The organism is Flintibacter porci (assembly GCF_041925195.1).
Taxonomy (GTDB): Bacteria; Bacillota; Clostridia; order Oscillospirales; family Oscillospiraceae; genus Lawsonibacter; species Lawsonibacter porci.
The window spans coordinates 110,522-167,480 of record NZ_JBHEVB010000003.1 but is presented as its reverse complement, the minus strand read 5'-3'; the positions used below and the strand labels follow the sequence as shown (position 1 = coordinate 167,480).

Here is a 56,959-nt window from a genome sequence, read left to right as displayed (position 1 = left end):
GCAAAGCAGAAAGAAGAAAAGACCAACGTCATGCGCATTTTGGAGCAGAAGGGTATCCCCTTCACACCCCACACCTATCCCCACGAGGAGGGGGTGGCGGTGGACGGGGCAAGTGTAGCCCGTTCCCTGGGCCAGGACCCGGAGTGCGTGTTCAAGACTCTGGTGGCCCGGGGTGCCTCCAAGGCTATCTATGTGTTTGACATCCCCGTGGAGGATACTTTGGACCTGAAAAAGGCGGCTAAGGCGGTGGGAGAGAAGTCCATTGCCATGCTCCACCAGAAGGAACTGCTGCCCCTTACCGGTTACGTCCACGGAGGCTGCTCCCCGGTGGGGATGAAGAAGCAGTACCCCACCGTGTTCCACGAGACGGCGGAGATCATCGACACCATCATGGTGTCCGCCGGGAAGATCGGCTACCAGGTGCAGCTCAACCCCGCGGACCTCATCGCCCTGGTGGGGGGCACCACCGCCGATGTAACGGTGGAATAATTCTGCTTTGTGGAGGGAAGCTGGATGAAGGAGACACAGCAGCGGGGCGGTGCCGGTCTGGTATTGGCCGGAGCCAGCCTGTGGGGGCTTATTGGTCTCTTCAACCGGGCCCTTCTGGGAGCTGGGTTAGGGCCGGAGAGCATCGTGCTGGTGCGCAACCTGGGCGGCCTTGTGGTGCTGGCCCTGGTGCTGGCAGTGTGGAAGCGGGAGGCCTTCCGGGTGCAGGGGAAGCACCTGGGGTGGTTTTTCGGCACCGGAGTGGTGAGTGTGGTGTTCTTCACTTGGTGCTATTTCAGCTGTCAGGAGCAGTGCTCCCTGGCGGTGGCCGCCATTTTGCTCTATACCTCCCCCGCCTTTGTGGTGCTGCTGTCCGCCCTGCTGTGGCGGGACAAGATCACAAAGCGCAAGCTTCTCGCCCTGGGGCTCACCTTCTTTGGCTGTGCCTGTGTGGCGGGCATCTGGAGCGGCGAGGCCAGCCTGACGGGGCAGGGCCTGCTGCTGGGGCTGGGAGCCGGATTTTTCTACGCTCTGTACTCCATCTTCGGCCGTTTTGCCCTGCGCCACTACGGTCCCTATACAGTCACCCTGTACACCTTCGTCTTTGCCGGTTTGGCCGCCCTGGTGTTCCTGCGCCCGGGAGAGCTGGCCGTGCTTACCACCCAGCCCAAGCTGTTGGGAGCCGCCGCCGCTCTGGTGGTGGTGTCCACTGTACTGCCCTACCTGCTGTATACCGCGGGGCTGGCCCGGATCGACAGCGGTAAGGCCGCCATCCTGGCCTCCGTGGAGCCGGTGGTGGCCGCCTTGGTGGGGGTGCTGGTGTTTCATGAGGCCATGGACATTTCCACCGCCCTGGGTGTGGTGAGCATCCTGGCGGCAGTGGTGCTGCTGCGAGAGTAACTAACTTCCCCCGCCTGGGGAGAGATCAAGATAGAGGAACGACACTATGCAGAATTTTATTGAGATCAAAGGGGCCCGGGAGAATAACCTGAAAAATATCGATCTGACCATCCCACGGGACAAGCTGGTGGTGCTCACCGGCCTGTCCGGCTCGGGCAAGTCGTCTCTGGCCTTTGACACGATTTACGCGGAGGGACAGCGCCGGTATGTGGAGTCCCTGAGCTCCTATGCACGGATGTTCCTAGGCCAGATGGAGAAGCCCGACGTGGACTACATCGACGGCCTCAGCCCTGCCATCTCCATCGACCAGAAGACCACATCCAAAAACCCCCGCTCCACCGTGGGTACCGTGACCGAGATCTACGACTACCTGCGTCTGCTGTGGGCTCGGGTGGGCACGCCCCACTGTCCCATCTGCGGCAAGGAGATCAAGCAGCAGACCATCGACCAGATCATTGACCAGGTCCTGGCGCTGCCTGAGGCCACCCGTATCCAGGTGATGGCTCCGGTGATCCGGGGCAAAAAGGGCGAGCACGCCAAGATCTTCGAGGATGCCCGCCGCTCCGGCTATGTGCGCTGCCGGGTGGACGGCATTGCCTACGATCTCAGCGAGGAGATCAAACTGGAGAAGAACAAAAAGCACAACATTGAGATCGTGGTGGACCGTCTGGTTATCCGGGAGGACATTGCCCGCCGCCTTACTGACAGCGTGGAGGTGGCCTCCAACCTGGCGGGAGGCTTGGTAGTCATCAACGTGGTGGGGGAGGACCGGGATATCCTCTTCTCCCAGAACTACGCCTGTGAGGACTGCGGCGTGTCCATTGAGGAGCTTACCCCCCGGATGTTCTCCTTCAACAACCCCTTCGGCGCCTGCCCCACCTGTACCGGCCTGGGCAGCCAGTTGAAGGTGGACCCCGATCTGGTGATTCCCAACAAGAACCTGTCCATTCTGGAGGGGGCCATCACCGCCTCCGGATGGAATAACATCAAGTCCGACGGCATCTCCCGCATGTACTTTGACGCTCTGGCCAAGAAGTACCGCTTCAAGCTGGACACCCCGGTGAAGGACCTGCCCAAAGAGGTGCTGGATGTGATTCTCTACGGCACCAAGGGGGAGGAACTCACCCTCCACTACGACCAGCCCCGGGGCAAGGGCACCCTCCACCAGGCCTTTGAGGGCATCTGCAACAACCTGGAGCGGCGGTACAAGGAGACCCAGTCCGACGCGGTGCGCAAGGAGCTGGAGGACTGCATGAGCCAGAGCCCCTGCCCCACCTGTCATGGCCGCCGTCTGCGTCGGGAGTCTCTGGCGGTGACGGTAGGCGGCATCGACATTGACACCTTCTGTCACAAATCGGTCACCGAGGCCCTGGACTTCATGGAGCATCTGGAGCTCACCGAGACCCAGCAGATGATCGCCGCTCAAATTTTGAAGGAGATCAAAAACCGCTTGGGCTTTTTGCGCTCCGTGGGCCTTCAGTATCTCACCCTGTCTCGCTCTGCAGCCTCCCTGTCCGGCGGCGAGAGCCAGCGCATCCGCTTGGCCACCCAGATCGGCTCCTCCCTCATGGGAGTTCTCTATATCCTGGACGAGCCTTCCATCGGCCTTCATCAGCGGGACAACGACAAGCTGCTGAAAACCCTCCAGGACCTGCGGGATCTGGGCAACACCCTGCTGGTGGTGGAGCACGACGAGGACACCATGCGCGCCGCCGACTACATTGTAGATGTAGGTCCCGGCGCGGGGGTCCACGGCGGCGAGATCGTGGCGGCGGGTACCCCGGAGGAGGTCATGAACACCCCCGGCTCCATCACCGGAGACTACCTGTCCGGCCGCCGGAAGATCCCTGTTCCTGAGCACCGCCGGGAGGGCAATGGAAAGCATCTGAAAATCTTCGGTGCCCGGGAAAATAACCTGCGTGGCGTGGACGTGGACATCCCCCTGGGTACTTTCACCTGTGTTACCGGCGTGTCGGGCAGCGGTAAGTCCTCCCTGGTCAACGAGATCCTATACAAAAAGCTGGGGGCCGATCTCAACCGGGTGAAGGTGCGCCCGGGCAAGCACGACCGCATCGAGGGGGAGGAGTATCTGGACAAGGTCATCGACATTGACCAGTCCCCCATCGGCCGCACGCCCCGCAGTAACCCCGCCACCTACACGGGACTCTTCAACGATATCCGGGAGCTGTTTGCCTCCACCCAGGACGCCAAAACCCGAGGCTACGGCCCGGGGCGGTTCTCCTTCAACACCCGAGGCGGCCGGTGTGAGGCCTGCCAGGGCGACGGCCTGCTGAAAATCGAGATGCACTTCCTCCCTGATATCTACGTGCCCTGCGAGGTGTGTAAGGGGCGGCGGTACAACCGGGAGACCCTGGAGGTGCGCTACAAGGGCAAGAACATCTACGAAGTGCTGGAGATGACGGTGGACGAGGCCCTGCCCTTCTTTGAGAATCTGCCGAAGATCTATAACCGCCTGAAAACCCTGGAGGAGGTGGGCCTGGGTTATGTGAAGCTGGGCCAGGCCTCCACCACCCTGTCCGGCGGCGAGGCCCAGCGGGTGAAGCTGGCTACCGAACTGAGTAAGCGCTCCACCGGCAAGACCATCTATATTCTGGACGAGCCCACCACCGGCCTGCACAGCTACGATGTGCAGCGTCTCATCGACGTGCTGCAAAAGCTGGTGGACGCGGGGAACACCATCGTGGTAATCGAGCACAACCTGGACGTCATCAAGACTGCCGACCATATCATTGACCTGGGTCCCGAAGGAGGCGACGGCGGCGGAACCATTGTGTGTACCGGCACGCCGGAAGAGGTTGCCGCCTGTCCCGGGAGCTACACCGGTCAGTATTTGGCGCGGATGCTGAAACCACAGGATTAACTTTATAGTTTCTTAATTCCAGCGCCATTGACGCGGGGAACGAAAATGTGTAGGATAGAAAGGAAACGCTGGAAAAAGGAGTTAGGGGCATGACCAGATATCACTTGACCCATCCCGAGGACGGGCGCTTTGCGCCTGCCTTTTCCCTGTATGAACAGAGCTTTCCCATCCATGAGCGGCGCACAAAGCAGGCTCAGCAGGCCCGTTTGGGCTGCCCTGGGTACCACTTTGACCTGCTGATGGAGGGGGAGGAGTTTCAGGGCATCCTTCTGTGGTGGGAAGCCGGCCCCTTTTGCTATGTGGAGCACTTTGCCATCGCGCCCCAGCTGCGGGGAACAGGGATTGGGACCCGTGCCCTGGAGCAGCTCAGAGAGGAGGGGCGCCGGGTCCTTTTGGAGATCGACCCTCCGGTGGATGAGGTCTCCCGCCGCCGTCAGCGTTTTTACGAGAAGGCGGGCTTCTGCGCCAATCCCTACCACCACATCCACCCCCCTTATCGCGCGGGTTTTTCCGGCCATGCGCTGGTGGTGATGACCAATCCCGGACCGGCTGCGCTCGGGGAGTACCAGGACTTTGCCCGGTATCTGGATCAGGTGGTCATGTCGGATTGTAAGCCTCCTCTGGAAGAAAACAGATAAAAGGAGTTTCGTTCCCCCATGGATATCATGCACTTTTTAACGGAGACCGACTTTGGACGGTGTGTGTTCACCACGTTGGTTTCCATGATCCCCATCATTGAATTGCGGGGCGGCATCCCCTTCGGCGTGGCCCTGGGCCTGCCCTATCAGGAGGCCTTTGTCTCTGCCGTCATCGGCAATATTATTCCTGCCCCCTTCATCATCGTCTATATCCGTAAGATTTTTATGATGATGCGCCGGTATATGCCCCGGCTCAACGGCGTGGTAGATAAGATGGAGAAAAAGGCCCACCTGAAGGGACAGAAGGTGAGCAAATACAAGTATATCGGCCTGTGGCTGTTTGTGGCCATCCCCCTGCCCGGCACCGGAGCCTGGACTGGCTCCCTGGCTGCTGCCTTCCTGGACATGCGCCTGCGCAAGGCCTTCCCGGCGGTGCTGCTGGGTGTGCTGACCGCCGGCTGTATCATGACCGCCCTGACCCATGTGGGGGTCAACCTGTTTTCCTGACACCATAGACCACCTCTGGGCATAGGATGGCCCGGAGGTGGTTTCCTTGACACAGTTGGGAGAACTGGCAGCGGCGGTGCTGTTTGTGATTTGGGCGGCAGTCCTGCTGTGGCATTTGTTTGGGCGGCTGCTGCGCCCCATGCGGGGAGAACGCATTTGGATGCTCTTGCCTGGAGAGGGAGACGGCGAGGGGCTGGAGGCCACCCTGCGCTGGCTGGCCTGGTGCCGGGAGGGCGGCGTATTTCGCGGCTGGGCGGTAATTCTTGACCGCAGCCTCACCCCACAGGGCCGGGAGCTGGCCCTGAACCTGGCCCGGCGCTGGAGCTGGGTAAGCTGCTGCCCACAGGGAAGTCTGGAGGAGTGGCTGAGCCAGGACGAGGAACCATAACACGAGAGAGGAGGAGACTGTATGGACCAAGAGCGCGGAGAGAAGCCGGTGCTGGAGGGAACGGTCTCCTCCATTATTTTTCAAAACGAGGAAAACGGCTATACCATCCTCCGCCTGGACGCAGGGGAGGAGGAAATGACGGTGGTAGGCTCTATGCCCGGGGTGTCCCCGGGGGAGTACCTGACCGTCCGGGGCGAGTGGGTGCGCCACGCCACCTACGGCACCCAGTTCCGGGCCGATGTGGTGGAGCGCCGCCTGCCCCAGGGGCTGAAAGAGGTCTACCATTACCTGGCCTCCGGAGCGGTCAAGGGGGTGGGCAAAGCCACTGCCCGACTGCTGGTGGAGGAATTTGGGGAGGAGGCTCTCAATGTCATTGAGGAGGAGCCGGACAAGCTCACCAGAATCCGGGGTATCTCTCCCAAGCGTGCCCGCACCATCAGCAACGCCTTCCGCCATCAGATGGGCATGCGCCGCATGATGGAGTTTTTAAACCAGCATCAGCTGCCCCTGGAGCTGGCTATGCCTCTGTACCGCACCTATGGGGATGTGGCCCTGGAGGCGGTGCGCTCCAACCCCTACCTGCTGTCCGGGTGGGAGTTTGGGGTGGACTTCTCCCAGGCTGACGCCCTGGCTCTGGAGCTGGGCGTGGAGGGGGAGGCACCTCTCCGTCGGGAGGCCGGCCTGCTCTTTGAGCTGGATCACAACCTGAATAATGGTCACAGCTTCCTCCCGGCGGGCAAGCTGGTAGCGGCCACCGGACAGCTGTTGTCGGTGCCGGAGGAGCGGCTGGAGGAGTCGCTGGACACTCTGGAGCGCCGGGGAGAGATCGTCCGGGAGGAGATCGCCGGAGAACAGGCGGTTTACCTGCCTCAGATCTACGAGGCGGAGGTGTACATCGCCCAGCGCATCGGGGAGATGAGCCGGGCCGAGCTGCTGCCTCCCGATAACCTGGACAAGCTGCTCAAAAAGATCCAGCACCGCCAGGGCATCACCTACGCCCAGCAGCAGCGGCAGGCGGTGGAGCAGGCCGCCGGACGGCAGGTGATGCTTCTCACCGGCGGACCGGGTACCGGCAAGACCACCTGTCTCCGGGGCGTGCTGGCCCTCTTTGAGGCCATGGGGCTGGAGACGGCTCTGGCCGCGCCCACCGGACGGGCGGCCAAGCGCCTGGGAGAGCTGTGTTCCACCGAGGCCTCTACCATCCACCGCCTGCTGGAGACCGGCTTTGACCCCCACACCGGCCAGCTGGTCTTTACCCGCAACGAGTACGATCCCCTGGAGGTGGATGCCGTCATTGTGGACGAGGTGTCCATGGTGGATGTGCCCCTTATGGCGGCGCTTTTGTCTGCATTAAGAGACGACTGCCGCCTGGTGCTGGTGGGCGACCCGGATCAGCTGCCCTCCGTGGGGCCGGGCAACCTGTTTTCCGACCTCATCCGAAGCCAGGTGGTGCCCACCGTGCGGCTCACCGAGATTTTCCGCCAGGCCGCCCAGAGCGCCATTGTCCGCAACGCCCACCAGGTAAACCAGGGGGTACTCCCCGACCTGCGGGAGAACCGGGGGGACTTCTTCTTCCTGCGCCGCCGGGATGCCCAGAGCGCGGCGGAGACCATCGTGGACCTGTGCCGCCGCAGGCTGCCCGAGAATATGGGCATCCCCGCAGACCAAATTCAGGTCCTCTCTCCCACCCGCCGCCGGGGTACCGGCACGGGTGTGCTCAACCAGGCTCTCCAGGCTGCCCTGAACCCGCCGGATGAGAACAAGGGGGAGCGCCGTTTCGGAGATTGGATTTTCCGGGCGGGGGACCGGGTCATGCAGGTGAAGAACAACTACGATATCCTCTGGCGGGAGGACGGGGGCACCGACTCCGGCATGGGCATGTTCAATGGCGATATTGGGGTCATCCGGGAGGTGGACCGGGAGTGCATCACCGTGGACTTTGACGGCAAGGTGGTGGAGTACTCACCCGACATGCTGGGGGAGTTGGAGCCCGCCTTTGCGGTGACCGTACATAAGGCCCAGGGCAGCGAGTACCGTGCGGTGATTTTGGCCGCTCTGGACGGTGCGCCCATGCTGATGACCCGGGGCGTGCTCTATACCGCCATCACACGGGCGAAGGAACTGTTTATTATTGTGGGAGACGACCAGGCAGTGGAGCGCATGGTGGCCAACAACCGCCAGACCCGCCGTTATTCGGGGTTACGAGCGCGGTTGCTTTCCTTGTAAGAAAAGCCGCTTTCTTGAAAGAAAGCTTGGCAAAGAACTTGGCGCAAAACTTCGTTTTGCTTCCGGGCAAAAGCAGGAGTCTGCACCATCAAACGAAAACAAAAATAGGGATGGCATTGCCATCCCTATTTTTTTCAAGAAACCTGTAACTTAGAAGAAAAAGCGGCGTTTAACAAGTGGAACCAACAAACAGGGGACCGGGAGGGGGTGGAGTATGAGCCAGGATTTTGCAGCGGCCTGCCAGGTCTACTATGACCGGGTATACCGCTTTCTTCTGGCCCTCTCCGGCGATTCCAACCAGGCGGAGGACCTGACTCAGGAGGTCTTTTACCGGGCGCTGCTCCATATCGGCAGCTACCGGGAGCAGGGGCAGATGCTCACCTGGCTGTGCGCCATCGGGAAAAACCTCTGGCTCAGCCAGTGCCGCAAGGAGCGCCGCAGAACTGCCACCCTCGCCGACACGCCTCAGCCAGGACCGGAGGAGGCACTCTCCGCTCAGGAGGTCCAAAATACCCTGCGCCGGGCGGTGGCCGCCCTGCCGGAGGACTACCGGGATGTAGTCATCCTTCACATCTACGGTGAGATTTCCCTCAAGGAGATTTCAGCCATGAAGGGCAAGTCGGAAAGCTGGGGCAAGGTTACCTACTACCGGGCCAAACAGATGTTAAAACAGAAATTGGAGGGACTGCGATGAAAAACAAGTGCGACATTGTTCAGGACCTGCTTCCCCTCTATGTGGACGGCTGCTGCACCCAGAGCAGCCGGGAACTGGTGGAGGAGCACCTGCAGGAGTGTGCCGCCTGCAAACAGGTATTTGGGGAGATGACGGGGGATATCCCCGCTCCGGAGGAGCCCCAGCCTGAGGCGGAGCCTGTCCCGGCAGAACCCGTTCCGGAGGAACCGGAGAAAAAGCAGGAAAAGACCTTCCGCAAGGGGATGAAGAAGATCCGCCGCCGGTGGATTGCCTCCCTGATCGTGGTAATCATTCTGGTGCCCTTCGTGCTCCTGGGGATCGCCCAGGTCACTGGAGATGGCCTGTGCTATACCAACCTTCACGAGTTTTACCTGGCCCACGCCTTCCTGGGAAAGATGAAGGCCGGGGACTATGAGGGAGCGGCCAAGTATGTGGACCGGGAGCTCAGACGGGGAGAGTTTCAGGAGCGGTTTACCGAAGAGGAGCTGGCAAACTATGAGCAGGATGCCATCGATACCTTTGTAGCTGCCGCCCAGGGCTACACCGAGATGGGAGGACTCTCCGGCTACCGCTTCCACTGGGGTGGATATGCCTCTGCCGTGGTAGGCGGCGAATCGTTCGATGGGGATACTTTCTACCGCTTTGACTTTACCATCACCGTGGGCGGAAAAGATTACCTGGCATCCCTGGAGGTAACGGATAACGGGGTGACGAACTGCTCGGTCTATGACAACCCCATGGGCGGCCCACAGCAGCTCAACGCCATCAGCGTTTGGGAGTACACCCTGTGGGATGAGTATGAGGCCCGTTATGATAACCCGGAGCGCGAGGCTGCGTATACCGCGTTTGTGGAACAGCGGGCATACGAGAGCGGCCTCCAGGTAGCTCCCAAGTAAAAGAGAAAGAACAGCGGGTAGCTGTCCATAAAACAGGTTTCACGAAACAAATAATATGGCAGTTGCCGGACAAGGGTTGCTGACAAAAAGGGGTATGTGCCGTTCAGACACATGCCCCTTTGCTTTTTTGCTGTTTTAAAGGTTGATTATGGCTGATTTTTTGCCGTCACGCGTCTTTCCGGAGGGCGCTTGATGGGATTTGCCGCCCTACTTGAAAAGCGGGCTGAAACAGTCGCTTTGCCAAAGGAAAGTGAGAGCTATATATTATCCAGAGGATACTGCAAGGAAGATTAGTTCTGATTCATTCCGAATGGTTCATAGGTCAGCAGCTTTTTCTTCCAAAGGGCCTCTGCATCAATGATTTGATTGTCTGGAAGTGCCTTGGACAAAACCTGCAACACTGAAAACTGCAAATCGTGGCAACTATGATTTACAGACTTCAAGTGGCTGATCATTCCCTTGTTGTTTCCGTGACCGCCCGTAGCGACGTAGACAGACCAACGCCCCAGTAGGCCGTCATAGCCATAGGTCGAGCCGACATATCTGTCTCCCGCCTTGGTGTCCACAATCAGATAGACCGCATTGACCGCAGCCATGGCCGCCTGCCACAGCTCATAGTCCGTATCGTTTTCGACAACTTCTTTTAGTTCATCGAAGGATAGAATAAGATTTTCAAATCCCACAAAAGGCTTCTGGTTCTTTGACTCAATTGCCACGATGGGCTTTTCAGTGGTAGCTTTTTGATGCCACATCCGAGCTGACCCGCCCCAGTCAATCACCAGCTTTCCCTCGTACTCTTTCAGCAAATCCACATATTGCAAATCAAAAAACGCCATTTCGCCACGGTATTCCATGGCTTCACAGTCAGGTAATCCGGCAGGGCATACATCCGGTGTATCAGGCACAGAACCATTGACACGATAACAAGAGTGCAGTCTCGCGTATGTACCGCCATCGCTGATGAATGTGATCCAGTAGGAATATCCTTTGCTGAACCCGTCTTTTTGGTGCTGTGTATATTCATGCGCCATACCGGCTTTATAACATTCTCTGAAACGCTCGTCAGATAATGCATGACGGATCAGCTTGACATCTTTCGGGTCAAGCCCCACATTTTTAAGCACATCGGAAAAGTTCAAAATTGCCATGGAAGCCCCTCCTTATTTTGTTCTCCATTTCAAATTCTACCACAGATTTTTTCGTTGTAAAGCGCGCTTTCCCACCGGCGCAAAATCGCCGCCAGCTCCGGCGTCAGACGTTTGCGGCACTCATGCCGCAGTTCCTCCGGCACGCCGTAGAACGCCTCAGCGATGCTGCCAGTAATGGCGGCGAGGGTGTCGCTGTCGCCGCCGAGGGACACCGCCGTGCGCAGGACGTCTTCAAAATCTGTGCTTTCCAGAAATGCAATAATAGCCTGCGGCACGGTTTCCTGGCAGCTCTCTACATGATGGTAGGTGGGACGAATTTCGTCGCAGGTTCGGCTGAGGTCGTAGCCGAATTCGCGCTCCACATACGCCTTGATTTCCGCTTTGTCGTGACCCGTGCGGGCGAGAAAGATGGCCGCGGCGGTGGCCTGTGCGCCCTTGATGCCCTCCGGGTGGTCGTGGGTCACCTGAGCGGTGAGCCGCGCCAAATGCAGCGATTCTGCCATGTCCTTCGCCAGCCATGCGGCAGGAGAAACTCGCATAGCGCTTCCATTGCCATAGCTGTGGTAGGGCTGTGGAGCATCCGCATACAACCAACGGCTAAACCGCGCACCGTAACCCCTGTCGGGATAGATGCGGCCCAGTCGCTGCATCTCTCGCACCAGCGCCGCTTTGATGGCGGTATCGTCTTGCCCACGGCTGCTGAGCAGCGCCTTCGCCACCGCCAGCGTCATCACCGTGTCGTCGGTGAAGTCGGAACGGCGGCTGAACAGGGGGAAATCCTTCGCCTTATAGTTGTTGCAGTCGAACTCGTAGGGGCTGCCCACGATGTCGCCCAGAATCGCTCCGTACATACGCTTACCTCCCTCTTTTCTGCACGTCCTCGTCGATGCGGCGCTTCCAGTCGGCGCTGAGCGGCCGGGCGGCGCGGACGCTGCACACGGCCTCGCTGATGACCTCGTAATTGAGCGCTGTGCCCGCCTCGTCGCACTTGTAGTTCACCGAGCGATCCGCACCGATGCCGAAACGTGCCGCCTCCTTGGCCGCGTCAATGTTTGCGCCGAGGAACAAAAACTCCCAGCCGTACTTCTCCTTCTGCCGTTCAATCATGCGGCGCACACGCTCGTAATCGTATCGGTGGCTGGCGTTTTCGTAGCCGTCGGTGGTGATGATGAACATCGTCTTCTCCGGCACATCCTCCAGGCGGGCGTACTTGTGAATGTTGCCGATGTGGTGGATGGCACCGCCCACGGCGTCCAAAAGCGCCGTGCAGCCGCAGGTGAAATACTCCTTTTCCGTCAGAGGCGGCACTTCGCCCAGCGGCAGACGGTCATGGATGACCGTGCTGTCGTTGGCGAAAAGCACCGTGGAGACCACCGCCTCGCCCGCCTCCTTCTTCTGCTGTGCGATCATGGAGTTGAAGCCACCGATGGTGTCCGTCTCCAGCCCCGACATAGAGCCGCTGCGATCCAAAATAAAAACCAATTCCGTCATAAAAAAGCCCTCCTTCGTTTGATTACGCTCACATTGTAGCGCATTCGAAGGAGGGTTTGGTCGCCTGTGGGGCGACATTTATGTTACATTTTTGCAGCTTTACAGTTTCCCCAGCCGCTCCAACCGGGACTCGATCGCGCCGGAGGTACGACCAAAGTGCGTACAGAGGTCTTTCTTTTTCATACCGCCGTCGAACAGGCGACATAGCTCATCGTCCAGTTCCTCCGTCCAAGGTTTTCCATTGTTTTCGGGCAGCGGTTTTTTCCGTCTGCGGGATAGTTCCTCCACGGCGCAGTGCAGCGCCCGCACGATCTCTCCTTTGTTGCACACGTGGTCATCCGGCAGCACCTCCCCCGTCAAGGGGTCAACACCGTCCGCCAAAACCGTCAGCAGTTCTTTTGCCCGTTGCACATCCATGATGTTTCACCTCTTCTTTATTTTTTTAGACGGCTCTCCCACTCGGCTTCTTTGAAGCCGACCAGCACGAAGTCATTGCCCACCAGCAGCGGGCGCTTGACCAGCATCCCGTCTGCCGCAAGGAGCTTCAGCATCTCGTCCTCGCTCATTTGGGGCAACTTGTCCTTTAGCCCCATAGATTTGTATAGCAGGCCGCTGGTGTTAAAAAACCTTTTCAGCGGCAGACCGCTACACTCATGCCATGCGGTCAGCTCGTTGTAAGTAGGATTTTCCATTTTGATGTCTCGGAATGTATAGGAAATGCCGTTCTCGTCCAGCCACTTCTGCGCCTTCTGGCAGGTGGTGCATTTGGGGTAGCAGATAAAAGTCATGGTTCACGCTCCTGTTCTATTCAATAATTTCATCACTTTGAGGATTCACCGGCTCATGCTCAAAATATTCCAACCAATCTTCGTAGCTGAGGCCCTCAATGCTGCAAATTACAACACAGCTCCAGCGGTCCTTAAGACTTTTCCCGTCAAATATTGGTGCATTGACCATCTCCTCCGCAGTTTTAAAATCGCACCCACCCACAATACCACAATAACCTACCCAGTACGGCTTGTCGTACTGTGGTAAGTAGCCGAGATAATGTTCTTCCTCATTGGGGTCATCACTGAAATAAAAGCAGGTTTCATCTATGTTCATGCCGGCAGTCAACTGCCGAAAGAAGAAATCCCAATCCATTTGATTATTCATTATTTTCACGCTCCCAACAAACTCTGGTCGAACGCGAACAACGCCTCGTTGATCTTGAAAATATCGTAGTCCCGCTGCATGATGAAATACTCGATGATGACGTCAAACTTGCTGCTGGCGCTGAGAGCGTAGCCCGCGCGTGCGATGAGGTCGCGGGTCTCCGGCAGGCTCAGCTCCAGCGCGATGGCGAAGGCCACCGCCGTGGGCTTGGAAGGCTTGTAGTCCGGGTTGTTGCGGATTTTCGAGAACAGCTTGCGGTCTACGTTGGCCTTTTTGTAGACCTCGGCGTCCTTTTTTCCGCTGCGGTCGATGAGCTTTAGTAACGTCTCCGAAAATCCGGCATCCAGATGCGCAAGCGCCTCGTCCAGCCCGGAGGCCGCCATGGGCGCGTCCTCGTAGGCGGTCAGCATCCGGCTTTCGACGACGCCCATCCGGCGCATCCTCTCCCGGCGGGAGTCGGTGTGGGCCTCCACATAGTGGTCGTCGATGTAGGCGGCGATATCCGCGAACAGCTTGTTGCCGATCTGGTACGCCGCGCGGCTGAAAATGACGAGATACACCGTCATGTCGTTTTCAGTCAAAAACTCGCTGATGGTGTCCACCGCCACGCGGAGCGACTGATCCTTGGGATAGCCAAAAACGCCGGAGGAGATCAGCGGGAAGGCAACCGTCTCGCAGCCATGTTTCTTCGCCAGCGCAAGGCTTGAGCGATAGCAGGAGGCGAGTTGCTCCCGCTCGCCGTACTTACCGCCGTTCCACACGGGGCCGACTGTGTGGATCACATATTTGCACGGCAGACGGTACGCGCCGGTGAGCTTGGCCTCGCCGGTCCGGCAGCCGCCCAGCGTCCGGCACTCTTGGAGCAGCTCCGGTCCCGCCGCGCGGTGGATGCAGCCATCCACGCCGCCTCCGCCCAGCAGGGATTCCTTCGCCGCGTTGACGATGGCGTCCACGCTCATTTTCGTGATGTCATTGCGAACAATGATAAGGGGCATGATACTCACCTCTGCGCAATCATTATTTAAATTCATTGTAGCAAAACAAAACCGGTTTCACAATGGGTAAATCATTTCAAGTGCTCTTCTCTAAGGGCTTGGGACTATCCCAAAAATGAAAACAGGGCGTTTCAGCGGTCAGCCGGAACGCCCTGTTTTTTCGGTGTGGGTACTCACCGGATTTGCTTGCTGTACTGCAAGAAAATCCCGGTCAACCCACGCCGTTTTTCGCAAGTGTAGCTACACTTGCTGTGCTTGCTCTTCCTCTCATAATCGCATTGACTCGAACGTTTGTTCTTGTTATAATTAGGCCAAGAGATTAAAAAAGTCTTGGAGCGCAGCTGATTTTCATTGGCAAATGGCGGCATCGCCGCCTTGATTACCGGCTTGCACAGGCGAACGAGCCTGCCAAGGACGCGCAGCGAGGCAAAGCCGATTTCTTGACAGGCACGGACGGCTGTGCGACCCGGCGAACTGCCTGTAATTCTCCTGTGAATCCCGGTACATTGCCCAATGGAATCCCGGAAATTGTCGTGATATACTGAATAACAATAGGTCATATCACGCACTTTGCTCCGGGAGATTCATGCGGCGCTGCTCGGAAATCTGAATGAAAAGGAAGGTGCAAATGGATAACAAGAAACGTAACGTCCAAGTGGAATCGGACGGCAGCCGCAGTGCCCCCGTTCCTCTCTGGCAGGAGTTACCGCAGATCACGGTGCGCCTGAAAGAAGGAAACACCATCTACCGCTTTACTGCCAGTTTTGACGGAACGCACACCCTTCCCGAAAAGGCGGTGAAGCTGATCGACTCCGAAGGGAGCGTGTGATCGTGACCAACAGCAACCTTGTCTTGGCAGACTGTCCTCAGATGATGGAGGAATCTACTATGAAGCAGTCTGACAAAATTACCGCGCTGTATTGCCGCCTTTCCCGTGACGATGAATCACAGGGCGACAGTAACAGCATTGTGAATAAAAAAGCCTATCTCAGCCGATATGCAAAGGAACACAGCTTCCGCAATACGGAGTTCTTTGTGGATGACGGTTACACGGGTGCGAACTTTCAAAGACCGGATTGGCAGCGCATGATGGCGCTGGTGGAAGACGGAAAGATCGGTACGATCATCACGAAGGACATGAGCCGCATCGGTCGAAATTATTTGGAAGTTGGGATGTATACCGAGATCACATTCCCACAGAATAACGTGCGGTTCATTGCCATCAATAGTGGTGTGGACAGTGCCAACCAGCAAGACAATGAGTTCGTTCCGTTCGTCAATATTATCAACGAATACTACGTTCGGGACGGCAGCAAGAAAGTGCGTACCTCACTCCGGCTCAAGGGAGAATCCGGCGAACACCTGACGACAATTCCGCCGTATGGCTATGTCAAAGACCCGGATAATTCAGAGCATTGGCTCGTCGATCCGGAAGCGGCACAGGTGGTCAAGCGCATCTTTTCCCTCTGCATGGACGGGAACGGTCCGACGCAGATTGCCCGGATGCTGAAAGAGGATCATGTGTTGACGCCTACCGTTTATCAGGACAGGCAAAAACGAAAAGTCCGCTGCACTTTGCCGGAGAATCCATACAACTGGAACGGCAGTACCGTTGCTGCAATTCTGGAACGGATGGAGTATTGCGGGCATACCGTGAACTTCAAAACGCACCGGCAGTCCTACAAAATCAAGAAGACCATCGAGAATCCACCGGAGCAATGGAAGATATTCCGCAACACCCACGAAGCCATTGTGGATGAGGACACCTTTCAGCGGGTACAGGAGCTGCGCCGCAACAAACGCAGACCGGCAAGAACGGGCAAGAGCAACCTCTTTTCCGGCGTTGCCTACTGTGCCGATTGCGGAGAAAAAATGTACTACTGCACCTCGCGGAACTTTGAAGAACGACAGGATCATTTCGTCTGCTCTACCTCTCGCAAGAAGGGAAAAGACGTGTGCGGAACGCACTTCATCCGTGCGGTTGTTCTGGAAAAGGGCGTGCTGAAATTTCTGCAAATCCTGCTTTGGTATATCTCCGATTGCGAGGATCTGTTCCGGGATAAGTTGGGTGCAAAGCGCAAGGAGGACTTCAAGAAAGAACTCGCCGCAAAGCGCAGACAGCTTACGCAGGCACAGCGCAGGATGGAAGAGCTTGACCGTCTGTTCAAACGGCTCTATGAGGACAATATCTCCGGCAAAATCAATGATAGCCGATTTGAAAAGCTGTCCGCCGACTATGAAAATGAGCAAACAGAGCTGACGGAGAAAATGCAGCTTTTGGAGCAGGCGATTACCCAGCAGGAGAAAGAAGCCGACAGCATTGAACAGTTCATCCTACGGGCGAAAAAATATCCCAACTTGCAGGAACTGACGCCCGCTGTGCTGCATGATCTTGTGAACAGGGTCTATGTTTCCGCGCCGGATAAGAGCAGCGGGCAGCGAGTGCAGGATGTGCATATCAGCCTTGCCTGCATTGGTTTCCTGCCAGAGAGCATCATTGCCGAAATGCTCACTCACGCATCAAAAAGCAGAACAGCGTGACTTCCGCCACGCTGTTCTCTCTAAACCTTATAAACCTGTCTTATGCGCTGCTACCCGCCCGGCGCACGTTTTAACGTGCGCCGGGCTGTTTTTCGTCATATGCTTACTTTTTGAAGCCGTCCTTCAGGCTGACGGCGCGGTTGAACACCAGAGCGCCGGGCTTGGAGTCCTTGCTGTCGGCACAGAAGTAGCCAAGACGCAGGAACTGGAAGCGGTCGCTGGGCTGGGCGTTGGCCAGGCTGGCCTCCAGCTTGCAGCCCTCCAGTACCTCCAGAGAGCCGGGATTCAGGCAGTCCAGGAAGTCCTTGTCGCCGCCGTCGGGGTTCTCGTCGGCAAACAGATTGTCGTACAGGCGCACCTGGGCGTCCACGGCGGTCTCAGCGTCCACCCAGTGGATGGTAGCGCCCTTCACCTTCCGGCCGTCGGCGGGGTTGCCGCCCTTGGAGTCGGGATCATAGGTGGCCAGGATCTCCACCACATTACCCTGCTCGTCCTTCACACAGCCGGTGCACTTGATGAGGTAGGCGCCCTTCAGGCGGCACTCGGGGCCGTCGGGGTAGAGACGCTTATACTTGGGAATGGGAGTCTCCAGGAAGTCGTCGGACTCCACATAGAGGTTGCGGGAGAAGGTGACCGGACGGGTGGCCTCGGGATCGTTGGGGTTGTTCTCCACCTCGAAGGTCTCGCTCTGGCCCTCGGGATAGTTGGTGATGGTCAGCTTGATGGGGCGCAGTACCGCCATGGCACGCTGGGCGTGCTCATTGAGATCCTCACGCAGGCAGTGCTCCAGGAAGCCGTACTCCACGGTGGAGGTGTTCTTGGCCACGCCGATGCGGTCGCAGAAGTTGCGGATGGAGGCGGGGGTGTAGCCGCGGCGGCGCAGGCCGCACAGGGTGGGCATACGGGGATCGTCCCAGCCGGAGACGTACTTCTCCTCCACCAGCTTACGCAGCTTCCGCTTGCTCATGACGGTGTAGTTGATACCCAGGCGGGCAAACTCGATCTGACGGGGCTTGCTGGGCACATCGGTGTTGTTGATTACCCAGTCGTACAGGGGACGGTGGTCCTCATACTCCAGGGAGCACAGAGAGTGGGTGATACCCTCCAGAGCGTCCTGGATGGGGTGGGCGAAGTCGTACATGGGGAAGATGCACCACTTGGTGCCCTGGCGGTGATGCTCAATATAGCGGATACGGTAGAGCACCGGGTCACGCATGTTGAAGTTGCCGCTCTCCAGGTCGATCTTGGCCCGGAGGGTGTACTTGCCCTCGGGGAACTCGCCGTTCTTCATCCGCTCGAACAGGTCCAAGCTCTCCTCGATGGGGCGGTCACGCCAGGGGGAGCGGGCGGGGGTGTTGGTGTCGCCGCGGTACTCCTTGAACTGCTCGGGGGTCAGCTCGCACACATAGGCCAGGCCCTTCTTGATGAGGCCCACGGCCAGCTCGTAGGTCTTTTCGAAGTAATCGCTGCCGTAGAAGAAGCGGTCACCCCAGTCAAAGCCCAGCCAGTGGATGTCCTCCTGGATGGCATCTACGAACTCGGTGTCCTCCTTGGCGGGGTTGGTGTCGTCCATGCGCAGGTTGCAGATGCCGCCGAACTTCTCAGCAGAGCCGAAGTCGATGATCAGCGCCTTGCAGTGGCCGATGTGGAGATAGCCGTTGGGCTCGGGCGGAAAACGGGTGTGGACTTGCATCCCGGCAAAACGTCCGCCGGGAGCGATGTCCTCCGCGATAAATTCATGAATAAAGTTCTGGCTGGGGGCGGGACCCTCGGTGGCGGGGGCGCCGGTCTTGATGTCGTCAGCCATGGTTGACCCTCCTGTCTCTTTCATGGACAAACAGCCGGTCCATGTGGGAATCTTAACTTCACTATTCTACACCAGGGGCGGTTGTCTTGCAAGTTTTTTTCCATTTTTGCTCTCACCTTGCAGGAGTTGGGGCGGTGTGCTATACTCAGGTATCCAAAGATCATGCGCCAAAGGCACAGAGAGGAGACATCATATGCGTCCCATGCGTCGATTTCGTCAGGAGCTGACGGCGGAGGAGTGTGTTCAGGTGCTGGAACGGGGCACCCACGGAGTATTGGCCGTGCTGGGGGACGAGGGCTATCCCTATGCAGTTCCCCTAAGCTATGTGCACGGAGAGGGGAAGATCTGGTTCCACTGCGCCAAGGCTGGGCATAAACTGGATGCCATCCGGAATTATAATAAGGTATCCTTCTGTGTGGTGGACCAGGACCGGATCGTGCCGGAGGAGTACACCACTTACTTCCGCAGCGTCATCGCCTTCGGCACCGCCCGGGTGTTGGAGGACCCCTGGGAGAAGCGCCAGGCCCTGGCAGCTCTGGCCGCCAAGTATTCCCCGGACCAGGAGGAGGGGCGCAACGAGGAGATCCGCTCTCAGTTTGCCAATGTGACCATGGTGGAGCTCACCGTGGAGCACATGACGGGCAAAGAGGCCATCGAACTGGTGCGGGAGAAAAATTCTTCCTCTTTGTGACCCAGTCACAGTATACCCCCGAAAAATGGGGTATGATACCACCAGAACCAGAAAGAACCGCCAAAGGAGGCTGGAAGTGTGAAGTATGATATCATTGTGCTGGGCAGCGGCCCGGCGGGCCTCTCGGCGGCGGTGACCGCCCGGGGCCGGAATAAGAGCGTTCTGGTCATCGGCAACCGCTGGCAGGACAGTCCCCTGGCCCGGGCCGAGCGGGTAGACAACTACCTGGGGATGCCCGGGATGACCGGAATGGAGATGCTGGAGGCCTTCCAGCGCCACGCCCAGGAGATGGGGGTGGAGATGGTCACCGGAAAGGTGCTCTCCATTATGGAGTGGGAGGGCTTCCACCTCACCGTAGGCAGCCAGCTCTACCAGGGCTCCGCCCTGATTTTGGCCCCCGGCGTAGTGCGCCAGGCCAAGTTCCCCGGAGAGGAGACCTACCTGGGCCGGGGCGTGAGCTACTGCGCCACCTGCGACGGGATGCTCTACCGCAACAAGCCGGTGGCGGTGGTGGGCCGCAGCAAGGATGCCCCCCACGAGGCAGCTTACCTCAAGAGCATTGGCTGCCAGGTAGTCTATGTGGCTCCCAAGCGGCCGGACCAGCTGGAGGAGGACATCCCCTTTATCCAAGCGGCCAAGCTGGCCGTCAAAGGCGAGCAGACCGTCACCGCCCTGGAGGCGGACGGAGCCGACATCCCGGTCAATGGCGTGTTTATCCTCCGGGAGGCGGTGGCCCCCGGCGACCTGATCCCCGGCCTGATTCTGGAGAAGGGAGCCATCCAGGTGGACCGATCTATGGCCACCAGCGTACCTGGTGTCTTTGCCGCCGGAGATGCCACGGGAGCACCCCTGCAAGTATCCAAGGCGGTGGGGGAGGGCCTGATCGCTGCCCTGTCTGCCTGTGAATATCTGGACCGCAATGGGTCAAAGTAAGAACATAAAAAATATTTAGAAAGAAGGATTTGAATATGGCACTGCAGCATTACAACAAGGAGAGTTTTGACAAGAGCCTGAACGAGGGCAAGCTGATGATGGTAGACTTCTGGGCCAACTGGTGCGGCCCCTGCCGCATGCTGGGTCCTGTGATCGAGCAGCTGGCCGGCCAGTACGAGGGCAAGGCCGAGATAGGCAAGGTGGACGTGGATGAGCAGGGCGAGCTGGCCATGCGCTACGGCGTGATGTCCATCCCCACCGTGATCTTCTTCAAGAACGGCAAGGAGATCGACCGCAAGGTGGGCGTGATGCCCGCCGGCGCCTTCACCCAGGTGCTGGATCAGAACCTGTAAGAGACAAAAATCCCGCTGTTTTATAACAGCGGGATTTTTTATGCCTGTTTTAAGAACAACCGGAGCACCCGGAGCAGTCCCCGCCGCCGGGACAGCCGGAACAGGGGGAGGCAGGAGGCGGAGCCAACTTTTTGCGGCGGCGCTGGGCCAGCAGATCGGCGGCGATGAGCACCACGCACCAGAACACCAGCAGCGTCAAAATCAAAATGGCGCAGTTGCGGAAGAAGTCCTCGGGCAGCAGCAGGATGATGGGGTCGGTGCGCCAGTCAAAGAGCCAGTTAGTCTTACCTGGGAAAAAGATAGAGTGGAACACCACAAAGGCCCGCTCAAAATTGGTGGCGGCCAGACCGCCCACAATGAGAAACAGGCCGCCCAGCCCGATGGCCGCCCAGAAGCCCGGCCCGTGGCCCAGCAGAGGGGCGGGAGTGAGCTTACGTTTCCGGCTGAGAACAAACAAAATCACAAGCGCAGCCAGGGAAATCACAGCTATCCACAGATCCAGCAGAAACAGCACCCGCACATCGGCAAAGTGGGAGGCGCCGGACGAGGAGAAGGGCAGCACGCCCGCGGCAAAATCGGGCCGCAGGCCCAGACAGTAGTCCATCACCTGGTCGAAAGCCTCTTTGATCTGCTCCACACTCAAGCCGGTATAGCCGTCCAGGTTCAGGGCCTTAATGTGGGCGTAATAGAAGGGGCGGCACAGCAGAGGCACCGCGATGGAGGCGGAAAGTACCAGCAGGGCGGTAAACACTCCGGTAAAAAGAGAGAGCAGTTTACTTGGTTTCATGGGAAAAACCTCCGGAAGAAGGATTTGCCCCCGACAGGGCAATGAGAACTTGGGCGGGAAGATAAAACAGCCACATCCCCACCGACACAAAGGCGCTCACCGCCGGGGGAACCAGCTGTGGATTCTGGAACAGGCCCACACACGCATCACAGCAGAGAAAAAGCCAAAGCCCCACAGAAAACAGGCGCATGGACTGCCCGAGACAGCTCAGACTGGACAGCGCGTTGCAGAAAAAGTTGGTGAAGTAAAACAGGGCCAGAATATTCAGGGGGATGAGCAGGTCCAGCGCGTTTAGTACGACCAGAGCGAGAACAAACAGGGCTGCCCTCAGCCCCCACAGGCTGCGGCCTCCATTGCTGCGGTAGATGCGGACAAAGTATAACCCCTGCACCAGGCAAAACAGCACAATACCCAGGGCATAGTGTGCGTCCAGCAGCAGGAGAAATACATCGGCCAAAACGGTGAGGGTCAGAGCGGCGGACACCAGACGGCTGCCGCCCTGGTGACTCAGGTACAGAGAGTAGATCAGACACAGCAGGATGCCGGCAAACTTAATGGGGTTGGAGCCGCGGCCTCCGATCGTCACATCCCAGATCAGAAAGGCGGCGTAGAGGATGGCCTCCAGAGTGAGAAACAGGGGCAGTACCCGATGAGATAGGCGCAAAAGACCGCCTCCTTTCTGACTGCAGGTTCTATCATACCACAAAGGGGCAGAGAGAACAAGAAAGAGGGCCCGGCGTTTGCCGGACCCTCTTGTCTGGATGGAAAAATGGAATTACTTCTGAGCGGGCTTCTTGCTGCCGAAGATGGTCATGCAGCCCTCCACAGCCAGCACGATGGCCAGCACGAAGAGCAGAGTGCCCAGAATGGCCTGAGCATAGGGGCCCCAGTCGCTGGCAGCGCCGGCGGCAATGACGGACACCTTGCTGGTCACAGTCTGGAACAGAGAGACCAGAGTGACTACCAGCATGAAGGCCATGGGGAAGTAGAACATCTTGTTGTTGCGGCCGATGTTGCCCAGCCAGGCACACACGGTCAGCAGAGCCAGAGCGGCCAGCAGCTGGTTGGCAGCGCCGAACAGAGGCCAAATCTTGGAGTAGCCGGTCATGCCCAGGCCAACGCCCAGCACCACGGTGATGGCGGTAGCCACCACGGGGTTACAGAGGACGGCCTTAATGCCGGTAGCATCCTTATAGGTCTCACCGGGCTTGAGCCAGAACTCCTGGAACATGTACCGGGCCAGACGGGTGGCGGTATCCAGAGAGGTCAGGCAGAACACGGAAACGGTCAGAACCAGCAGGGAGGCGATGGTGCCCTGAGCGCCGGCCAGGCCGGGGATAGAGGCCACCATGCGGGAGATACCGGTAGCAAAGACCTGGGTGGGGGTGACGATCTCGCCGGAGGCATACTCAGTCCAGATGAAGGACACAGCAGCCAGAGAGATCAGAGCCAGAGCACACTCGATGAGCATGCCGCCGTAAGCGATGGGCTTAGCGTCGCGCTCGTGGTCCAGCTGCTTGGCAGTGGTGCCGGAGCCCACCAGAGAGTGGAAGCCGGAGATAGCGCCGCAGGCGATGGTCACAAACAGGGCGGGGAACACATAGCCCAGAGAGTTGCCGGTGGGAGCCAGGTTATCATACCAGCCGGTGAAGGCAGGCATATCCATGTGAGCAGCGTCCGCACCGGTGAGACCGGCACCGATGACGCCCACAGCGGCGATAACCATCATGGCGTACAGCAGGAAGGAGCTGAGGTAGTCACGGGGCTGTAGCAGGATCCACACGGGAGCCACGGAGGCAACCAGGATGTAAGCGCCGATGATCCACATCCAGGTGGAGCTGGTCAGGTAGATGGGGTGCCAGTTCAGACCGATAAACAGGCAGACCACGATGCCGATCACGCCGGCGATAGTGGCGATGGTCAGGGAAGCGCCCTTGCGATACACAAAGAAGCCGAACAGGATAGCCATCACGATGAACAGCAGGGAGATCATGGCCACAGAGGCGTTGGTCTCATTCAGGGAGCCGTCCGCGTTGAAGCCCACGAAGGTGCTGGCCACGATGGAGGCGAAAGCGGCCACCACCAGCACCAGGGTCAGGTAAGAGAAGATCAGGAACAGCTTCTTGGCACGATCGCCGATGTTCAGGGCGACCACCTCGCCCAGGGACTGACCCTTGTGGCGGATGGAGGCGAACAGAGCGCCGTAGTCATGAACCGCGCCGAAGAAGATACCGCCGATCAGGACCCACAGAACAACGGGGACCCAGCCGAACACGGCAGCCTGAATGGGGCCGTTAATGGGGCCGGCGCCGGCGATGGAAGAAAAGTGGTGACCCATCAGAACAGGAGCCTTGGCGGGGACGTAGTCCATGCCGTCCTCCAGCTCATGGGCGGGGGTGACTTTGGAGTCGTCAACGCCCCACTGCTTGGCAAGCCATCCGCCGTAGAAAATGTAACCTACGATCAGAATGATAATGCCAACGATGACAACAAGCATTGCATTCATTGAGTTTTCTCCTCTCCTTTATAGTTTGCAATGACACGTTCCACCATCCGCTTCAGGTCCTTGCCAAAGGCTTTTCCCGCGCGGTTGGTGGTAATTTCGCCGGTGGACAGGTCCACGGCGGCTATACGAAACTCCATCCATCCATGGAGCGATAGCTTAAATTCTCTGCGGTGCTTTTTCTTGATCAAAGCGCCCAGAGCCTGCTTGTCGGCCTGATCACACAGAACCAAAGCAGTGAGATACGTATACATATGCTGAGCATGGGGCTTGACCAGGGGAGTGCCCAGTTCCAGGGTCTGTCGGCACACGTCCTCCAGAGCGGTCTCGTTCAGCTCAGACAAGGAGTAGAGGTAGAGGTACTCGTGGTGCTCCGCCGCCCAGAGCTCCGCCTTTTTGCTCAGTACATACTGGGAGTCCCGGGAGTGAAAGGCACAGCAGGCCTTCAGAGCAGAATCGTCGCTGCCGCGCTCGATGTCGTAGTGGGTGGAAAAGATCGTCAGCAGACGCTCCTCCAGGGTCTGGCGCAGAGAAGTCACGTAAAACCATCCTTTCCCCCGCCCAGCGCGGGGTGACAAAGTTGAAAGCAGCCGGAAAAGGCTGCTTTTCTCAAAAAGTTGCCGGAAAAAATTTAGGAAAAACTTAAGAAATGAAAATGGAAAAATTGTGAATAAATTATTAAGGATAATATAGCAGATTTCCATGCTCAATGCAACCCTAAACTATCTGCAAAAGAAAAAATTCTATGCCTTTTTGGTTGGAACGGCAAAAGGAAGCGGTTAAGAATGGGAGAAAGCGTCAGAATGCAGGAAGGAAGAAAATTAGAGAGTGGGTTGAACCTTAAATTTAAAGGTGAGAGCTGGAAAAAAAGAAAAAGGAACCGGCCTGGGGCGGTTTGTTGACAGGTTAGGCCCAATCGGGTAAAATGAGCCTGCATTTATAAGGTATGGTATATTGGAAAGGACCCGTGCTGCGGGCGGAAAGGAGCTGCGGGATGGAGTTGGCGGATCAGAAGAAAAAAAGAAGGCTTCTCCACCTGTCCAAGACAGGCAGGCGGCGGCTTCTTGTGCCCACGGCCTTTTTCCTGGCCGTTATTTATTATGAAGAGCTGTTTATGAAGCTCTTCTGCTTTCATAGCCTGTCCCCGGCCGGGGCATTTTTTACCCTGCTGTTCTCCATTCCGGTGGCGGTGCTGCTGGGACTGCTGTGCGGCGGCGTGCAGGAGCGGCGGGGACGGTGGCTGGTAGTGATATGTACCGCCCTGCTCTCCCTGTGGATGGGCTCTCAGATCGTCTACTACCATCTGTTCAAAACCTTTTTGACTATCTTTTCCATCACCAAAATGGCCATGGTGGCCGGAGCCTTCGGCGATATGGCGGTGGGCCAGATCCTGATGAACTGGTTTCCCATTTTGATGATGGTGGTGCCTGTGGTGCTGTCCCTGGTGTTCCGGGACCGGATCGTGAGCGGTGAGCCTCTGGCCCGGGGCGACCGGCTGCGCTGGTTTGGGGTGGGTGCGCTGGTACAGGTGGCGGGGATCCTCTTGGTGCTGCTGTGCGGCGGGGGGAACCTGTCGCTGCGGTATATCTACTTCCAGGCGGCCGCGCCGGAGCTGGAGGTACAGAACTTCGGTATGATCACCCAGACCCAACTGGAGATCCGGCGGGTACTCTTCGGCATCGATCCGGATGACCAGATCCTGCCCAAGCTGGCGGTGCGCACCTCCGCACCCTACCAGCTGGAGGAGAAAAAGGAGCCCGGACTGCATGTGATGGAGATCGACTTTGACGCTCTGCTGGAGCGGGACCAGGACGATCCGGTGCTTACCGACATGCACCAGTACTTCTCCAAAGTGGAACCCACGGCGGAAAATGAATGGACGGGCCGCTTTGCAGGGAAAAATCTGGTCTGGGTGGTGGCAGAGGGATTTTCCACCCTGGCTATGGATCCCCAGCGTACTCCCACCTTGTGGAAGCTATCCCACGAGGGAATTATCTGCGACCACTTCTATACGCCCTTGTGGGGTGTGTCCACCTCGGACGGGGAGTATGTGACCACCACGGGTCTCATCCCCAAGTCGGGGGTGTGGAGTTACTCGGAGTCGTCGGACAACTACATGCCCTTCGGCTTTGGTACCCTGTTCAAAAATCTGGGGTACCGCACCCTGGCCTACCACGACTATCTCTACGATTACTACGACCGCAACCTCTCTCATCCCAATATGGGCTACGAATATTACGGCATCGGAAACGGACTGGATATGGAGATCGACGAGGAGAATTTCCCGCCCTCTGACCAGGAGATGATGGAAAAGATCGTGCCCCAATTTGTGAATGAGGATCAGTTCATGGTCTACTGCCTGACGGTGAGCGGCCATTTGAAGTACAACTATGAGAGCAACTCCATGGCCCGCCGCCACTGGAGCCAGGTGTCGGATCTAGGCTACTCCGAGGCGGTGACCGCCTATCTGGCCTGCCAGATGGAGCTGGAGCTGGCCATGGAGAGCCTGGTCAATCAGCTGGAGGAGGCAGGCAAGCTGGATGACACCGTCATTGTCCTCTCCGCCGACCACTACCCCTATGGTCTCACCGATGAGGAGTACAGCGAGCTGCTGGGCCACGAGGTGGACCCGGTCTTTGAAATCTACAAAAACACCTTGATTTTGTGGAGTGCAGATATCAAAGAGCCTGTCCATGTGGATAAGTTCTGTTCCAGCCTGGATGTGATGCCCACCCTGGCCAATCTCTTTGGCCTGGAATACGACTCCCGGCTCATTATGGGCCGAGACATTCTCTCGGACGAGCCCGGGCTGGTCATTTTCTCCAATTACAGCTTTATCACCGACAAGGGACGCTATGACTCCACCACCGACACTTTCCAAATGTGGGACGGCAGCGAGCCTGACCCGGAGTATGTGGCGGAGCGCCTCTCCGAGGTGCAAAACCGGGTGGCCTACTCGGCGTCTATTTTGGATAACGACTATTACCGGGTGGTATTTGGAGCTTCCTGAGCATGAAAAAAGGCTGACATCGTTGGATGTCAGCCTTTTCCTTTTATCTTTTAAAGCTCCAGGCGGATACTGTCCTTGGAGGACAGGCCGTCTTTGGAGAGCATCCGCTCCAGTACCTCCACGTCGGAGGTGATGTCCAGGGCGTCTCCCTGGAACAGCTGGTCCAGCTGTTTTTCAAAGCCCTCCACGACCTTATCCATCATGCCTTCAATGCGTTCCATAGCGGCGGTGATGTTTTCACCTGCCACCTCCTGGTCCTCCAACTGGGCATAGGCCCGGAGGATCTTCAGCGTGGTGGGGAGATAGTAGCTCAAAAAGCTGTGCAGCTGGGGAGATTTCTCCGGGTGCTGTCGCTGGTAGTCCAGAATTTTGGCGGTGATGACGCCGATGCGGTCGATCTGCTGGCTGAGCCGGGGGTTATCGATGGCGTCGTTGACAGCGCGGATCTCATCCAGTACCGCGTCCTGGGGACGCTCCTCTTTGGGCTGTTCCGGCTGCTTAGGCTCCTCCTTGGGAGGATCGGACAGGCCGTCGCCCGAGATCACCAGCATGCCGCTGCCCAGATCCAGGTAGCCGTTGGGGAACAGGTTCTCCTCCAACATGTCCTCCAGGTCATCCTTCACTTTGGCGGGGGAGGTGCCGGTGGCGGAGGCCAGGGAGGCCAGGGAGATGCTGGTGCGCCGGCCGATCATGGCCAGATACTGGCGGAAGCGGCGTACCTTCTTCTGCCGGCGAAGCCCCACAAACAGGCATCCGGCGCCGCCGCCCAGGAAGCAGAAGATGGGCAGCAGGTTCATCATGTCTTCCAAAAACCATACGACATCTCCGTGAAGCAGCCAATAAAAGGCGTTGCTGACACTGGAGAGGGAGAGAAAGAGGAAAACCGCGGTAAGTACGGCGCCCACAATGGTCATGGTGCGGCCCTTGCGCTCCAGCGCGGCCAGCTGGGCGTTACGGCCTTCGGCGGTGAGCTCAGCAGCGGGCTGGGGAGAGGTGGTTCTGGCTCCTACCGGCGCGGCATCGGGACGGCGGGCATAGGTGGTGGCGCTGCGTCCGGTGCGCTTTTTTCCGCCCAGCAGTTTCAGAACGATCATAAAAAAGCCGATGGGCGGCATACAGACCAGAAATACCACGGCGAGGATCCAATAGGTCAGATCGCCGTTGTTTCGGTTTCCCCTCTGATATTGATAGTTTGACATAATGGCTTTTCCCTCCGATAGCAGGCCGCAGGGCGGCCGACTTAACAAGGATATTGTAGCAGAGATGTGTCAAAAACGAATTGAGATTTTCTTAAAATTGATTAAAGGCGCATACAATGGATGCAGATCCTGAAAACAGACAGGAGGACCTGGGTAAAAAACATGATACCCCAAGGGCGCAAAAAAGTAAAGGGCGGTCCAAATATTTTGCTCCAAAGGGGAAATTTGGGAAAGACAGTTGTAACTGTTCTGTAATTGTAAGGGGAAAACAGGGGTGCTATAATGGGTCATGATCTCCAGAAACACGCAGGATCAGGGAGAAATATCCATAAAATTCTGAATCTGTGTGGAGAAATAAACAGAAAAACGTATCGGCTGCGGGCCGATGCGCGGAGGTAACGTCATATGGAAGGTAGTCGGGTCCAAAACAATGGGGCCAAGGGCCCTATGAACCCAAAGAAAAAGAAATTGCTCATCGGAATCGGAGCGGCAGCGGTTGTGGTGGTCGGCGCCTATGTGGGCCTGTGTGCCTGGGTGGGCGGCTCCCAGACTATCATGAAGGGCGTCCATGTGGGCGGCGTGTCCGTGGGCGGAATGACCCAGGAGCAGGCAAAGTCCACCCTGGAGCAGAGCATGACCCAGGCCAAGAGCGTCACCCTGCCGGTGGAGTACGGCACCTGGAGCGGCAGCATCAGCGGCAGTGCCCTCAGCCTGGAGGCAGATGACTGCGTCCGGCAGGCGTGGGAAGCCGGCCGGAGTAACTTCCTGCTTCAGGGCGGCGCCTATCTGGGCAGCCTGATGGGAATGAAGCAGGACGTGGATCTGGTGCTGGACTGGAGCGAGAGCGGAAAAGAAGAGCTGAATGCGCTGCTGGACGAGGCCGATCAGCTGGCCGGCGGCGGCATCACCGAGGCCGCCTATGTGGTGGAGGGCGATGCCCTGAAGATCACCAAGGGCGTTACCGGTGTGGCCATTGACCGGGAGCAGTCGGAGCAGCAGGTCAAACAGGCTCTGACCGATGAGATCAGCCAGCAGCTGCGGGGCGAAGCGGTACAGGCGGAGACGGTGACCCTCACCGCCCACGAAGAGAGCCCCCGGGAGCCTGATTTTGAGGCCATGTATGAAGAACTGCACACCGAGCCTGTGGATGCCACCGTGGACCCCGAGACCTATCAGGCCACGGACCATGTGGTAGGCGTAGACTTTGACGTGGAACAGGCCAAGGCGGCCTATCAGTCTGCGGCCGAGGGCGAGACCGTCTCCATCCCTCTCACCCTGACCCAGCCCAATGAGACCAAGGAGAGCCTGCAGGCCAAGCTGTTCCGGGATCTGCTGGGCAGCGGTACCACCAACGTCAGCGGCTCTTCCAACCGCAAGCACAACGTAAAGCTCTCCGCCCAGGCCTGCAACGGCGTGGTCCTTATGCCCGGAGAGATCTTCTCCTACAACAACACCACCGGCAGCCGCACTGCCTCCAAGGGCTATCTGTCCGCGCCGGTGTACTCCGGCGGCGCCTCGGTGGACGAGGTAGGCGGCGGCATCTGCCAGACCTCCTCTACCATCTACTACGCCGTCCTGCACACCACCCTGGAGGTGGTGGAGCGCAAGGCCCACATGTATAACACCGGTTATGTGGATGAGGGCATGGACGCCACGGTATACTATGGTCTGACGGATTTCCGCTTTAAAAACAACACCAACTATCCCGTGAAGATCGTTACCCGCAGCTACGACCAGGGCGGCAAGCGCAAGCTCACCGTAGAGATCTACGGCACCAACGAGACCGGTTATTACGCCGTGCCCAAGAGCACTACTTATGACTGGGTCTCTCCCACTACCCAGTATAAAGCAGATGAGTCTATCCCCCGCGGAACCACCAAGGTGGACAGCAAGCAGAACCCCTATACCGGCGTGAGTGCCAGTACCTACCGCTATATCTACGACAAAAACGGCAATCTGGTGGAGAAGCAGCAGATGACCTCCAGCACCTACAAGATGCGTCCCAAGACCATTTTGTATAACCCCGCCGACGGCGATCCCTCCACCTGGGTCAACGGCGTGCCGCCGCAGCCCCAGCCCGAACCTCAGCCTGAACCGGAACAGCCCATCGATTCCGGCAGCCAGGGCACGGATTCCGGGGCCTCCTCGTCCAGCAGTACGCCGGATCAGTCGGCAGGAGGGGCCAGCAGTCAGGCATCCTGAAGGAGCACAACATGTTTCAAGGTTTTTCACAGCAAGCAGTGGATTTCCTGTGGGGGATCCGCTTCCATAACGAACGCAGCTGGTTTTTGGAGCACAAGCAGGAGTATCTGACCTACGTGGCTGAGCCCCTGCGCCAACTGGGGGAGGAGGTCCAGCAGGTCATGGAGGAGAAATCCCCGGAACTGGGACTCAACCTCCATGTCTCCCGGATATACCGGGATGCCCGGCGGCTCCACGGCCGGGGACCTTATAAGGATCACCTGTGGTTTACCCTGCGCCGTCCCAAGGAGCGGTGGGCCAGTCTGCCGGCGTTCTATTTTGAGATCGCCCCGGAGTATTACAGCTTCGGCATGGGCTGCTACGACCCCACCCCTGTTACCATGGCCAAGCTCCGTGCCCGCATCGACCGGGACCCCAAGCCCCTGGAGAAGCTGGCCCGGAAGCTGGAGGGCTCCGGCTTTGCGCTGGAAGGGGAGCAGTACAAGCGGCCCAAGGGGGACCCGGGACCTCTGCTGTACCCCTGGTACAACCGCAAGAGTATCTCCCTGACCCGGGATGAAAATTGTGAGGGCCTGCTGTTCCAGCCTGAGCTGGTCCAGCAGGTGGCACAGGGCTTCTGTTTCCTGAAACCGTACTACGAATATCTGATGGATTTGGCGGGCGATGCGCCGCCGGAACGGATTTAAAAAAGGGCGTGCCCAGCGGCACGCCCTTTTTGCAAGTAATTTTCAAAAACTTGTAAAATGAATTGTAATTTCCTCCAAAAACCGTTGACAAATTATAGGGCGGGTGCTATATTATAACCAGAAAGGGTGATACCAATGTGGTAGCAAACCTAGATACCAGATACACCTGATCCGACAGCAGAAAGTTGAGATATATCAAATCCCTGGTAAATCAAAAACATAAGCTGTCAAACCTGTATCGGAATACAGATCGACCCGAAGGAAAACAAAGGCACCTTAAAGATCTAAGGCAAGTTTATATCTTAAGAATTCCAGATTGGCAAGTAAAATTCGGTAAACCTTGTCAGTACCCGGCGGACCAGGAAAAACTCATGAGAGTTTGGTAAGCTGAAGAGAAATCAAGATCCCGAACGCAGAGAAGAATTCAATGGGTAGCAAAAATGCCAGGGAAATCGAACAGGACCTGCGTAAACCAATGGTAAGCTCTGAACCCCGTACAAGATCAGCTGGTAGGATACAGTGTATATCTGGTCACGCAAATGCCACAGGATGTTGCAGGAAGCATGAGATCGCACAACAGCACAGAACCTCATAAGCGAGGATGCACGGCGAAGTGAACGCGCGGCAACAAAAGTTGAATGGCAGAAATCGATATCCTGTAAACGGAACGTGTGGTAGATGCGAATCAATAGAAAGTGAGGTAACCATATGATGTTAGATAACAAGAACCACCAGAAATGACCCTTGACTGCATTGGATTACGAAACAAGCAGTCAAGGGTCATTTCTTTTTTATCATCGTATGGAAGCGGGCGAAGGCCCGTTTTTTTCTTTTTTCAGCTCTGTTACAAAAGCAGAGAGATCAGCGGGATAGAAATAAGACACAGCAGGCTGGAGAGAAATACCGACCGGGAGGCGAACTCCTTGTCCGAGTGATAGCTCTCCGCCAGAATGGCGCTAATGGCCGGGGAAGGCATGGCCATAATGATCAGAGTCACCCCCACCACCAGAGGATTGGAGATGGGCAGCAGCCGCAAAATGGCCCAGGTAAGGACCGGGAAGAAGACGAGGCGCAGAAAGGAGACGGAAAAGACGTCCCGATCCCGCAGCAGATCGCCCACCCGTCCCTCGGTCAGATTCATACCGATAACCAGCATGGACAGGGGAGTGGTAATATTGGAGAGATGGGTGAGGGGAGTGGACAGCACGTCGGGAATGGGAATTTGCGCCACGTACATTACCAGCCCCAGCAGAATGGCGCCGTTGACGCTGGTCAGCAGGATGGAGCGCCAGGAGGGCGGTGGGCTGGAGTCCTCTGACTCGTGGTCCATGCACATGAGCTTGGCGCCCAGTGTGTAGGCCAGCAGATTAAAGGGAATACCCAGAAATACCGCCAGAGCCAACCCTTCTTCCTGAAAGAGAGCAAGGGCTACGGGAAAGCCCATAAAGCCATTGTTGCTGAACATAGCGGAGAAGATCCATGCGCCTCTGCGTCCCTCACCGACATGGAAAAGGCGGCAGGCTGGCAGGGACAGCAGGCCATAGAGAAGGTACAGCACCGTTCCAAGTATCGCAATGAGTACCCCGTCCCGGATAAAGGCGGCGTCGTAGGGCCGCACCAGGGAGACCAGAATGGTGGCGGGCAGGGTGATCTGCATGAGCAGATTGCTCAGCAGCTTGGTGGAGGAGACGGGGAGGACCTGAAGTTTTACCGCGGCGTATCCCACGGCGATGAGCAGAAACAGGCCCACCAGATTGGAGAAGACGTCTCCGATGTTCAGCATGGATCAAACTCCTTTCACGGCGGTGCTGGAATTACGCCCATTACAAGGCTGCGGCCGGCGCATAAGCGCCGGCCGCAGCCCCGTTTTGGGACCTATCAGCGGTTTTTAAAGCTGGTAACCTTGTCCTTGTTGACAAAGGCGGTCATGGCGTCCTTCTGATCCTCGGTGGAGAAGCACAGGCCAAAGGCCTCGGCCTCAAAGGCGGCGCCGGTGTACATATCGGTCTGCAGACCGTGGCGGATGGCAGCCTTGGACTGCCGCACGGCCACCTGGGCATTGGCAGCGATGGCCTGGGCCAGCTCCATGGCCTTGTCCATCAGCTCCTCAGCAGGATATACGTGGCTGACCAGGCCCATCTCCTTGGCCTCCTCAGCCTTGATGACCTTGGCGGTGAGGATGAGCTCCATGGCGTTGGACACGCCCACAATGCGGGCCAGACGCTGAGTGCCGCCGAAACCGGGGGTGATGCCCAGGCCCACCTCGGGCTGGCCGAACTTGGCCTTCTCACTGGCCAGACGGATGTCGCAGGACATAGCCAGCTCGCAGCCGCCGCCCAGAGCAAAGCCGTTGACCGCGGCGATGACGGGCTTGGGGAAGTTCTCCAGCTTCAGGAAGACGCTGTTGCCGTAGGCGCCGAACTTCTTGGCCTGGACAGAAGTAAAGTCCTTCATCTGGCCGATGTCGGCTCCGGCCACAAAGGAGCGGCCCGCGCCGGTGAGGATGACCACCAGAATCTCATCATTGGCCTCCACCGCATCCAGGGCGGCGTCCAGGTCCCGCAGGACCTGATCGTTCAGAGCGTTGAGGGCCTCCGACCGGTTCATAGTAAGAATACCGATGGAGCCGCGCTGTTCCAGATCTACAAATGCCATAACTCAGGTTCCTCCTTATTTTTTGCGCCAAGCGCATCTGTTCTGAGGGAATGCATTTTAGTCCACTACATTATACAATAGAAACCCCGCCGGGGCAAGGTCTGAAAGGCCACATATCCGGCAGGGATGGCGAATAGAGTGGAGGGAAGGGGGGATGGACGTGGATCAGGAATACAAAAGCGCCGCCCGGCGCAGCGTGGTGCTGCTGACTGTGCTGGGGGCACTGTCCCAGCTGCTGGGTTTTGGGTACCGTGTGGCCCTGTCCCGGATGGTGGGGGCGGAGGTCATGGGCCTCTATCAGCTGGTGATGCCCGCCTTCTCGGTACTGTTGTCCCTGACCGCAGTGGGACTGACGGCGGCGGTATCCAATCTCACCTCCCAGTATCTGGCCTGGGAAAACAGTCGGGGTGCAGCACAGATCGTGAGCTCCTGTCTGCGGTGGCTCATGCTGCTGATCTTGCCGGTGGGAGCGGCGGTCATTGTGTTCAGCGATCCCATTTCCGTCTATCTCCTGGGTGATGCCCGAACCCAGCTGGGGCTGATGCTGCTGGTGCCCTGCGCCGCCCTCACCGGGGTGGAGAATATCCACAAGCACTTCTTTTACGGCGCGGGGTTGGTAGGGCCGCCGGCGGTGGTGGAGCTGCTGGAGCAGCTGGTACGCACGGCGGCGGTGCTGGGACTGCTGACTCTCTTCCTGCCCCAATATCCGGAGCGGGTAGTGGGGCTCATTGTCACCGGCATGGTGATCTGCGAATTGTTCTCGTCTGCCACCCTTTCTGCTCTTTTTCACCGCCGAAAGCGCCGCCAGGGGCTGATGGGGCCGGGGGAGCGGGCCGGAATCCGGCGGCGCAGAATTGCCACCATTGCCTTTCCGGTGGGCTGCAACGCTCTGCTGGGCAATGTGATGGGGGCCATCAATGCCACCCTGATCCCCCGCAAGCTGGTGGAGGGAGGGATGGACCGCAGTGCCGCCATGGCGGAGTTTGGCGTGGTGTGCGGCATGACGCTGCCCATGCTGGCCCTTCCTACGGTATTTCTGGGAGCCATGAATCTGGTCATGGTGCCCCGGCTGTCTCACTGCGCTGCATTGGGACATAAGGAGGAGATCCGGGAGAATATTTCTCAATCCATGACCACGGTGTCTCTGCTGGCGCTGCCCTCCATGGGACTGATGGCAGTGGTGGGGAGTGACCTGGGCGGGGCTCTGTTCCACCAGGATGGAGTAGGGGAGTTCCTGGTCCCTCTGGCTGCCATCATGGCGCTGAGCTGCTATCAGGCGGTGCTGGGCGCTGCCCTGAACGGTGTGGGGCGACAGGGGAGCGTGGCCTGGATCTCCATTTTGTGCGACGGGGTGCAGCTGGCCCTGACCGCCTGGCTGGTGCCCAAGATGGGGATGGAGGGCTTTGTGGTCAGTACCGGGGTTTCCACTGTGTTGGGACTGTTGCTGTGTGCCCAGCGGCTGATTGTCTGCACCGGGCTGCGGCTGGAGCTGTTTCGCTGGCTCACCGCTCCAGGGTTGGCCACCCTGCTCATGGCGCTGACCACCAATCTGCTGGTGCGCGCCCTGAAGGACTGGGGGACGGGAGCGCTGTGGGCCAATCTGGCGGGAGCGGCCTTTGGGGTGGTGCTCTATCTGGCTGCCCTCAGTGCCCAGGGAGTGAAGCGGCAGAGGTCATAACAGTGCACGGATCTGTCCATAGAGCTCTTGGCGGTTTTCCGGGGTCAGACGGAATACCTGTGCCTCGGGATGGGCCAGGACGGCCTGGAGAAAGGGAACATCGGGACGGTCCTTCACCGCGGCAAGGACCTGGGCGGGGCCGCTCAGAGCGTCCAGCACCGCCTGAGTAAACCGGGGAGCCTGGGACTCCAGAAAGCCCAGTTCGTCCATGACCACCAAAGACTGCGGAGGTATATTGGCCAGACAGGATACCCCAAGGGTGTCAAACACTGAGGGAAAGGCGTGCATAGTCTGTCCGTTCCAGCGGCCTACCTGATTGTCCGGCGTGTAGGTGCGCTCCTCCGGGGACTGCCAGGCGGGGTGCAGATAGGTGCTGTGCGTGCCTGGCGGCTCGGTTGGCAGGTTGGCAGTATAAAATCCCCGCACCGGGCGGGACGTATCTGAGAGCAGGCGGCGGATGAGAGTGGTCTTGCCCGCACCGCGGGTGCCGATGATCAAAATGGGACGCATGGGACACCTCCATAAAAAGGCCCGAGGCTCTGCCTCGGGCCTGAATAATATAAGTGCTTGGCTTGTGATCATCCTAATCACAATGGGTTTGACCACGGGCGGCTCGCCAAAGTGTTTTCAACTTTACATTGAACCTTATGGGATCGAAGAAAAATTTGTTTCAGGTATAAAATATAGCATTTCCTGGGGTGGTTTTCAAGTTATAAGTGGGGCAGGGGCAAAGACCAGCTGGCTGGCTTATAAAAAATCCGGATGGAGTTTCCCATCCGGATTTTTTATAAAGTTTATGCAAACTTGGGCAGAGTATTTGCACCGTGGGGCATCAGTGTGGCACGCAGGTCTTTGCCGCCATTGAGCTCCCGCGACAGCGCCAGAGCCTGATCCAGGGTTTTGACCACATGGATCTTAGAGGTGCCGAAGTCCGCCTGCTCCATACCGGTGACGACGATCATATGGTACTTTTCGGCACTCTCAGCAAAGAGGTAACCGATGAACGCACCGATGGAGAAATTTTCACGCAGATCCTTTTCCCGTTCTACCATAGTAGCAAAACCCGCAATCTGGCGCTGGGTATCCCCATTGCCAAAGCCCTCCTGGGACCGGGTCACCAAAATAATAGTGCCTCCCTCATCTACCACCTCCAGAGCATTGGAGAGGGTTTTGATGGTCTGATAGAAGTTCAGATCTTTCGGAAAGCCGCCGGCACTGGCAATTACCAGAGGTGTCTTTTCCTTGGCCGGTACACCGTACATCCGGTCGACCAGGTCGCATGCCGCCCGGTGGGCGGTGATCCAGTTGCCGGCAAAGGCGGCGATGACCTGCTGGTCATCGTTGACCACCACGTTCACCAGGAAAGTGGGGCTGACCATGGAGCACGCTTCCATCATATCGGCATGGACTGGGTTAGTCGCATTCATATTGGCGCTGCGTACCTGGGGATTGGAGCCGTTTCCAAGACCGGGATTCAGCGCCAGATTGTGGTTTTTCATAATGGTCTCCCGGCCGGCAATGCCGGGGAGAATGCTCTTGCGGCCGCCGCCGAAGCCTGCCATGAAGTGGTATACCACACCTCCTGTGAGGATGATTTTGTCGCAAGCCAGAGCCCGCTTATCCAGCCACACCGGAGTTCCCCGGGAGGTGGTGCCCACATAAGAGAGGTTTTCCTCATCGGTACACACATGATCCACCAGCTCAATGCGCTCGTAGACCTCCTTTGTCACCAGGCCCATGTGCTCTTCCGGGGTCTGGCGGCGGTGTGTCCCGGTGGCGGAGATGATCAGCATGTCCTCATCCCGGATGCCGGCGCATTCCAGTTCCGCGATCAGCACCGGGATATAGGTTTCCGGAGACTGCCAGCGGCGAGTGACATCGGAGATGACAATGCACACCTTATCCCCGGCCTTTACCAGCTCCTTCAGCGGTGCAGAGTCCACCGGATGATCCAGAGCCCAGCGGATGTGCTCTGCCGGTGTCCGCTGAGGAAGTTCCACCCGATTGGGTTCCAGCTCTGCTGCAATCAGCTCCTCGGGCAGGTGGACCTCAAATTCTTCTGTTCCGCATTTCATAGGTTCAATCACCATGACGACTCATTCCTTTCCAAAGGCTTTTCCTATGGCGAATCATTCATTGAAAGTATACCGTACTCACAGGAAAAAGTCGATGTGAACTTGGTTAAAAAATGCACATGCCTTCAGAACAGAACTTCCACTATGCTTGCGGGGTTACCAACTGGGGAATTGCCTGAGTTTATGTCACACTCCATGCGGCTCGCTTCGGGGCGGATCCCGGTATTTTGGCAGGGGAGATTCGAGCAAGACCTTTGGCATCTTATGCATAGGTCCTTTACAATAGTAACCGTCATTAAGCACAAAAAACAATGCGTACAATTATCTATTTCATCGAAAATGACTCCTCGCCTGTTGTTCTTGATATGCTTCTTACTTTTTTGATATACCAAAAAAGTGTTCGTAATTATACTTTAAGCCAAGATAACACTCCAAAAGGGGGAAAAATATGATGAAAAAGATCAACGGCGTTAATTTAGGGAACTGGTTGGTCCTGGAAAAATGGATGAGCCCTGCGCTGTTTGACGGCACGACTGCAGAAGATGAATACTACCTGGCCCACCAGCTGTCTCCGCAGATGTTTGAGATGCGGCTGAAGATCCACCGCAGCGAATACATCACTGAGCGGGACTTTGCCCACATTGCCCACATGGGAATGAACAGTGTCCGCATTCCCATTCCGTACTTCATTTTCGGAGACCGGCCTCCCTTTGTTGGCTGTATCGAAGAGCTGGACAAGGCCTTTTGCTGGGCGGAGAAATATGGACTTTCCATCCTGCTGGATCTGCATACCGTTCCTATGCGCCAGAATGGCTTTGATAACGGCGGCATTTCCGGCGTGTGCAAGTGGAGCCAGATGCCTGAGGAAGTGGACTTTGTGCTGGATGTTCTGGAGCGGCTGGCTCAGCGTTACGGAACACGGAGGGGCCTGCTGGGGATCGAGCCTGTGAATGAGCCGCTTACTGATGCAGCATGGGATGTGTTTGATATTTCAAACCGCTATCCTCCGGTAGATCCGGAACTGGCAAAGGGAAGCGCCCCCATTACCCTGGAATTCCCCCGTGACTTCTATACAAAGGCCTATGACCGGATCCGTAAGCACATGAATGCGGATAAATACGTTGTCTTCCACGATGGCTCCCAGCTTCATGCCTGGAAGGACTTTTTCCAGGACGGAAACTTCCGCAACGTAATTTTGGATACCCATCAGTATTTGATGATGGCTGAGAGCATGGGCTGTGAACAGACTCAGGAGGGCTACCTCTCCTATATCCAGGAACACTACGCCAAGGAGATTGCCCAGGTACAGGAGTATGTGGATGTTATCTGCGGCGAGTGGAGCCTGTTTAATTCTCTGGCCGTGGGTGTAGATACCAAAGGCGGACAGTCCGTTCTCAATGGAATGGATTTCTCCCAGCAGGACAACCGCCTCTCTGACACAAACCGCAAGCAGCTCTACCGCTCCATTGCCCAGGCTCAGTTGGACGCCTGGAACCACGGTTGCGGCCACTACTACTGGAACTATAAGCTGCTGCTGGACCCTGCCAATGATCCCAACTGGTACGGCTGGGACTGCTGGGATTTTGGAAAGAGCGTTTCCGAAGGCTGGTTCCCGGTATCCAGCGGCACCTAACGATCCACGCTAACAAATGCAAGGAATGAGAGGGAAAAACAATGGTAAAAGAGAAGTTGACGTTTCGTAAGATTCTGGAGCGCTTTTCCTATGGATGCGGCGACTTTGGCTGCAACATTATCTACACCGCCATGTCGGTATACCTCATGTTCTACTACACCGATTACGCCGGGGTAAGCAGCGCGGCTGTGGGTGTGATCATGCTGATTTCCAGAGTGTTTGACGGTGTGAGCGACATTATCATGGGTGTCATTGTGGACCGCACCAAATCCCGCTTTGGCAAGGCAAGGCCGTGGCTTCTGCGCATGTGCATCCCCTTTGCGGTGTCCGGCGTGCTGCTGTTCTCCGTCCCCACAGGCTGGTCCTCCGGGGCGAAGCTGGTGTACGTATTTGTTACATACAATCTGGTTTCCACGGTGGTCTATACGGCCATCAACGTTCCCTATTCCGCACTGAACGCCCTGATGACCCAGAATCCCTATGAGCGCTCGGTTCTGAGTATTTTCCGCAACCTGCTGGCCACTGCCGGCACGCTGACCATCAACACCTTTACCCTTCCCCTGGTGGAGCTGTTTGGCAACACCGCCTCTGCCTGGACCAAGGCGTTTGTGGTGCTGGGCGCTGTCTCTGTGGCGGCATTTCTCATCAACTTCTTTGGTACCAAAGAGCGTGTGCGTCCTGCAGTCAAGGATGGAGAGGCAAAGGATGTGCCCTTTGCCACAGGCGTAAAAGCACTGTTCCAGAATAAGTACTGGATCATGATGACCGGGATGCTGGCTCTCTTCTTCCTGATGTACTCTGTCAACGGCGGCGCCACTGTCTTTTACGCCAAGGATATTCTGGGGGACAAGAACCTGGTTACTACCATCAACGGCATCTTCAATGTAGTGCAGATCGTGAGCATGTTCTTCATCGCCATGCTGGTCAAGCGGTTTGGCAAGCGCAATGTCTTTGCACTGGGCCTGGTTTTTGACATTGTAGGCATGCTGGTGCTGAACTATTCCGGCGGCGCTATGAACCTGATCGTGGTGTCCAGCGTGATCCGCGGCATCGGAAATGCCTGCGGCGGCGCCACCATGTGGGCTATGGTATCTGATACCATTGACTACGGCGAGTAGAAAACCGGTTACCGCACCGAGGGTCTGGTCAACAGTGCGTGCAGCTTTGGATATAAGATCGGCAACGGCATCGGTTCCGCCCTGCTGGGTCTCATCCTGGAGATTGGCGGCTATAAGGGCGAAGCCGCGGTACAGACCGCGGAAGCCCTGTTCTCCATCGAGGTCTGTTTCGTCTGGATTCCCATTGTGGTGTATGTGTGCGGCCTGATCATCATGAAGTTCTGGTACCTGGACAAGGAGTTCAGCGGTATCCTTGCCGACCTGGAAAAGAGAAAAACGGAAGGTAACTGATAGGAGGAACGTGTTGCTATGATCAAAAATCCCATTCTTCCCGGTTTTAACCCCGATCCCTGCATCTGCCGCAAGGGGGACGACTACTACCTGGCAGTATCCACCTTCGAATGGTTCCCCGGCATTCCCATCTATCACTCCCGGGACTTAAAGCACTGGGAGCTTTACACCCATGTTCTCACTGACGATGAGAAGGTGGATTTAAAAAAGCTGCCCAGTGCCAAGGGAATCTGGGCGCCTTGCCTCACCTACTGCCAGGAAGAGGATCTGTTCTACGTGGTCTACGGCGTGATGAACTCTATGAATGCCCGCTACTTTGATGTGGACAACTACCTGATCACAGCCAAGGACATCTGCGGCCCCTGGAGTGAGCCGGTGTATCTGCACTCCTCCGGCTTTGACGCCTCCATTTTCCATGATGACAACGGCAAGAAGTACATCGTCTCCTTGGAGTGGGAGACCCGCCTGGGCTATGAAAAGCCCGGCTCCATCTGCATGGTGGAGTACGACCCGGTAAAGAAGGAGATTGTGGGCTACCCCAAGCGGATGTGGCGTGGCGGAACAGATCGCGGCTGCATCGAAGCGCCCCACCTGACCAAGCGAGGGGAGTATTACTACATCATGTGCGCCGAGGGCGGCACGGGCTATAACCACTGCGTCACCATGGGCCGCAGTTCCCAGGTCTGGGGTCCCTATGAGCGAGATCCCCAAAATCCCATTGTGACCAGTGTGCCCGGTGTGTCCTACGAGCGCAGCGACCCGGATCACCTCAAGCCAAAGTATTTCAATCCCGATTCTGTACTGCAAAAATCCGGACATGGCAGCTATGTGGAACTGCCCACCGGCGAGGTCTACCTGGTCCACCTGTGCGCACGCCCCTTTGTTCCCGAACTCAGCTGCACCCTGGGTCGTGAGACGGCCATCCAGAAGATGATGTGGACGGAGGATGGCTGGCTGCGGATGGCAGACGGCTCCAATCTGGCCAAGATGGAGGTCCCCGAGTCCCACTTGCCCGAGGTTCCCCTCCAGATGCCGCCTGCCTTTGATGACTTTGACAGCCCTCAGCTGGGGAATTTTTACTATGCCCCCCGTATCATGCCCTCCCGGTTTGCCGATGTCACGGCTCGTCCCGGTTGGGTGCGCCTGCGGGGTCAGGAGTCCCGCACCTCACTGAACAAGGTGAGTATCCTGGCCCGTAAGCTTACCAGCGTCCATGCACGGATCACCACCAAGATGGACTTTATCCCGGAGGTACACCAGCACAGCGCGGGTCTCATTCTGTACTACGATAATATGAACTATATCAACCTGCGCAAGTATTACAGCGAGACCCTGGGGCGCAGCGCCCTGTCTATCATCCATTTGGAAAACGGGGAGAAAACAGAATTTCTCAATACCCGTATTCCCGTGGACGATGTGCCTATCTATCTGCGTCTGACCATTGAAGGACGTAAGGCACAGTTCTTCTGGAGCTATGATAATCAGAAGTACCATGCCATCGGCCGCTGCTTTGCCACCGCTCATTTCTCCGATGAATACTGCAAGTTTGGAGAGTTTACCGGCACTCTGGTAGGCATCACCTGCGCCGACCGAGTGAAGCACAGCCACTATGCCGACTTTGATTTCTTTGAATATCTGGCCGACGAGGATCGTCCTGTAGACGATTAACAAACAGGCGAACTGTGGGCACAGCCCCATAGTTCGCCTGTTTTTAAGTAAATGATTTGGAAAAGAAATACCATGTTACAGTAGTTCTTTAAGCTCCTTCCTGGTAAAATAAAATGGAAAGGTGGGTGATACGCTTGTTAGATACAACTGAGCTGTGCAGTCATCTGGTCCATTTGAGCCATGTACCCATCCGCTGCTATACTGCCGATGCTGAGTACCAGTGTACCTATGCCGATCAAGGCGGATACCCAGACCCTCTGCGGTGTGATCCTGATTTGGAAGCCATGCTGCTGGAAAAAGCATCCATCAGTGCTCCAAAGCTGTATTTTGAACTGGATGCCGTGGTATATGGAATCATCCATGCCAAAGAGCAGGGAATCTTTCTTATCGGTCCCGGCTGCCTTGTGCAGCGCAGCCAGGAGATCACACAGCAGATGGTGCGGATTCATCATATGGATCCGCAAAAGCCCTATCGCATGTCAAGCTGTACGCTGGAATTTTTCTTTTCTCTTTTGTCCATGCTGTACCACCATCTTACCGGAATCTATCTGAGCTGGACGGAAATCATGGCCCGGGGAACTGAGGAGGAACACTTAAAAGGACTGGTTCAGAAAAAGCTGGATCATGTGTATGACAATTACAACGGGCAAGGCAAGGTCCATAATCCATATAGTCAGGAGGAGCGGGAGCAGGACAGTATCCGGCGGGGCGATCTGGAGTCGCTGCGCAAAAGTATTCAGGAGACCTATGTGGGAGAAATTGGGACCCTAGCCAATAACCCTTTGCGCCACGCTAAAAACATAGCCATTACCTTGATAGCCCTATCCAGCCGTTCAGCCATCGCAGGCGGGATCCCATCCGAAATCGCCTATTCTTTATCCGACGCCTATGTCCTGCAGGTAGAAGAGCTTCTGCATGCAGATGAAGTGATTGCTCTGGCGCGACAGACGGAGGCGCACTATACCACTCTTGTTCGGGACCATATCAGCGGAATGCAGAAAAATGCCCTGGTAACCCGATGCAAGGAAGAGGTGGGAAAGCGGCTTCGTCAAAAGATTACCGTTGTAGAGCTGGCGGACGAGCTGGGTGTAACCCGAAATTATCTCTCTCAACTGTTTATGAAGGAAGAGGGAATCCCTCTGATGGACTATATCATGGAGCAGAAAATCCATTCTTCCTTGCAAGATCTGCGCTACACTAAGGCAACGTATGGAGAAATTGCCTATCAACTAGGGTTTTCCTCCCAAAGTCATTTTGGGCAGGCATTCAAAAAGGTTATGGGCATGACACCCAAACAATACCGTGACCAGTATGCAACATAATATATTGGGGTCTATTTTGGTGCCTCAACGTCCTTACCAAAGTCCACAGCGCGGCTACTCCTATACCGCCAGATGCTTACCACATGATGAGCTGCAACCACATATTGCTGTACTTTAAAAAAGGAGTCCAAGGCAATCATTACGATTACCTTGGACTTCTTTTAAGTCATGATTTAGGGACAATGTGCTTGTTTGCGGGGGGACAAGTACAGCTAAATTACTTAATCATGGAAGCGACCTCAGCAGCGAAGTCGTCCTCCTTCTTCTCAATGCCCTCGCCGGTAGCGAAGCGGGTGAAGGCCTTGATGGTGATCTTGCCGCCCAGCTGCTTGGCAACCTCGGCCACGTGCTTCTCAACGGAGGTCTTGTTCTCCTTGACGAAGGCCTGCTGCAGCAGGCAGTTCTCCTCGAAGTACTTGCCCAGCTTACCCATAACGATGCCCTGCTTCACCTTCTCAGGCTTGGCAGCCATCTTGGGATCGTTGGCCATCTGAGCCAGCTGGATCTCCTTCTCCTTGTCCAGAGTGGCCTGATCCACCTCGGACTTGTCCAGATAGGCGGGGTTCATGGCGGCGATCTGCATGGCCACGTCCTTGCCCAGCTCGGTGACCTGAGCAGCGTCGATGCCCTCGACCTCCATGTTCACCAGCACGCCGATCTTGCCGCCCATGTGGATGTAGGGCACGTTCACGCCCTCAGCATAACGGACAAAGCGGCGGATCTGGATGTTCTCGCCGATAGCCAGAACCTTGTCAGCGGTAACGTCGGACACGGTGCGGTCGGTGCCGGGATAGGTGCAGGCCTTCAGAGCCTCCACGTCGGCGGGATTCTCGTTGGCGACAACCAGAGCCAGGTCCTTAACGAAGGCCTGGAAGACCTCGTTCTTGGCCACGAAGTCGGTCTGGGAGTTGACCTCGATGACAACGCCCACGCCGTTGTCGGCCACGATGGCGTAGGACACGCCCTCAGCGGCAACCTTGCCGGCCTTCTTGGTCTGAGCGGCCAGGCCCTTCTCGCGCAGCCACTCGATGGCCTTGTCGATGTCACCCTCGGAAGCGGTGAGGGCCTTCTTGCAGTCCATCATGCCCACGCCGGTCATCTCGCGCAGCTTCTGTACGTCCTTAGCAGTAATAGCCATAATGAATTACCTCCATTTAAATTATCGGGAGCGGTTTAAAAAAGCGCCCGCCCTGTTGGCGGGCGCTTTCAGAGCCGTCAAACGAATTTGGATTACTCCGCAGTCTCAGCGGTCTCCACAGGGGCCTCGTCCTTGCCCTGCTTGCCCTCCTGGATGGCGTTAGCCATGACAGAGGAAATCAGCTTGATGGCACGGATGGCGTCGTCGTTGCCGGGGATCACATAGTCGATCTCGTCGGGATCGCAGTTGGTGTCCACGATGGCCACGATGGGGATGTGCAGCTTGCGGGCCTCGTTGATGGCGTTGCGCTCCTTGCGGGGGTCAACGACAAACAGGGCGCCGGGCAGCTTCTTCATCTCGGTCACGCCGCCCAGGTACTTCTCCAGCTTGGCGATCTCGCCCAGGTGCTTCATGACTTCCTTCTTGGGCAGCATGTCGAAGGTGCCGTCCTCCTGCATCTTCTTGAGCTGGTTGAGACGGTCCACACGGCCGCGCATGGTCTTGAAGTTGGTGAGCATGCCGCCCAGCCAACGGGCGTTCACCCAGTACATGCCAACGCGGGAAGCTTCTTCCTTGATGGCCTCCTGAGCCTGCTTCTTGGTGCCGACGAACAGCAGGGTCTCGCCCTTCTCGCCCAGCTCGCGCACGAAGTTGTAGGCCTCCTCCAGCTTCTTCACGGTCTTCTGCAGGTCGATGATATAGATGCCGTTACGCTCGGTGTAAATGTAGGTGGCCATCTTGGGGTTCCACCGACGGGTCTGGTGGCCGAAGTGCACGCCGGCCTCCAGCAGCTGCTTCATAGATACGACTGCCATGATTGTTTCCTCCTAATAGTTCAGTTTGATCTTTCTGGGCGCCTCATATTTCCCGCCAACCCGGCTGTCTTGGCCGGGCACTGGGCGAAAAATCAGCACTCCCAGGCATGATGCCCTGGTAGTATATCACAGGAGAGTCCAGGTTGCAAGTAGTTTCCCGGAATTTTTCGAGTTTCATTCCCGATTTGAGCAAAAAAAGTCCGGACTATTTGTCCGGACTGGAACGCGGCTTATCGTCGTCCCCGGCGGGGTGGGCGGGATTGGGGGGCGTGCTCCACCAGGATGGTGTCCTCTCCGAAGCGGCGCACGCTCTCCCAGGGGATGTACCGGTCCTCTTCCCGGCCCAGCAGACCAAACAGCCGCCGCCGGCCGGGCAGCACCAGAGAGCGGACCCGGCCGCTCTCTACGTCTACCTCCAGATCCTCTACGAATCCAAAGCGGCTGCCGTCTCCCATCCCGATAACCTCTTTCCAACGCAGCTCCGCAATTCTGGTACGCATGCCGCCGCCCCCTTTCCCATACCCATATCATATGGCGGGAAAGGGGGCGGTATGTCAGGTCTGAGCGTGGAAGTAGGAATCTTCTCCACCGAAGAGCCGGTCGTATTGCAGGGCTTGGTAGTCCTCGATCAGGGAGGTATAGCCGTTGTTCTCCAAGTGGCTGTATGCCGCACCCAGCGTGTCCTTATAGCCTACAAAGGTGAGGGCGGGCAGAATGTCCTGCAGAGACCAAAGAAAGCGGCCATAGGAATCGGTGGGGATACCGCTGTAAGAGAGCAGATACTGGGACAGGAAGTTCAGGCTGGTTTCCTGGGGGCCTTCCAGTTCCAGGGGGTAGTTGGCCCAGATGACGAAGGGGACCCGGAACTTATCCATGTACTGCTCCATGGTCATCTGATCCTGGGTGACCCCATAGGCCTTGTCCAGGAATTCCTGCTCCACCGAGGGCTGGTGGTCGCCGAACATGACGATGATGGTGGGCTCATCGCACTGGGAGAAGTAGTCCACCAGGGTCTTGAAGGCCTCGTCAGTCTTGTTGGCCAGGGTGAGGTACTGCTCCGCCATGGGATATTTCCCGGGCTGATCGGTCAGCTGCACCTGAGCGGGGTAGTCCTTTACGGTGTAGCTGCCGTGGTTCTGGATAGTGACATTGAACAGGAAGAGGGGCTGTCCCTCTTCTTTGTGCTCAAACTCCCAGATGATCTGCTCGAAGTCCGACTGATCGCTGACGTAACCGTGCTCCATGGTCTGGGGCACGTTCATATCCTCGCCGCACTTGAAGCTGTCAAAGCCCAGCAGGGGATAGGCCTGGTTGCGCTGCCAGGAGGTGAGCTCGCCGGGGTGGAAGGCACGGGTCTCGTAGCCCTCCTCCCGCAGCAGGGAGGCCAGAGAGGGTGTATCCTTTAAAATATATTGCTGATAGGGGATGCTGCCCGAGGGCAGGAAGGCCATGGAGTTTCCGGTCAAAAACTCAAACTCACTGGCGCTGGTGCCCGCGCCGAACACGGAGGCATAGGCGTGCCCCCAGATGGCGTTGTCCAGGGAAGAGATGTAGTCGGTGACGCTCTCGGTGAGTTCCAGATTACCGAACTCCTCAAAGTCGGCCCAGGACTCATTCATAATAGCGATGATATTGGGGTGGTCCACCGAGGTCTGGAGGGGAATGTCGGTCTGCTCCGCCTGCTCCATGATCTGGCCCAAGCGCTCCACAGAGGTGTCCTCCGGCTCTTCTACTTCCATAAATTCCGTGTTGCGCAGGAAGGTAGCCAGAGAGCCGCTGGTACGGTAGGCGCCGGTCTGGTCCCACACGTCGGTTTTCACGCCGAACCAGCCCAGACGGGTGGGCTGGAGAATGGGAATGAGACACAGCAGGCAGCCGACCACACAGGCAAGGCGGCTGACCAGGGGAAGGCGGCCGGAACCGGCCTTGCGCCACAGCAACACGCACACCACCACCACTCCGGCGATGGAGAGGGCCATCTGCCAGGTGGGGGTAAAGTCATAGCTGCTGGAGACCGCGGAGGCAGTGCCCAGGGCGGTGAGGTCCCAGGGCAGCACCGGGGTGCCGCGGTAGACCGAGACAAAATAATTGGCCGCGCCCCAGATTCCGCTGATGATATGTAACAGCACGCAGCTGATGACCCAGCGGCCGGTGAGGGCACACAGCAGGTAGTAGACCGCGCCGATGCAGATGGCGTTGGCGACCACCACGCCCAGCGACATCTGCCAGGGATAAGCTCCAAGAATAAACTGCATCAAATAAAAGGCCGTCACCGGCGGCACCAGGAGCAGGGCAGCCTGGAGCAAAAGCGCCCTGTTCCGCCGCAGGTCTAAACGGCGGAGCCATTGGTTCATTTCAGACAGTCTCCTCTTTTTTTAACATAGAATTTACAAACGGCTTACATTGTACACGAATTCTGGGGAAATGTCAAAGAATATATTGGAAAAGGGGGGATATCTCTGGGTATCTGACCTATTTTTAATAGAAAAATTAGACAAACGAAAGAAATCCTTAAAAAAGAAACAGAAGGGTTTGACAACTGGTTACGAATGTGTTACAATTCGGTTACAACATCAAACTTTGAGGAGGAACGACATGGCTTCGGAGAAGATTCCTCTTTCCTATAAGGGACATCCCCTGCGCCGGAAAGACAACCTGATTTACTACGGCACCATGGCCGAGAAATACATTATCATGCTGCAGGTTCTGGACACCAAAAAGGTGGACGATATGGACGTAGCTACCAAGGTCAGCGTTCAGCTGCAGCTCACCGACCCCGACCTGAAGAGCCGGGACCGTGTGGTCAAGAAGAGTGAAAAGGACAGCCTGTACGCCGCCATGGATGTGGCTTCTGTCTGGCTGGAACGGGCGCTGAGCGGCAAGTAATCGCCCGGCGCAAATTAAAATCAAGTTTACGAAAGAGAAACGGAGGAGTATTCCTATGCATCTGTCCAAAGCCCTGGCTGCAAAGCTGGCCGCCGCTGTGCTGGTGGTCTCCGCCCTGGTTACCCCTACTCTGGCCGCGAATGTCGGCACTGTGACCAGTGATTCCGGTCTGAATCTTCGCGCTCAGGCCAACACCACTTCTTCTGTGCTGTCGGTACTGCCCAGCGGTACTCAGGTGGATGTGATCAGCACCACCAGCGACGGTAAGTGGCATCAGGTCACCTATCTGGGTGTGACCGGATATGTCTCCGGAGATTATCTCAGCGTGGTGGCTGAAAAGGTTTATGGTCAGGTGGTTGCCGATTCTCTGAATATCCGCACCGGCCCCGGCACCAACTATGCCACCTGCGGCTCCCTCAGCAAGGGCACCGTGGTGGAGGTTCTGGACACCATCGGTGGTCTGGGCGGCTGGTACAAGATCGCCAACGGCTATGTGAGCACCGATTATGTGACTCTGGTGGATGCCAGCGTGGCCAACGGCTCTGCCAAGGGCACCGCCATTGCCGCCTATGCCAAGCAGTTTGTGGGCTACCCCTACGTGTACGGCGGCAGCAGCCCCAGCGGCTTTGACTGCTCCGGTTTTGTTACTTATGTGTGCAAGCAGAACGGTTACTCCGTTAACCGCACCGCCTCCGCTCAGATGAGCAATGGCACCGCCGTGACCAAGGCTCAGCTGCAGCCCGGCGATCTGGTGTTCTTCAACAGCGGAAACTCCAGCAAGCTGGCCACCCACGTGGGTATCTATCTGGGCAACGGTCAGTTCGTTCACGCCTCTACTCCCAGCACCGGCGTGATCATCAGCGACATCAATTCCTCTTATTACAGCAGCACCTTTGTGGGCGCTCGCCGCCTGGGCTGATTCTGTTCGACATTCTCTTTCTACATAAACTTGAAAATCCCGCGGTACATGGTACCGCGGGATTTTTTGTGCTTGCGTAAAAAAGAGCCCGGCCAACGGCCGGGCTCGGAATTTTTCGGAATTACTCCTGGACCTCGTGCAGACGCTTGACAGCGGCAGAGTCGGAGACGCTCTTGACGGGCGCATCGTTGGTGTACTTGGTAACGGCGGCGGTGCTCTTCTTCACGGGAGTGATAGTACCGGCACCGGCCACGCAGCCGCCGGGGCAGCCCATGCCCTCCAGCAGGTAACCGTTGTACTTGCCGGTCTTGGCCATCAGCAGCATCTTGCGGCACTCACGCAGGCCGTCGGCGTGCTCCACCAGAACCTCACGGTCGGGATCGATCTCCTTGATGGCGGCCTTCACGGCAGCGGCCACGCCGCCGGTCACAGCAAAGCCACGGCCCGCAGCGGTGCCGGTGCTGAACTCGTCATCGGGATTGATGGGCATGTCCGCGGGAACAATACCCTTGGCGTCAAAGATGCCCTGCATTTCCTCAAAGGTGAGGACGAAGTCCACGTCGCTGCGGATGGTGCGGCGGGAGGCCTCCAGCTTCTTGGCGGCGCAGGGACCAATGAAGACGACGCGGGCGTCGGGATGATCCTTCTTGTACAGACGGGCGGTAAGCACCATGGGGGTCAGAGCCATGGAGATATAGGGGGCAAACTGGGGGAAGAACTTCTTGGCCATCACGCTCCAGGCGGGGCAGCAGGAAGTAGCCATAAAGGGCTGCTCAGCGGGGACCTTCTTGAGGAAGTCCTCGGCCTCCTCTGCGGTACACATGTCGGCGCCCACGGCAACCTCGATGACCTTGTCAAAGCCCACACGGCGCATAGCCTCGCGCATCTGAGAAGAGGTGACCTTGTCGCCGAACTGGCTGACAAAGGCGGGAGCCACGGCGGCGACCACCTTGTCACCGCGCTTGATGGCCTGGATGAGCTGGAAGATCTGGCTCTTGTCGGAGATGGCGCCGAAGGGGCAGTTGACCAGGCACATGCCGCAGGAGACGCACTTGTCATAGTCGATCTTGGCGCGGCCCAGCTCGTCGGAGCCGATGGCGTCCATGCCGCAGGCCTCAGCGCAGGGGCGCTCCAGCTTCAGGATGGCGCCGTAGGGGCAGGCGTCGGCGCACTTGCCGCACTTGATGCACTTGGTCTGGTCGATAAAGCTCTTGCCCTGGACCAGAGAGATGGCGTCCTTGGGGCAGACCTCCATGCAGGGGTGAGCCAGGCAGCCCTGGCACATATTGGTGACCCGAACCTGCTTGGGAGGGCAGGCGTTACAGGCAAAGTTGATGATGTTGATCAGGGGGGGCTCATAGTACTTCTCAGCAATGGCGCTCTCCTCGATGTTGGCACCGGTGGGAGCGTACTCGTCAATCTCACGCAGAGGCAGGCCGATGGCCAAACGGAGACGCTCGCTGACAATGGCGCGCTCCAGGAAGATATTCTGACGGTGGCGGGCTACCTCGCCGGGAATGATTTTATAGGGCAGATGCTCGATCGCCTTGGCGTAATCGCCGCCCTCAAAGGCCAGGCGGGCAACTTCGGTAAAGACCTGACGCCGGATATCGTTGATAAAGGTGTGGACTCCCCGCATAAATTTTTCCTCCTCCTAAATTTGCAAGAAAACTTTCACACTAGTCAGCATCATATTACCATAGCTTACCTCATTTTACAACATATCTTTCCTTAAGACAACAGAGAATTTCCACCGATTTTCCCTCATTTCCTTTGGAGTTAGTGACGAGAGCCAAGGGGACCAAATGGGCCGATATTCAATAAAATAGGAGCAGAAGGGGGGAAATAACCTTCTCTGGGGAGAAAATCCAGATGGGGCAGAGAAAGCCGGAGGCAGGGGCGGAGCAGGCAGGCGGCGGGGTGAGAAAGTCCGGTATACCGGCAGGAAAGCTGGAAATGGAAGAGAGAGGAAATCGAAGAGATATGAAGCAATTGATGCACCAAAATGAAAAAAAGGAATCATTGCCTTTTCCTACTGCTATGGTATAATTTGAGAGAAAAATGAGCGCTTTTTTCCGCCGAGCGCAAAAAACGATCCATATATTAGGGAGGAAACTGGAGATGATGGTATCAACAAAGGGGCGCTATGCCCTTCGGGTCATGATCGATCTGGCCCAACAGGGGGGAGCGGGTTATATTCCCCTCAAGGACATTGCCCAGCGGCAGGGATTGTCGGAGAAGTATCTGGAGAGCATCGTCAAGCTGCTGGCCCGCAATGGCGACCTGGCAGGCGTGCGGGGCAAGGGAGGCGGCTACCGTCTGACCCGGGCGCCCAAGGACTACTCCGTGGGGGCGATCCTGCGCCTGACGGAGGGAAAGCTGGCCCCGGTAAACTGCCAGGCGCTGGAGGGGCAGTGTGAAAACGCCGCTCAGTGCCGGACCCGCCCGCTGTGGGAAAAGCTGGATGCCATGGTGGAGGAGTATCTGGACGGCGTGACCCTGGCTGACCTTTTGGAGGGGCCGGGAGCGGACTGAGGGCGTTTAACGGGAGTTTGACCTGTTGACGGTGGATGATTTTACAAAAGCCCCATACAATAATGCTTGCCGCTGCGAGGAAACGGGTCCTTGTACGGCAAGAGATTATTGGAGGGAAAACAACCATGAAAAAACTGATTGCCACAACGCTGGCTTTGGCTTTGACTGCCGCCTCTCTGGCGGGCTGCTCCGGTACTTCCGATGCCGGCTCCCAGAATGCGGTGGATGCGGACAAGATGTCCCAGACCCAGACCGCGAAGGCCCCCAAGTACGTGTTCCTGTTCATCGGCGACGGTATGAGCTATCCCCAGATCCAGTCCACTTCTGACTATCTGGGCGCTCTGAAGGACGAGGACTACTGGCAGGCCGAGCCCAGCCTGGACGACAACCAGGGCGCCAAGCTGGATGGCCCTGAGTACCTCAACTTTATGAATTTTGAGTCGGTAGGCTCCGCTGTTACTTACGACTCCAACAGCTTCTGCCCCGACTCCGCCTCCACCGCCACGTCCATTTCCACCGGACATAAGACCTATTCCGGCACCATCAACATGGACGAGACCGGCACCACTGCCTATGAGACCATTGCCGAGCAGCTTAAGGACCAGAAAAACTGGGAAATCGGTATCATCTCTTCCGTCAACCTCAACCACGCCACTCCCGCGGCTTTCTACGCCCACCAGGCCAGCCGCAACAACTACTATGAGATCGGCCAGGAGCTGATCGACTCCGACTTTGACTACTTTGCCGGCGGCGGTCTGCTGTCTCCCACCGGTGAAGAGGAGAACCAGGACAACCTGTATGATCTGGCCAAGGAGGCCGGCTACACCGTGGCCATGACCCACGAGGAGGCCGAGGCTGTGGGCGCTGATACCGAGAAGGCCATTCTGGTGGACGAGAATCTGGCCGACGGCGACGCTATGGCCTACGAGCTGGACCGCACCGAGGACATGTGGTCTCTGGCTGACTACGTGGAGAAGGGCATCGAGGTGCTGGACAACGACAACGGCTTCTTCATGATGTGTGAGGGCGGCAAGATCGACTGGGCCTGCCACGCCAACGACGCTGCTTCCTCCATCCACGACACCATGGCTCTGGCCGACGCGGTGCAGGTGGCTGTGGACTTTGCCAAGGAGCATGCCGACGAGACTCTGATCCTGGTCACCGGCGACCACGAGACCGGCGGTCTGACCATCGGCTTTGCCGGCACCGACTATGACACCTACCTCAACCTGCTGGAGAGCCAGAAGATCTCCTTTGCCAAGTTTGACAGCGACTACGTGGCCAAGTACAAGGAGAACAAGACCTCCTTTGACGAGGTGATGGCCGATGTGACCGAGCTGTTTGGTCTGAAGACCTCCGGCGAGGAGGGGGACAAGCTGGTGCTCACCGACTATGAGCTGAGCCTGCTGAAGACCGCCTACGAGAAGAGCATCAACGAGAAGGACACCGGTATGGACGAGCAGCAGGAGTACGTGCTCTACGGCACCTATGAGCCTATCACCGTCACCATCACCCACATCATCAACAACAAGTCCGGCGTGAGCTTCACCTCTTACAGCCACACCGGTCTGCCCGTGGCCGTGCTGGCTCAGGGTGTGGGCAGCGACGTGTTCAACGGTTACTACGACAACACCGATATCTACAACAAGCTGGCCGAGATGCTCAGCATCGCCTGATTTAAAACCACAACCTTCGGCCCGCCCCGCCTGAGTCCAGGCGGGGCGGGTCCATATGTATCCTCTGTTTGGGGGAGGAAAGGAGCACGGCATGTCTCTGCGCAATCATGTTGTTGCAGTGCGGGCACTGGCGGCAGGGGTCCTGATATGGATCGCAGTCCAGGTAGGCCAGGGCCTGTGGCTGGGAGAGTGGCGGTATGCTCTGAGCGGGGTAGTGGGAGGCCTGCTGTGGCTGACTCTGGTGGTGGTCCTCCCCCTGCGCAGCAGCATTGCTTTGGCCTGCCCAAGCTGCGGGTACAGCTATGGCCCCCGTATTCTGCTTAAAATGGCCTGCCCCCACTGCGGGGAGCCGGTACCCACAGATGTCTGTACCGGTCGGGGCATGATCGCGGTCCTGGTGTTGCTGGCCGCTCTGGTGGTGGGAAAGGAAGCCTACACCTGGCCCATGGCCCTGCCCAGCCTGCCCCAGGAAGAGGTGTCTGTTACCGTCCAGCGGAACGCATATCCCCTGGTGGAGAATTATGCGGCCTTTCCACAGACACAGATGGAGCACTATGTGCTCAAGCCCGGCACTCCGGAAGCGGAGAAGGTGGCGGAGATCCTGTCTGATTATACCTACCGCCGGTGCTGGAAGACTCTGCGGGGAGATACCGCTGTCTCTGGGCTGGGGGAGGTACAGTGCTATCTCAGCGGGACGGATTTTGATCTGAGCCTGTTGGGCAGCCGCTATGCCTTTATCAACGGTGCGGTCTATCAGATTGGTTTGTCAGGGGATGGGGCCGGAGCGGAGCTTGCCGCCCGGATAGTCCAGGCCCTGGAATAAGAAAGAATCCATGGAGAAGGAGTTCGTTTTGTGAAACAGTATCTTTCCCGCAGGTCAGTTCGCTACCACGCACCAGTGGTGGTGTGCCTGTTGGCTATTTTGATTTTGTTGTTGCTGCCCACTGGATTTGAAGGGGCGCTGGTGTACCAGGAGGCAGAGCGGTGTACCGCCCGGGTGCTGTCGGTGGATGACTCGACCATCATCGATACCGGACTGGTGCGCTCCGGCGAGCAGCGCTGCCAGCTGGAGATTTTGGACGGCATGTTCCAGGGCCAGACGGTCTCCGGCGTCAACATGCTCAACGGCTCCCTGGAGCAGGACAAGGTGTTCCAGCCCGGGGACAAGGCTCTGGTGGTGGTCAGCCATGATGGGGATACCATTACCAATGTCACCATGAGTGACCACTACCGCCTGAGCTGGGAGCTGGTGATGGCCATCGGCTTTGCCATTTTCCTCATTCTGTTTGCCGGACCCACCGGCGTGCGGGCCATCGCCTCCTTTGTGCTGACGGTGCTCACCCTGTGGAAGGTGCTGGTCCCCCTGTATCTCAAGGGCTATAACCCCATCTGGATCGGTCTGGCCATCACCCTGTTTCTCACCGTGCTTATCATTGCCCTGGTGTACGGCTTTGACCGGCGGTGTTGGGCCGCAGTGTCGGGCTCCTTTTTGGGCATTCTGGTCACCTGCGTGCTGGGTGTGCTGTTTACCGACCTGTTTCAGATCCACGGTGCAGTCATGTCCTACTCGGAGAGCCTGCTCTACTCCGGCTATCAGGACCTGAACCTGACCCAGATCTTCATGGCCTCCATCTTCATTGGAGCCTCCGGTGCCATTATGGATCTGAGCGTGGACATCACCTCGGCCGTGTATGAGGTGGTGGAAAAGCGCCCTGACCTCACCTGGTGGGAGGCCACCCGTTCCGGCATGAACGTGGGCCGGGCAGCTATGGGCACTATGACCACTACCCTGCTGTTTGCTTACTCGGGGGGCTATGTAGCCCTGCTGATGGTGTTTATGGCCCAGGGTACTCCGGTGGAGAACATCCTCAACTACAAGTATGTGGCTGCCGAGCTGATCCACACGGTGATCGGTTCCTTCGGCCTGGTGACGGTGGCTCCGTTCACTGCACTGTGTGCAGGCGTGTTTCTCACCCGGCGGGAGAAAAGAGAAGCGGCAGCTGAGCCCCAGCAGCAGTGTCCCTGAAAAAAGACCAAAAGGAAGGCCTGTTGGCCTTCCTTTTCTTTTGTATAAGGAGGGAAACTGCCCCTTGTTTTTCCAGCCAAAATCGCATAAAATATATAAGATATTGCGGCGGCAGCCGGGAACCCTTTACAGAAGCGGCAGACCAGTGTATAATACCTCCACTGTTTTTTCGCCGGACCTGGGGAAGCGCCCCTGCCCGGCATATTGCAGACAGAACCACGGAGGGACCCATGGAAAAAGATGTAATCATCTCCATTAAGGGGACACAGAAATATGAAAATGCCGATCAGGATGTGATCGAGCTGGTGACCGAGGGTCGTCTGGAGCGGGAGGGCGGCAGCTATACCCTGTCCTACCAGGAGAGCGAGCTGACCGGGTTGGAAGGGACCTTGACCACCTTCCAGATCGAGCCCGAGCGGGTGACCTTGCTGCGAGTGGGAGAGTATAACTCCCAGATGGTATTTGAAGAGGGACGTCGGCACATGGCCATGTATAATACCCCCTATGGAGCCATGACTGTCGGGGTGAATACCCGCCATCTGCTGGCCGAGCTGGACGACCAGGGCGGTGACATTGAGATCGACTATGCCATCGAAATCGATCACGCTATTGCCGGTCGGAACATTTTTCAAATCAAGGTGAAGGAAGCGGACGGCATCAGCCTGAAGCAGTAAATATTATATTGTATCGGCTGGTTTTACCGGCCGGTTTGAAGAAGGGTGAGAATGAAATGTCAAATATGATCCAAGCGGCCCGGGCTCAGGTAGCACAGCTGACCCAGCAGGCCTATGAGAAGGCGGCCCAGGCCGGACTGCTCCCTGAGGGCGCCCAGGTGAAGGCCACCATCGAGATCCCCAAGGACACCGCCCACGGGGACTACGCCTCCTCCTTTGCCATGGCGGGAGCCAAGGCTCTGCACAAGGCCCCCCGGGCCATTGCTCAGGCCATTGTGGATAACCTGGAGCTGGAGGGCAGCTACTTCCAGAAGGTAGAAATCGCCGGTCCTGGCTTCCTGAACTTTACTCTGGGCCCCAAGTGGTACGGCGAGGTTCTCTCCGCTGTGGAGCAGGAGGGCGCTGAGTACGGTGCCAACACCGAGGGCAACGGCGAGAAGGTCATGGTGGAGTTCGTCTCCGCCAACCCCACCGGCCCCATGCACATGGGCAACGCCCGCGGCGGCGTGCTGGGTGACACCCTGGCCAACGTCCTCAAGCGGGACGGCTGCAACACCTGGAAGGAGTTCTACGTCAACGACGCCGGCAACCAGATTCACAAGTTTGCCGTTTCTATCAATGCCCGGTACATGCAGCTCATCGTGGGTGAGGAGAACTTCCCCTTCCCCGAGGAGGGCTACCACGGCGACGACATCAAGGAACTGGCCAAGGCCATCTACGAGAAGCACGGGAA

At 57.4% G+C, this 56,959-nt stretch carries 52 protein-coding genes and 1 pseudogene (2 of these 53 cut by a window edge); 31 read left to right on the top strand and 22 right to left on the bottom strand.

Annotated features, from left to right (window positions below; genetic code table 11):
• The 9 genes from ybaK to ACEVJL_RS04260 all read left to right on the top strand — a co-directional run.
• Window positions 1-489, top strand: the 3' portion of a protein-coding gene (ybaK, locus tag ACEVJL_RS04300; RefSeq protein ID WP_008981692.1) for a Cys-tRNA(Pro) deacylase. 3 nt of this gene lie to the left of the window's left edge; only the last 489 of its 492 coding nucleotides appear in the window; its start codon lies off the left edge, out of view; its stop codon occupies window positions 487-489.
• Window positions 490-513: 24 nt separating this feature from the next.
• Window positions 514-1,386, top strand: a complete 873-nt coding sequence (locus ACEVJL_RS04295) for a DMT family transporter (RefSeq protein WP_235395759.1) — start codon at window positions 514-516, stop codon at window positions 1,384-1,386.
• Window positions 1,387-1,432: 46 nt separating this feature from the next.
• The gene (uvrA, locus tag ACEVJL_RS04290; RefSeq protein WP_374736972.1) at window positions 1,433-4,267 is read left to right on the top strand and encodes an excinuclease ABC subunit UvrA; all 2,835 of its coding nucleotides are present in this window, start codon (window positions 1,433-1,435) and stop codon (window positions 4,265-4,267) included.
• A gap of 89 nt (window positions 4,268-4,356) precedes the next feature.
• A complete protein-coding gene (locus ACEVJL_RS04285; protein WP_374736971.1) occupies window positions 4,357-4,905 on the top strand; it encodes a GNAT family N-acetyltransferase in 549 nt (182 codons plus the stop codon).
• A gap of 18 nt (window positions 4,906-4,923) precedes the next feature.
• The gene (locus ACEVJL_RS04280) at window positions 4,924-5,412 is read left to right on the top strand and encodes a COG2426 family protein (RefSeq protein WP_008981696.1); all 489 of its coding nucleotides are present in this window, start codon (window positions 4,924-4,926) and stop codon (window positions 5,410-5,412) included.
• 46 nt (window positions 5,413-5,458) lie between these two features.
• Window positions 5,459-5,800, top strand: coding sequence for a hypothetical protein (locus ACEVJL_RS04275; RefSeq protein WP_374736970.1), 342 nt, complete (start codon window positions 5,459-5,461; stop codon window positions 5,798-5,800).
• Between the two features lie 21 nt (window positions 5,801-5,821).
• Window positions 5,822-8,026, top strand: a complete 2,205-nt coding sequence (gene recD2, locus ACEVJL_RS04270; RefSeq protein WP_374736969.1) for an SF1B family DNA helicase RecD2 — start codon at window positions 5,822-5,824, stop codon at window positions 8,024-8,026.
• 214 nt (window positions 8,027-8,240) lie between these two features.
• Window positions 8,241-8,720, top strand: a complete 480-nt coding sequence (locus tag ACEVJL_RS04265) for an RNA polymerase sigma factor (RefSeq protein WP_374736968.1) — start codon at window positions 8,241-8,243, stop codon at window positions 8,718-8,720.
• On the top strand, window positions 8,717-9,616 hold the full coding sequence (locus tag ACEVJL_RS04260; RefSeq protein WP_374736966.1) for a zf-HC2 domain-containing protein: 900 nt from the start codon (window positions 8,717-8,719) through the stop codon (window positions 9,614-9,616). The genes ACEVJL_RS04265 and ACEVJL_RS04260 overlap by 4 nt, the downstream gene beginning before the upstream one ends.
• A 290-nt stretch (window positions 9,617-9,906) precedes the next feature.
• Here the strand turns inward: ACEVJL_RS04260 and ACEVJL_RS04255 are convergent, their stop codons facing one another.
• From ACEVJL_RS04255 to ACEVJL_RS04225, 7 genes are all read right to left on the bottom strand, one after another.
• Window positions 9,907-10,764, bottom strand: a complete 858-nt coding sequence (locus tag ACEVJL_RS04255) for a GIY-YIG nuclease family protein (RefSeq protein WP_033121592.1) — start codon at window positions 10,762-10,764, stop codon at window positions 9,907-9,909.
• Window positions 10,765-10,793: 29 nt separating this feature from the next.
• Complete coding sequence (locus ACEVJL_RS04250; RefSeq protein ID WP_374736965.1) at window positions 10,794-11,615, bottom strand: ADP-ribosylglycohydrolase family protein; 822 nt, start codon at window positions 11,613-11,615, stop codon at window positions 10,794-10,796.
• A gap of 4 nt (window positions 11,616-11,619) precedes the next feature.
• Window positions 11,620-12,255, bottom strand: coding sequence for a vWA domain-containing protein (locus ACEVJL_RS04245; RefSeq protein ID WP_374736964.1), 636 nt, complete (start codon window positions 12,253-12,255; stop codon window positions 11,620-11,622).
• Between the two features lie 99 nt (window positions 12,256-12,354).
• Window positions 12,355-12,672, bottom strand: coding sequence for a hypothetical protein (locus ACEVJL_RS04240; RefSeq protein WP_374736963.1), 318 nt, complete (start codon window positions 12,670-12,672; stop codon window positions 12,355-12,357).
• Window positions 12,673-12,689: 17 nt separating this feature from the next.
• Window positions 12,690-13,043, bottom strand: coding sequence for an arsenate reductase family protein (locus ACEVJL_RS04235; protein ID WP_374736962.1), 354 nt, complete (start codon window positions 13,041-13,043; stop codon window positions 12,690-12,692).
• 16 nt (window positions 13,044-13,059) lie between these two features.
• Entirely contained in the window at window positions 13,060-13,410 is a 351-nt protein-coding gene (locus ACEVJL_RS04230; protein WP_374736961.1) for a hypothetical protein, read from the bottom strand.
• Between the two features lie 5 nt (window positions 13,411-13,415).
• The gene (locus ACEVJL_RS04225; protein WP_374737090.1) at window positions 13,416-14,405 is read right to left on the bottom strand and encodes an O-acetyl-ADP-ribose deacetylase; all 990 of its coding nucleotides are present in this window, start codon (window positions 14,403-14,405) and stop codon (window positions 13,416-13,418) included.
• Between the two features lie 628 nt (window positions 14,406-15,033).
• Between ACEVJL_RS04225 and ACEVJL_RS04220 the strand changes: the two genes are divergently transcribed.
• Window positions 15,034-15,234, top strand: coding sequence for a hypothetical protein (locus ACEVJL_RS04220; protein WP_118602971.1), 201 nt, complete (start codon window positions 15,034-15,036; stop codon window positions 15,232-15,234).
• Between the two features lie 59 nt (window positions 15,235-15,293).
• Window positions 15,294-16,946, top strand: a complete 1,653-nt coding sequence (locus tag ACEVJL_RS04215; protein WP_374736960.1) for a recombinase family protein — start codon at window positions 15,294-15,296, stop codon at window positions 16,944-16,946.
• A 103-nt stretch (window positions 16,947-17,049) separates the two neighbouring features.
• Here the strand turns inward: ACEVJL_RS04215 and ACEVJL_RS04210 are convergent, their stop codons facing one another.
• Entirely contained in the window at window positions 17,050-18,753 is a 1,704-nt protein-coding gene (locus tag ACEVJL_RS04210) for a glutamine--tRNA ligase/YqeY domain fusion protein (protein ID WP_374736959.1), read from the bottom strand.
• A 193-nt stretch (window positions 18,754-18,946) separates the two neighbouring features.
• On the opposite strand from ACEVJL_RS04210, the gene ACEVJL_RS04205 reads away from it, so the two are divergent.
• The 3 genes from ACEVJL_RS04205 to trxA all read left to right on the top strand — a co-directional run bounded on the left by ACEVJL_RS04205 (window position 18,947) and on the right by trxA (window position 20,730).
• Complete coding sequence (locus ACEVJL_RS04205) at window positions 18,947-19,444, top strand: pyridoxamine 5'-phosphate oxidase family protein (RefSeq protein WP_325207934.1); 498 nt, start codon at window positions 18,947-18,949, stop codon at window positions 19,442-19,444.
• Between the two features lie 78 nt (window positions 19,445-19,522).
• Window positions 19,523-20,377 carry an NAD(P)/FAD-dependent oxidoreductase gene (locus ACEVJL_RS04200; RefSeq protein WP_374736958.1) on the top strand — a complete coding sequence of 285 codons (855 nt, stop codon included), beginning with the start codon at window positions 19,523-19,525 and terminating at the stop codon, window positions 20,375-20,377.
• 35 nt (window positions 20,378-20,412) lie between these two features.
• Window positions 20,413-20,730: a thioredoxin gene (gene trxA, locus ACEVJL_RS04195; RefSeq protein ID WP_110440023.1), complete on the top strand. Its 318-nt coding sequence runs from the start codon at window positions 20,413-20,415 to the stop codon at window positions 20,728-20,730.
• 49 nt (window positions 20,731-20,779) lie between these two features.
• Here trxA and ACEVJL_RS04190 read toward each other — a convergent pair whose 3' ends face one another.
• The 4 genes from ACEVJL_RS04190 to ACEVJL_RS04175 form a co-directional block, all read right to left on the bottom strand.
• Window positions 20,780-21,517: a TIGR01906 family membrane protein gene (locus tag ACEVJL_RS04190; protein WP_374736957.1), complete on the bottom strand. Its 738-nt coding sequence runs from the start codon at window positions 21,515-21,517 to the stop codon at window positions 20,780-20,782.
• Window positions 21,504-22,181 (bottom strand): lysoplasmalogenase family protein, encoded by a 678-nt coding sequence (locus ACEVJL_RS04185; protein WP_235395791.1) that lies wholly within the window; start codon window positions 22,179-22,181, stop codon window positions 21,504-21,506. Before ACEVJL_RS04185 ends, ACEVJL_RS04190 begins: the two co-directional genes overlap by 14 nt.
• Before the next feature lie 111 nt (window positions 22,182-22,292).
• Window positions 22,293-24,023 carry a carbon starvation CstA family protein gene (locus ACEVJL_RS04180; RefSeq protein WP_374736956.1) on the bottom strand — a complete coding sequence of 577 codons (1,731 nt, stop codon included), beginning with the start codon at window positions 24,021-24,023 and terminating at the stop codon, window positions 22,293-22,295.
• On the bottom strand, window positions 24,020-24,559 hold the full coding sequence (locus ACEVJL_RS04175) for a DUF8052 family protein (protein WP_110440026.1): 540 nt from the start codon (window positions 24,557-24,559) through the stop codon (window positions 24,020-24,022). The genes ACEVJL_RS04180 and ACEVJL_RS04175 overlap by 4 nt, the downstream gene beginning before the upstream one ends.
• A 455-nt stretch (window positions 24,560-25,014) precedes the next feature.
• On the opposite strand from ACEVJL_RS04175, the gene ACEVJL_RS04170 reads away from it, so the two are divergent.
• The gene (locus ACEVJL_RS04170) at window positions 25,015-27,030 is read left to right on the top strand and encodes an LTA synthase family protein (RefSeq protein ID WP_191905327.1); all 2,016 of its coding nucleotides are present in this window, start codon (window positions 25,015-25,017) and stop codon (window positions 27,028-27,030) included.
• A 50-nt stretch (window positions 27,031-27,080) separates the two neighbouring features.
• Here ACEVJL_RS04170 and ACEVJL_RS04165 read toward each other — a convergent pair whose 3' ends face one another.
• Window positions 27,081-28,229 carry a 5-bromo-4-chloroindolyl phosphate hydrolysis family protein gene (locus tag ACEVJL_RS04165; protein WP_374736954.1) on the bottom strand — a complete coding sequence of 383 codons (1,149 nt, stop codon included), beginning with the start codon at window positions 28,227-28,229 and terminating at the stop codon, window positions 27,081-27,083.
• A gap of 405 nt (window positions 28,230-28,634) precedes the next feature.
• Between ACEVJL_RS04165 and ACEVJL_RS04160 the strand changes: the two genes are divergently transcribed.
• Together ACEVJL_RS04160 and ACEVJL_RS04155 are read left to right on the top strand one after the other, a co-directional pair.
• Complete coding sequence (locus ACEVJL_RS04160; protein ID WP_374736953.1) at window positions 28,635-30,431, top strand: VanW family protein; 1,797 nt, start codon at window positions 28,635-28,637, stop codon at window positions 30,429-30,431.
• Between the two features lie 11 nt (window positions 30,432-30,442).
• Window positions 30,443-31,117, top strand: coding sequence for a DUF2461 domain-containing protein (locus ACEVJL_RS04155; RefSeq protein WP_374736952.1), 675 nt, complete (start codon window positions 30,443-30,445; stop codon window positions 31,115-31,117).
• Between the two features lie 844 nt (window positions 31,118-31,961).
• Here ACEVJL_RS04155 and ACEVJL_RS04150 read toward each other — a convergent pair.
• Together ACEVJL_RS04150 and ACEVJL_RS04145 are read right to left on the bottom strand one after the other, a co-directional pair.
• Window positions 31,962-32,900 carry an AEC family transporter gene (locus ACEVJL_RS04150; RefSeq protein ID WP_020989908.1) on the bottom strand — a complete coding sequence of 313 codons (939 nt, stop codon included), beginning with the start codon at window positions 32,898-32,900 and terminating at the stop codon, window positions 31,962-31,964.
• Between the two features lie 95 nt (window positions 32,901-32,995).
• Window positions 32,996-33,772 (bottom strand): enoyl-CoA hydratase-related protein, encoded by a 777-nt coding sequence (locus ACEVJL_RS04145; protein ID WP_374736951.1) that lies wholly within the window; start codon window positions 33,770-33,772, stop codon window positions 32,996-32,998.
• A gap of 154 nt (window positions 33,773-33,926) precedes the next feature.
• Here ACEVJL_RS04145 and ACEVJL_RS04140 point away from each other — a divergent pair, with 154 nt between their 5' ends.
• The gene (locus ACEVJL_RS04140) at window positions 33,927-35,450 is read left to right on the top strand and encodes an oligosaccharide flippase family protein (protein ID WP_374736950.1); all 1,524 of its coding nucleotides are present in this window, start codon (window positions 33,927-33,929) and stop codon (window positions 35,448-35,450) included.
• On the opposite strand, the gene ACEVJL_RS04135 is transcribed toward ACEVJL_RS04140, so the two are convergent.
• Together ACEVJL_RS04135 and ACEVJL_RS04130 are read right to left on the bottom strand one after the other, a co-directional pair.
• Window positions 35,445-35,960, bottom strand: coding sequence for a nucleoside-triphosphatase (locus ACEVJL_RS04135; RefSeq protein ID WP_374736949.1), 516 nt, complete (start codon window positions 35,958-35,960; stop codon window positions 35,445-35,447). The two genes, ACEVJL_RS04140 and ACEVJL_RS04135, sit on opposite strands and share 6 nt — an antisense overlap.
• Before the next feature lie 284 nt (window positions 35,961-36,244).
• Window positions 36,245-37,540, bottom strand: coding sequence for a lactate racemase domain-containing protein (locus ACEVJL_RS04130; RefSeq protein WP_374736948.1), 1,296 nt, complete (start codon window positions 37,538-37,540; stop codon window positions 36,245-36,247).
• A gap of 433 nt (window positions 37,541-37,973) precedes the next feature.
• On the opposite strand from ACEVJL_RS04130, the gene ACEVJL_RS04125 reads away from it, so the two are divergent.
• The 4 genes and pseudogenes from ACEVJL_RS04125 (at window position 37,974) to ACEVJL_RS04110 (ending at window position 43,557) form a co-directional block, all read left to right on the top strand.
• Window positions 37,974-39,158 (top strand): glycoside hydrolase family 5 protein, encoded by a 1,185-nt coding sequence (locus ACEVJL_RS04125; protein WP_374736947.1) that lies wholly within the window; start codon window positions 37,974-37,976, stop codon window positions 39,156-39,158.
• Window positions 39,159-39,199: 41 nt separating this feature from the next.
• Window positions 39,200-40,567: pseudogene (locus ACEVJL_RS04120) on the top strand (MFS transporter).
• A gap of 18 nt (window positions 40,568-40,585) precedes the next feature.
• The gene (locus ACEVJL_RS04115) at window positions 40,586-42,235 is read left to right on the top strand and encodes a glycoside hydrolase family 43 protein (RefSeq protein ID WP_302670664.1); all 1,650 of its coding nucleotides are present in this window, start codon (window positions 40,586-40,588) and stop codon (window positions 42,233-42,235) included.
• 134 nt (window positions 42,236-42,369) lie between these two features.
• Window positions 42,370-43,557, top strand: coding sequence for a helix-turn-helix domain-containing protein (locus tag ACEVJL_RS04110; RefSeq protein ID WP_325207919.1), 1,188 nt, complete (start codon window positions 42,370-42,372; stop codon window positions 43,555-43,557).
• A gap of 217 nt (window positions 43,558-43,774) precedes the next feature.
• Here ACEVJL_RS04110 and tsf read toward each other — a convergent pair whose 3' ends face one another.
• The 4 genes from tsf to ACEVJL_RS04090 form a co-directional block, all read right to left on the bottom strand.
• The gene (gene tsf, locus ACEVJL_RS04105) at window positions 43,775-44,695 is read right to left on the bottom strand and encodes a translation elongation factor Ts (RefSeq protein ID WP_008981745.1); all 921 of its coding nucleotides are present in this window, start codon (window positions 44,693-44,695) and stop codon (window positions 43,775-43,777) included.
• A gap of 92 nt (window positions 44,696-44,787) precedes the next feature.
• Window positions 44,788-45,510 carry a 30S ribosomal protein S2 gene (gene rpsB / locus ACEVJL_RS04100; protein WP_008981746.1) on the bottom strand — a complete coding sequence of 241 codons (723 nt, stop codon included), beginning with the start codon at window positions 45,508-45,510 and terminating at the stop codon, window positions 44,788-44,790.
• Between the two features lie 230 nt (window positions 45,511-45,740).
• Window positions 45,741-46,010 carry a YlmC/YmxH family sporulation protein gene (locus ACEVJL_RS04095; protein ID WP_008981747.1) on the bottom strand — a complete coding sequence of 90 codons (270 nt, stop codon included), beginning with the start codon at window positions 46,008-46,010 and terminating at the stop codon, window positions 45,741-45,743.
• Between the two features lie 54 nt (window positions 46,011-46,064).
• Window positions 46,065-47,864 carry an LTA synthase family protein gene (locus ACEVJL_RS04090; RefSeq protein WP_374736945.1) on the bottom strand — a complete coding sequence of 600 codons (1,800 nt, stop codon included), beginning with the start codon at window positions 47,862-47,864 and terminating at the stop codon, window positions 46,065-46,067.
• A 241-nt stretch (window positions 47,865-48,105) separates the two neighbouring features.
• Between ACEVJL_RS04090 and ACEVJL_RS04085 the strand changes: the two genes are divergently transcribed.
• The gene (locus ACEVJL_RS04085; protein WP_008981749.1) at window positions 48,106-48,396 is read left to right on the top strand and encodes a hypothetical protein; all 291 of its coding nucleotides are present in this window, start codon (window positions 48,106-48,108) and stop codon (window positions 48,394-48,396) included.
• A gap of 55 nt (window positions 48,397-48,451) precedes the next feature.
• Complete coding sequence (locus tag ACEVJL_RS04080; RefSeq protein WP_374736944.1) at window positions 48,452-49,315, top strand: C40 family peptidase; 864 nt, start codon at window positions 48,452-48,454, stop codon at window positions 49,313-49,315.
• Window positions 49,316-49,436: 121 nt separating this feature from the next.
• On the opposite strand, the gene ACEVJL_RS04075 is transcribed toward ACEVJL_RS04080, so the two are convergent.
• Window positions 49,437-50,954, bottom strand: coding sequence for a 4Fe-4S dicluster domain-containing protein (locus ACEVJL_RS04075; protein ID WP_008981751.1), 1,518 nt, complete (start codon window positions 50,952-50,954; stop codon window positions 49,437-49,439).
• A 233-nt stretch (window positions 50,955-51,187) separates the two neighbouring features.
• Between ACEVJL_RS04075 and ACEVJL_RS04070 the strand changes: the two genes are divergently transcribed.
• From ACEVJL_RS04070 to argS, 7 genes are all read left to right on the top strand, one after another.
• Window positions 51,188-51,364 carry a hypothetical protein gene (locus ACEVJL_RS04070; RefSeq protein ID WP_156910212.1) on the top strand — a complete coding sequence of 59 codons (177 nt, stop codon included), beginning with the start codon at window positions 51,188-51,190 and terminating at the stop codon, window positions 51,362-51,364.
• 72 nt (window positions 51,365-51,436) lie between these two features.
• Window positions 51,437-51,850: an RrF2 family transcriptional regulator gene (locus ACEVJL_RS04065; RefSeq protein WP_020989917.1), complete on the top strand. Its 414-nt coding sequence runs from the start codon at window positions 51,437-51,439 to the stop codon at window positions 51,848-51,850.
• 125 nt (window positions 51,851-51,975) lie between these two features.
• Entirely contained in the window at window positions 51,976-53,526 is a 1,551-nt protein-coding gene (locus tag ACEVJL_RS04060) for an alkaline phosphatase (RefSeq protein WP_374736943.1), read from the top strand.
• A 55-nt stretch (window positions 53,527-53,581) separates the two neighbouring features.
• On the top strand, window positions 53,582-54,349 hold the full coding sequence (locus tag ACEVJL_RS04055) for a hypothetical protein (protein ID WP_374736942.1): 768 nt from the start codon (window positions 53,582-53,584) through the stop codon (window positions 54,347-54,349).
• Between the two features lie 30 nt (window positions 54,350-54,379).
• Window positions 54,380-55,552, top strand: coding sequence for a YibE/F family protein (locus ACEVJL_RS04050; RefSeq protein WP_235395838.1), 1,173 nt, complete (start codon window positions 54,380-54,382; stop codon window positions 55,550-55,552).
• Window positions 55,553-55,782: 230 nt separating this feature from the next.
• Window positions 55,783-56,226, top strand: coding sequence for a YwiB family protein (locus ACEVJL_RS04045; protein WP_008981756.1), 444 nt, complete (start codon window positions 55,783-55,785; stop codon window positions 56,224-56,226).
• Between the two features lie 56 nt (window positions 56,227-56,282).
• A protein-coding gene (argS, locus tag ACEVJL_RS04040) for an arginine--tRNA ligase (protein WP_235395846.1) crosses the window boundary here: on the top strand, window positions 56,283-56,959 show its 5' end (the start). The gene runs 1,072 nt beyond the window's last position; the window shows 677 of its 1,749 coding nt (coding positions 1-677); the start codon lies at window positions 56,283-56,285; its stop codon lies off the right edge, out of view.

Bases quoted from the DNA above. Each gene is read 5' to 3' on its own strand.
- ACEVJL_RS04150 (WP_020989908.1), bottom strand. From the start codon at position 32,900: ATGCTGAACATCGGAGACGTCTTCTCCAATCTGGTGGGCCTGTTTCTG.
- ACEVJL_RS04130 (WP_374736948.1), bottom strand. From the start codon at position 37,540: ATGGTGATTGAACCTATGAAATGCGGAACAGAAGAATTTGAGGTCCAC.
- ACEVJL_RS04140 (WP_374736950.1), top strand. From the start codon at position 33,927: ATGGACGTGGATCAGGAATACAAAAGCGCCGCCCGGCGCAGCGTGGTG.
- ACEVJL_RS04265 (WP_374736968.1), top strand. From the start codon at position 8,241: ATGAGCCAGGATTTTGCAGCGGCCTGCCAGGTCTACTATGACCGGGTA.
- rpsB (WP_008981746.1), bottom strand. From the start codon at position 45,510: ATGGCAGTCGTATCTATGAAGCAGCTGCTGGAGGCCGGCGTGCACTTC.
- ACEVJL_RS04280 (WP_008981696.1), top strand. From the start codon at position 4,924: ATGGATATCATGCACTTTTTAACGGAGACCGACTTTGGACGGTGTGTG.
- ACEVJL_RS04075 (WP_008981751.1), bottom strand. From the start codon at position 50,954: ATGCGGGGAGTCCACACCTTTATCAACGATATCCGGCGTCAGGTCTTT.
- ACEVJL_RS04085 (WP_008981749.1), top strand. From the start codon at position 48,106: ATGGCTTCGGAGAAGATTCCTCTTTCCTATAAGGGACATCCCCTGCGC.
- ACEVJL_RS04205 (WP_325207934.1), top strand. From the start codon at position 18,947: ATGCGTCCCATGCGTCGATTTCGTCAGGAGCTGACGGCGGAGGAGTGT.
- ACEVJL_RS04255 (WP_033121592.1), bottom strand. From the start codon at position 10,764: ATGGCAATTTTGAACTTTTCCGATGTGCTTAAAAATGTGGGGCTTGAC.
- ACEVJL_RS04180 (WP_374736956.1), bottom strand. From the start codon at position 24,023: ATGAATGCAATGCTTGTTGTCATCGTTGGCATTATCATTCTGATCGTA.
- tsf (WP_008981745.1), bottom strand. From the start codon at position 44,695: ATGGCTATTACTGCTAAGGACGTACAGAAGCTGCGCGAGATGACCGGC.
- ACEVJL_RS04170 (WP_191905327.1), top strand. From the start codon at position 25,015: ATGGAGTTGGCGGATCAGAAGAAAAAAAGAAGGCTTCTCCACCTGTCC.
- ACEVJL_RS04215 (WP_374736960.1), top strand. From the start codon at position 15,294: ATGAAGCAGTCTGACAAAATTACCGCGCTGTATTGCCGCCTTTCCCGT.
- ACEVJL_RS04125 (WP_374736947.1), top strand. From the start codon at position 37,974: ATGATGAAAAAGATCAACGGCGTTAATTTAGGGAACTGGTTGGTCCTG.
- ACEVJL_RS04285 (WP_374736971.1), top strand. From the start codon at position 4,357: ATGACCAGATATCACTTGACCCATCCCGAGGACGGGCGCTTTGCGCCT.
- ACEVJL_RS04240 (WP_374736963.1), bottom strand. From the start codon at position 12,672: ATGGATGTGCAACGGGCAAAAGAACTGCTGACGGTTTTGGCGGACGGT.
- ACEVJL_RS04225 (WP_374737090.1), bottom strand. From the start codon at position 14,405: ATGCCCCTTATCATTGTTCGCAATGACATCACGAAAATGAGCGTGGAC.
- ACEVJL_RS04070 (WP_156910212.1), top strand. From the start codon at position 51,188: ATGGGGCAGAGAAAGCCGGAGGCAGGGGCGGAGCAGGCAGGCGGCGGG.
- ACEVJL_RS04245 (WP_374736964.1), bottom strand. From the start codon at position 12,255: ATGACGGAATTGGTTTTTATTTTGGATCGCAGCGGCTCTATGTCGGGG.
- ACEVJL_RS04060 (WP_374736943.1), top strand. From the start codon at position 51,976: ATGAAAAAACTGATTGCCACAACGCTGGCTTTGGCTTTGACTGCCGCC.
- ACEVJL_RS04155 (WP_374736952.1), top strand. From the start codon at position 30,443: ATGTTTCAAGGTTTTTCACAGCAAGCAGTGGATTTCCTGTGGGGGATC.
- ACEVJL_RS04115 (WP_302670664.1), top strand. From the start codon at position 40,586: ATGATCAAAAATCCCATTCTTCCCGGTTTTAACCCCGATCCCTGCATC.
- ACEVJL_RS04165 (WP_374736954.1), bottom strand. From the start codon at position 28,229: ATGTCAAACTATCAATATCAGAGGGGAAACCGAAACAACGGCGATCTG.
- ACEVJL_RS04095 (WP_008981747.1), bottom strand. From the start codon at position 46,010: ATGCGTACCAGAATTGCGGAGCTGCGTTGGAAAGAGGTTATCGGGATG.
- ACEVJL_RS04145 (WP_374736951.1), bottom strand. From the start codon at position 33,772: ATGGCATTTGTAGATCTGGAACAGCGCGGCTCCATCGGTATTCTTACT.
- ACEVJL_RS04055 (WP_374736942.1), top strand. From the start codon at position 53,582: ATGTATCCTCTGTTTGGGGGAGGAAAGGAGCACGGCATGTCTCTGCGC.
- ACEVJL_RS04235 (WP_374736962.1), bottom strand. From the start codon at position 13,043: ATGACTTTTATCTGCTACCCCAAATGCACCACCTGCCAGAAGGCGCAG.
- trxA (WP_110440023.1), top strand. From the start codon at position 20,413: ATGGCACTGCAGCATTACAACAAGGAGAGTTTTGACAAGAGCCTGAAC.
- ACEVJL_RS04220 (WP_118602971.1), top strand. From the start codon at position 15,034: ATGGATAACAAGAAACGTAACGTCCAAGTGGAATCGGACGGCAGCCGC.
- ACEVJL_RS04295 (WP_235395759.1), top strand. From the start codon at position 514: ATGAAGGAGACACAGCAGCGGGGCGGTGCCGGTCTGGTATTGGCCGGA.
- ACEVJL_RS04210 (WP_374736959.1), bottom strand. From the start codon at position 18,753: ATGGCTGACGACATCAAGACCGGCGCCCCCGCCACCGAGGGTCCCGCC.
- ACEVJL_RS04260 (WP_374736966.1), top strand. From the start codon at position 8,717: ATGAAAAACAAGTGCGACATTGTTCAGGACCTGCTTCCCCTCTATGTG.
- ACEVJL_RS04230 (WP_374736961.1), bottom strand. From the start codon at position 13,410: ATGAATAATCAAATGGATTGGGATTTCTTCTTTCGGCAGTTGACTGCC.
- ACEVJL_RS04190 (WP_374736957.1), bottom strand. From the start codon at position 21,517: ATGAAACCAAGTAAACTGCTCTCTCTTTTTACCGGAGTGTTTACCGCC.
- ACEVJL_RS04090 (WP_374736945.1), bottom strand. From the start codon at position 47,864: ATGAACCAATGGCTCCGCCGTTTAGACCTGCGGCGGAACAGGGCGCTT.
- recD2 (WP_374736969.1), top strand. From the start codon at position 5,822: ATGGACCAAGAGCGCGGAGAGAAGCCGGTGCTGGAGGGAACGGTCTCC.
- uvrA (WP_374736972.1), top strand. From the start codon at position 1,433: ATGCAGAATTTTATTGAGATCAAAGGGGCCCGGGAGAATAACCTGAAA.
- ACEVJL_RS04250 (WP_374736965.1), bottom strand. From the start codon at position 11,615: ATGTACGGAGCGATTCTGGGCGACATCGTGGGCAGCCCCTACGAGTTC.
- ACEVJL_RS04065 (WP_020989917.1), top strand. From the start codon at position 51,437: ATGATGGTATCAACAAAGGGGCGCTATGCCCTTCGGGTCATGATCGAT.
- ACEVJL_RS04160 (WP_374736953.1), top strand. From the start codon at position 28,635: ATGGAAGGTAGTCGGGTCCAAAACAATGGGGCCAAGGGCCCTATGAAC.
- ACEVJL_RS04135 (WP_374736949.1), bottom strand. From the start codon at position 35,960: ATGCGTCCCATTTTGATCATCGGCACCCGCGGTGCGGGCAAGACCACT.
- ACEVJL_RS04080 (WP_374736944.1), top strand. From the start codon at position 48,452: ATGCATCTGTCCAAAGCCCTGGCTGCAAAGCTGGCCGCCGCTGTGCTG.
- ACEVJL_RS04045 (WP_008981756.1), top strand. From the start codon at position 55,783: ATGGAAAAAGATGTAATCATCTCCATTAAGGGGACACAGAAATATGAA.